The 57,671-nt window shown below is 36.6% G+C and carries 51 protein-coding genes and 3 tRNA genes; 21 read left to right on the forward strand and 33 right to left on the reverse strand.

What is annotated here, in order from left to right; all coding sequences use genetic code 11:
- Positions 1 to 816 precede the first annotated feature (816 nt).
- From FT993_RS07980 to FT993_RS07990, 3 genes are read left to right on the forward strand one after another with little or no spacing between them, the layout of a single operon-like run.
- Entirely contained in the window at positions 817 to 1,179 is a 363-nt protein-coding gene (locus tag FT993_RS07980; RefSeq protein ID WP_147862029.1) for a MauE/DoxX family redox-associated membrane protein, read from the forward strand.
- A 2-nt stretch (positions 1,180 to 1,181) separates the two neighbouring features.
- Positions 1,182 to 1,778 (forward strand): alpha-ketoglutarate-dependent dioxygenase AlkB, encoded by a 597-nt coding sequence (locus FT993_RS07985; RefSeq protein ID WP_147862030.1) that lies wholly within the window; start codon positions 1,182 to 1,184, stop codon positions 1,776 to 1,778.
- Complete coding sequence (locus FT993_RS07990; RefSeq protein ID WP_147862031.1) at positions 1,759 to 2,040, forward strand: TIGR03643 family protein; 282 nt, start codon at positions 1,759 to 1,761, stop codon at positions 2,038 to 2,040. The genes FT993_RS07985 and FT993_RS07990 overlap by 20 nt, the downstream gene beginning before the upstream one ends.
- On the opposite strand, the gene FT993_RS07995 is transcribed toward FT993_RS07990, so the two are convergent.
- Positions 2,041 to 2,826 (reverse strand): S1/P1 nuclease, encoded by a 786-nt coding sequence (locus FT993_RS07995; protein WP_147862032.1) that lies wholly within the window; start codon positions 2,824 to 2,826, stop codon positions 2,041 to 2,043.
- A 161-nt stretch (positions 2,827 to 2,987) separates the two neighbouring features.
- On the opposite strand from FT993_RS07995, the gene FT993_RS08000 reads away from it, so the two are divergent.
- Together FT993_RS08000 and FT993_RS08005 are read left to right on the forward strand one after the other, a co-directional pair.
- Positions 2,988 to 4,256 (forward strand): DUF819 domain-containing protein, encoded by a 1,269-nt coding sequence (locus FT993_RS08000; protein ID WP_147862033.1) that lies wholly within the window; start codon positions 2,988 to 2,990, stop codon positions 4,254 to 4,256.
- A gap of 20 nt (positions 4,257 to 4,276) precedes the next feature.
- Complete coding sequence (locus FT993_RS08005) at positions 4,277 to 4,999, forward strand: DUF4369 domain-containing protein (protein ID WP_147862034.1); 723 nt, start codon at positions 4,277 to 4,279, stop codon at positions 4,997 to 4,999.
- A gap of 181 nt (positions 5,000 to 5,180) precedes the next feature.
- Here the strand turns inward: FT993_RS08005 and dnaK are convergent, their stop codons facing one another.
- Positions 5,181 to 7,103 (reverse strand): molecular chaperone DnaK, encoded by a 1,923-nt coding sequence (gene dnaK, locus FT993_RS08010; protein ID WP_147862035.1) that lies wholly within the window; start codon positions 7,101 to 7,103, stop codon positions 5,181 to 5,183.
- Positions 7,104 to 7,453: 350 nt separating this feature from the next.
- Between dnaK and FT993_RS08015 the strand changes: the two genes are divergently transcribed.
- Entirely contained in the window at positions 7,454 to 8,887 is a 1,434-nt protein-coding gene (locus tag FT993_RS08015) for an L-serine ammonia-lyase (protein ID WP_147862036.1), read from the forward strand.
- A gap of 40 nt (positions 8,888 to 8,927) precedes the next feature.
- On the opposite strand, the gene FT993_RS08020 is transcribed toward FT993_RS08015, so the two are convergent.
- The 14 genes from FT993_RS08020 to FT993_RS08085 all read right to left on the reverse strand — a co-directional run bounded on the left by FT993_RS08020 (position 8,928) and on the right by FT993_RS08085 (position 23,685).
- Positions 8,928 to 9,329 (reverse strand): hypothetical protein, encoded by a 402-nt coding sequence (locus tag FT993_RS08020; RefSeq protein ID WP_147862037.1) that lies wholly within the window; start codon positions 9,327 to 9,329, stop codon positions 8,928 to 8,930.
- A 133-nt stretch (positions 9,330 to 9,462) separates the two neighbouring features.
- Positions 9,463 to 10,731 carry a Glu/Leu/Phe/Val dehydrogenase gene (locus FT993_RS08025; protein WP_147862038.1) on the reverse strand — a complete coding sequence of 423 codons (1,269 nt, stop codon included), beginning with the start codon at positions 10,729 to 10,731 and terminating at the stop codon, positions 9,463 to 9,465.
- A 174-nt stretch (positions 10,732 to 10,905) separates the two neighbouring features.
- The gene (locus tag FT993_RS08030) at positions 10,906 to 11,304 is read right to left on the reverse strand and encodes a group III truncated hemoglobin (protein ID WP_147862039.1); all 399 of its coding nucleotides are present in this window, start codon (positions 11,302 to 11,304) and stop codon (positions 10,906 to 10,908) included.
- Positions 11,305 to 11,318: 14 nt separating this feature from the next.
- On the reverse strand, positions 11,319 to 12,587 hold the full coding sequence (locus tag FT993_RS08035) for an acetyl-CoA hydrolase/transferase family protein (RefSeq protein ID WP_147862040.1): 1,269 nt from the start codon (positions 12,585 to 12,587) through the stop codon (positions 11,319 to 11,321).
- Between the two features lie 62 nt (positions 12,588 to 12,649).
- The gene (locus tag FT993_RS08040) at positions 12,650 to 13,375 is read right to left on the reverse strand and encodes a sulfite exporter TauE/SafE family protein (RefSeq protein ID WP_147862041.1); all 726 of its coding nucleotides are present in this window, start codon (positions 13,373 to 13,375) and stop codon (positions 12,650 to 12,652) included.
- Positions 13,376 to 13,377: 2 nt separating this feature from the next.
- Positions 13,378 to 13,824 (reverse strand): FixH family protein, encoded by a 447-nt coding sequence (locus FT993_RS08045; protein ID WP_147862042.1) that lies wholly within the window; start codon positions 13,822 to 13,824, stop codon positions 13,378 to 13,380.
- A 12-nt stretch (positions 13,825 to 13,836) separates the two neighbouring features.
- Complete coding sequence (gene ccoG / locus FT993_RS08050) at positions 13,837 to 15,264, reverse strand: cytochrome c oxidase accessory protein CcoG (protein WP_147862043.1); 1,428 nt, start codon at positions 15,262 to 15,264, stop codon at positions 13,837 to 13,839.
- A 117-nt stretch (positions 15,265 to 15,381) separates the two neighbouring features.
- On the reverse strand, positions 15,382 to 16,260 hold the full coding sequence (locus FT993_RS08055; RefSeq protein ID WP_147862044.1) for a cbb3-type cytochrome c oxidase N-terminal domain-containing protein: 879 nt from the start codon (positions 16,258 to 16,260) through the stop codon (positions 15,382 to 15,384).
- Positions 16,257 to 16,442 (reverse strand): CcoQ/FixQ family Cbb3-type cytochrome c oxidase assembly chaperone, encoded by a 186-nt coding sequence (locus FT993_RS08060; protein WP_147862045.1) that lies wholly within the window; start codon positions 16,440 to 16,442, stop codon positions 16,257 to 16,259. Before FT993_RS08060 ends, FT993_RS08055 begins: the two co-directional genes overlap by 4 nt.
- Positions 16,443 to 16,456: 14 nt before the next feature.
- Positions 16,457 to 18,649 (reverse strand): cytochrome-c oxidase, cbb3-type subunit I, encoded by a 2,193-nt coding sequence (ccoN, locus tag FT993_RS08065; RefSeq protein ID WP_147862046.1) that lies wholly within the window; start codon positions 18,647 to 18,649, stop codon positions 16,457 to 16,459.
- Positions 18,650 to 18,659: 10 nt separating this feature from the next.
- Positions 18,660 to 18,845: a cbb3-type cytochrome oxidase assembly protein CcoS gene (ccoS, locus tag FT993_RS08070; protein WP_147862047.1), complete on the reverse strand. Its 186-nt coding sequence runs from the start codon at positions 18,843 to 18,845 to the stop codon at positions 18,660 to 18,662.
- A gap of 57 nt (positions 18,846 to 18,902) precedes the next feature.
- Positions 18,903 to 21,290 (reverse strand): heavy metal translocating P-type ATPase metal-binding domain-containing protein, encoded by a 2,388-nt coding sequence (locus FT993_RS08075; protein ID WP_147862048.1) that lies wholly within the window; start codon positions 21,288 to 21,290, stop codon positions 18,903 to 18,905.
- 218 nt (positions 21,291 to 21,508) lie between these two features.
- A complete protein-coding gene (locus FT993_RS08080) occupies positions 21,509 to 23,206 on the reverse strand; it encodes a DUF6029 family protein (RefSeq protein ID WP_147862049.1) in 1,698 nt (565 codons plus the stop codon).
- Entirely contained in the window at positions 23,206 to 23,685 is a 480-nt protein-coding gene (locus FT993_RS08085; protein WP_147862050.1) for a TlpA disulfide reductase family protein, read from the reverse strand. The genes FT993_RS08080 and FT993_RS08085 overlap by 1 nt, the downstream gene beginning before the upstream one ends.
- Before the next feature lie 147 nt (positions 23,686 to 23,832).
- Between FT993_RS08085 and FT993_RS08090 the strand changes: the two genes are divergently transcribed.
- Genes FT993_RS08090 through FT993_RS08100 form a run of 3 tightly spaced genes read left to right on the forward strand, consistent with a single transcriptional unit; the run spans position 23,833 to position 27,409 of the window.
- Positions 23,833 to 25,566, forward strand: coding sequence for an Omp28-related outer membrane protein (locus FT993_RS08090; RefSeq protein WP_147862051.1), 1,734 nt, complete (start codon positions 23,833 to 23,835; stop codon positions 25,564 to 25,566).
- 49 nt (positions 25,567 to 25,615) lie between these two features.
- Entirely contained in the window at positions 25,616 to 26,347 is a 732-nt protein-coding gene (locus FT993_RS08095) for a T9SS type A sorting domain-containing protein (RefSeq protein WP_147862052.1), read from the forward strand.
- Between the two features lie 12 nt (positions 26,348 to 26,359).
- Positions 26,360 to 27,409, forward strand: a complete 1,050-nt coding sequence (locus tag FT993_RS08100) for an Omp28-related outer membrane protein (protein ID WP_147862053.1) — start codon at positions 26,360 to 26,362, stop codon at positions 27,407 to 27,409.
- Between the two features lie 71 nt (positions 27,410 to 27,480).
- Here FT993_RS08100 and cmk read toward each other — a convergent pair whose 3' ends face one another.
- From cmk to FT993_RS08115, 3 genes are all read right to left on the reverse strand, one after another.
- On the reverse strand, positions 27,481 to 28,179 hold the full coding sequence (cmk, locus tag FT993_RS08105) for a (d)CMP kinase (protein ID WP_147862086.1): 699 nt from the start codon (positions 28,177 to 28,179) through the stop codon (positions 27,481 to 27,483).
- 102 nt (positions 28,180 to 28,281) lie between these two features.
- Positions 28,282 to 29,307: a type IX secretion system protein PorQ gene (gene porQ / locus FT993_RS08110; RefSeq protein WP_147862054.1), complete on the reverse strand. Its 1,026-nt coding sequence runs from the start codon at positions 29,305 to 29,307 to the stop codon at positions 28,282 to 28,284.
- 146 nt (positions 29,308 to 29,453) lie between these two features.
- Positions 29,454 to 30,398, reverse strand: coding sequence for an FKBP-type peptidyl-prolyl cis-trans isomerase (locus tag FT993_RS08115; protein ID WP_255504449.1), 945 nt, complete (start codon positions 30,396 to 30,398; stop codon positions 29,454 to 29,456).
- Positions 30,399 to 30,464: 66 nt separating this feature from the next.
- Here FT993_RS08115 and FT993_RS08120 point away from each other — a divergent pair, with 66 nt between their 5' ends.
- Both FT993_RS08120 and FT993_RS08125 read left to right on the forward strand, forming a co-directional pair.
- Positions 30,465 to 30,896 carry an RNA-binding S4 domain-containing protein gene (locus FT993_RS08120; RefSeq protein ID WP_147862055.1) on the forward strand — a complete coding sequence of 144 codons (432 nt, stop codon included), beginning with the start codon at positions 30,465 to 30,467 and terminating at the stop codon, positions 30,894 to 30,896.
- Positions 30,877 to 31,371, forward strand: a complete 495-nt coding sequence (locus FT993_RS08125) for a phosphoribosyltransferase family protein (RefSeq protein WP_147862056.1) — start codon at positions 30,877 to 30,879, stop codon at positions 31,369 to 31,371. Before FT993_RS08120 ends, FT993_RS08125 begins: the two co-directional genes overlap by 20 nt.
- Here the strand turns inward: FT993_RS08125 and FT993_RS08130 are convergent.
- Positions 31,363 to 31,878 (reverse strand): shikimate kinase, encoded by a 516-nt coding sequence (locus FT993_RS08130; protein WP_147862057.1) that lies wholly within the window; start codon positions 31,876 to 31,878, stop codon positions 31,363 to 31,365. The two genes, FT993_RS08125 and FT993_RS08130, sit on opposite strands and share 9 nt — an antisense overlap.
- Positions 31,879 to 32,002: 124 nt before the next feature.
- Here FT993_RS08130 and FT993_RS08135 point away from each other — a divergent pair.
- The 3 genes from FT993_RS08135 (at position 32,003) to FT993_RS08145 (ending at position 32,500) form a co-directional block, all read left to right on the forward strand.
- Positions 32,003 to 32,075 (forward strand) — tRNA-Lys (locus FT993_RS08135).
- A gap of 153 nt (positions 32,076 to 32,228) precedes the next feature.
- Positions 32,229 to 32,301 (forward strand) — tRNA-Lys (locus FT993_RS08140).
- A gap of 115 nt (positions 32,302 to 32,416) precedes the next feature.
- Positions 32,417 to 32,500: transfer RNA gene (locus tag FT993_RS08145), tRNA-Leu, on the forward strand.
- 290 nt (positions 32,501 to 32,790) lie between these two features.
- On the opposite strand, the gene FT993_RS08150 is transcribed toward FT993_RS08145, so the two are convergent.
- The 5 genes from FT993_RS08150 to FT993_RS08170 form a co-directional block, all read right to left on the reverse strand.
- On the reverse strand, positions 32,791 to 33,036 hold the full coding sequence (locus tag FT993_RS08150) for a hypothetical protein (protein ID WP_147862058.1): 246 nt from the start codon (positions 33,034 to 33,036) through the stop codon (positions 32,791 to 32,793).
- 95 nt (positions 33,037 to 33,131) lie between these two features.
- Entirely contained in the window at positions 33,132 to 34,265 is a 1,134-nt protein-coding gene (locus FT993_RS08155) for a cytochrome-c peroxidase (RefSeq protein ID WP_147862059.1), read from the reverse strand.
- A gap of 4 nt (positions 34,266 to 34,269) precedes the next feature.
- Positions 34,270 to 35,832 (reverse strand): DUF6850 family outer membrane beta-barrel protein, encoded by a 1,563-nt coding sequence (locus FT993_RS08160; protein WP_147862060.1) that lies wholly within the window; start codon positions 35,830 to 35,832, stop codon positions 34,270 to 34,272.
- A gap of 10 nt (positions 35,833 to 35,842) precedes the next feature.
- Entirely contained in the window at positions 35,843 to 37,198 is a 1,356-nt protein-coding gene (locus FT993_RS08165; RefSeq protein ID WP_147862061.1) for a DUF4876 domain-containing protein, read from the reverse strand.
- A gap of 27 nt (positions 37,199 to 37,225) precedes the next feature.
- Positions 37,226 to 39,949 (reverse strand): TonB-dependent receptor, encoded by a 2,724-nt coding sequence (locus FT993_RS08170; protein WP_147862062.1) that lies wholly within the window; start codon positions 39,947 to 39,949, stop codon positions 37,226 to 37,228.
- Positions 39,950 to 40,218: 269 nt separating this feature from the next.
- On the opposite strand from FT993_RS08170, the gene FT993_RS08175 reads away from it, so the two are divergent.
- The 5 genes from FT993_RS08175 to FT993_RS08195 are packed head-to-tail and all read left to right on the forward strand — an operon-like array spanning position 40,219 to position 45,047.
- Positions 40,219 to 41,121, forward strand: a complete 903-nt coding sequence (locus tag FT993_RS08175) for a MerR family transcriptional regulator (RefSeq protein ID WP_147862063.1) — start codon at positions 40,219 to 40,221, stop codon at positions 41,119 to 41,121.
- Positions 41,121 to 42,584 (forward strand): NAD(P)/FAD-dependent oxidoreductase, encoded by a 1,464-nt coding sequence (locus FT993_RS08180; protein ID WP_147862064.1) that lies wholly within the window; start codon positions 41,121 to 41,123, stop codon positions 42,582 to 42,584. Before FT993_RS08175 ends, FT993_RS08180 begins: the two co-directional genes overlap by 1 nt.
- Position 42,585: 1 nt before the next feature.
- A complete protein-coding gene (locus FT993_RS08185; protein WP_147862065.1) occupies positions 42,586 to 43,425 on the forward strand; it encodes a phytoene/squalene synthase family protein in 840 nt (279 codons plus the stop codon).
- A 2-nt stretch (positions 43,426 to 43,427) separates the two neighbouring features.
- Positions 43,428 to 43,877 carry a sterol desaturase family protein gene (locus FT993_RS08190; protein ID WP_147862066.1) on the forward strand — a complete coding sequence of 150 codons (450 nt, stop codon included), beginning with the start codon at positions 43,428 to 43,430 and terminating at the stop codon, positions 43,875 to 43,877.
- Between the two features lie 24 nt (positions 43,878 to 43,901).
- Positions 43,902 to 45,047 (forward strand): lycopene cyclase family protein, encoded by a 1,146-nt coding sequence (locus tag FT993_RS08195; RefSeq protein WP_147862067.1) that lies wholly within the window; start codon positions 43,902 to 43,904, stop codon positions 45,045 to 45,047.
- Here the strand turns inward: FT993_RS08195 and FT993_RS08200 are convergent, their stop codons facing one another.
- From FT993_RS08200 to FT993_RS08225, 6 genes are all read right to left on the reverse strand, one after another.
- Entirely contained in the window at positions 45,048 to 45,608 is a 561-nt protein-coding gene (locus FT993_RS08200; protein ID WP_147862068.1) for a TlpA disulfide reductase family protein, read from the reverse strand.
- Positions 45,609 to 45,698: 90 nt separating this feature from the next.
- Positions 45,699 to 47,963 carry an aconitate hydratase gene (locus FT993_RS08205; RefSeq protein WP_147862069.1) on the reverse strand — a complete coding sequence of 755 codons (2,265 nt, stop codon included), beginning with the start codon at positions 47,961 to 47,963 and terminating at the stop codon, positions 45,699 to 45,701.
- A 236-nt stretch (positions 47,964 to 48,199) separates the two neighbouring features.
- Positions 48,200 to 49,153, reverse strand: coding sequence for a MoxR family ATPase (locus tag FT993_RS08210; RefSeq protein ID WP_147862070.1), 954 nt, complete (start codon positions 49,151 to 49,153; stop codon positions 48,200 to 48,202).
- 3 nt (positions 49,154 to 49,156) lie between these two features.
- A complete protein-coding gene (locus FT993_RS08215; protein ID WP_255504450.1) occupies positions 49,157 to 50,593 on the reverse strand; it encodes a peptidylprolyl isomerase in 1,437 nt (478 codons plus the stop codon).
- A complete protein-coding gene (locus FT993_RS08220) occupies positions 50,577 to 51,449 on the reverse strand; it encodes a peptidyl-prolyl cis-trans isomerase (protein WP_147862072.1) in 873 nt (290 codons plus the stop codon). The genes FT993_RS08215 and FT993_RS08220 overlap by 17 nt, the downstream gene beginning before the upstream one ends.
- The gene (locus tag FT993_RS08225) at positions 51,421 to 53,358 is read right to left on the reverse strand and encodes a peptidylprolyl isomerase (RefSeq protein ID WP_147862073.1); all 1,938 of its coding nucleotides are present in this window, start codon (positions 53,356 to 53,358) and stop codon (positions 51,421 to 51,423) included. Before FT993_RS08225 ends, FT993_RS08220 begins: the two co-directional genes overlap by 29 nt.
- 118 nt (positions 53,359 to 53,476) lie before the next feature.
- Between FT993_RS08225 and FT993_RS08230 the strand changes: the two genes are divergently transcribed.
- Positions 53,477 to 53,935 (forward strand): SRPBCC family protein, encoded by a 459-nt coding sequence (locus tag FT993_RS08230; RefSeq protein ID WP_147862074.1) that lies wholly within the window; start codon positions 53,477 to 53,479, stop codon positions 53,933 to 53,935.
- The gene (locus tag FT993_RS08235) at positions 53,932 to 54,168 is read left to right on the forward strand and encodes a hypothetical protein (RefSeq protein ID WP_147862075.1); all 237 of its coding nucleotides are present in this window, start codon (positions 53,932 to 53,934) and stop codon (positions 54,166 to 54,168) included. Before FT993_RS08230 ends, FT993_RS08235 begins: the two co-directional genes overlap by 4 nt.
- 138 nt (positions 54,169 to 54,306) lie before the next feature.
- Here the strand turns inward: FT993_RS08235 and carB are convergent, their stop codons facing one another.
- Together carB and rpmH are read right to left on the reverse strand one after the other, a co-directional pair.
- A complete protein-coding gene (gene carB / locus FT993_RS08240; RefSeq protein WP_147862076.1) occupies positions 54,307 to 57,162 on the reverse strand; it encodes a carbamoyl-phosphate synthase large subunit in 2,856 nt (951 codons plus the stop codon).
- Between the two features lie 103 nt (positions 57,163 to 57,265).
- Positions 57,266 to 57,424, reverse strand: coding sequence for a 50S ribosomal protein L34 (gene rpmH / locus FT993_RS08245; protein WP_013071475.1), 159 nt, complete (start codon positions 57,422 to 57,424; stop codon positions 57,266 to 57,268).
- Between the last annotated feature and the right edge of the window lie 247 nt (positions 57,425 to 57,671).

The raw sequence follows: 57,671 nt of genomic DNA on the forward strand, positions 1-57,671 counted from the left end.
ATTTTTCTCAATACCTAGCTAACTAAGTATCTCGACTCAAAACTATTCTATTTAGCCTTTGTTTTAATTTCGCATTTCTTACTCGTTTCCAAGTAAAAATATACACTGTCAATTCAATAAATCAATGAACTTTTTACTCCGTATCAGCTTTAATAAAAAACCTCAACTTCGTTTGTTAGATGTAAAGGAATCGAACCTTTATTTATTCACCAATCATCCTGTTTTTAAGAACGTTTAACACTTATTGTGTTAGCGGCTGCAAAGATAGAAACTTTTTTATTTCTGCAAAAATAAATTTAAAGTTTTTTTAAAAATTTATTTTTGCTAACCGCTTAGCTTATTTAAGAAGGCAAAGATAAAAAGTCTTTCTTTATCTCACAACCCCTAAACTAAACTATTTCGCTTTTTAATGAACTTACAAAGACTTGCGTCGTTTGCGGGTGCAAATGTAGAACCTTTATTCCATTGCGCAAACTTTTTATGGGCTTTTTTTTATTTTATTTTTTAATGAAATACTAATGGCTTGCTAATAAGTGATTTAACCACCCAAAGTTTTTTGAAAATTATATCCAGGCTTACTAAAATGGAAATAGACTTAATTACACTCGGATTCTATAGGCTTATTCTTATTGCAAAATTTCAAGGTGAAATAATGATCACCCCCCCTTCCTCCTATTTATACTTTTCGAATTATTAATAGGTAACGAGAATAATTCAGCGAAAGCGATGGGGAAAGAATACAAGACATCTCTGCAACAAATATTAATTATATGATAAAATGAAAAAACGCGCTATCTAATTTTTTACCTTTATACTATGGACTACTATTCTTGGCATTTCTATTTAATGTGTGCAATGTATATTTTTGCAGGGGTAATGCACTTTGTAAGGCCCAAGGCGTATGTGCGCATTATGCCTAGTATTTTTAAAAATAAAAAAACTTGGGTATTATTAAGTGGTGTGGCTGAAATTCTATTAGGCCTTAGCCTACTTTATGAGCCATTTAAAGATTATGCGATTTATGGTATTATAGCGATGCTAATTGTTTTCTTGTGGGTACATTTTTATATGCTTAGTTCTAAAAAAGCTGGACTTGGGATTCCTAAATGGATTTTAATTTTACGTATTCCTTTGCAGGGATTACTTATTTGGTGGGCTTTCTATTATTTACAATTTTAATTATGCCAGTTATAGATTTACCAGATGCCGATATATATTTTGATCCGCTTTATTTACCAGCTTCTGAAGCTGACCTCTTGTTTGAACATCTGTTACATCAAACAGATTGGCAAGAAGACCGTATTAAGATTTTTGGAAAAGAATACTTACAACCAAGACTTACTGCCTTATATGCAACCAACAAAAACCCGTATTCCTATTCTGGTATTACCTTACATCCCTCACCTTTTCCTGAACCCATACTAAAGATAAAAAATAAGTTACAAAACGACTTTGATATACAATTTACCACTTGCCTATTAAACTTGTATCGCAACGGAGAAGATAGCAACGGCTGGCACGCCGATAACGAAAAAGAATTGGGAAGCCAACCTAAAATAGCATCGATAAGCTTGGGAGCTACCCGAAAATTTAAATTAAAACATAACTATAAAAAAAGTTTAAAGCACGATATAATACTACCGCACAGAAGTCTTTTATTGATGCAAGGAAATACACAGCATTTCTGGAAACACCAGATCCCGAAAACTAAAAAGCTTGTTGGGCCTAGAATAAATTTAACCTTTAGAATAATTAAAAATGACAAACAAAAAATTTAGCATACGAGAGATTGATCGTATAATTGAAATGGCCTGGGAAGATCGCACTACTTTTGAGGCCATTGAATTCCAATTTGGAATTCCAGAAAAAGAAGTTATTAAACTTATGCAGCGCGAATTGAAACCTTCAAGTTTTAGATTATGGCGAGCACGTGTACAAGGAAGAAAAACAAAGCATCAAAATTTGAGAAATTTTGATGCTGGAACTTTTAAATGTAGCCGGCAAAAAGCAATAAGTGGCAACAAAATAAGCAAACGTTAGTTAACCGTAAATTTCATTTAAAATTTTGGCTAAGCGCAAGCCTCCTTTTTCTAATTGCGCTTTTAAAACAGGAAACCATTTATACATATAACTATAACGTAAATTATAGTTTTTTTCTGCATCAGCATAAAGTTTACTGGCTATTTTTTGAGATTCCAACGCCCATTCGGCTGGAGTTCCTTCCTGCAAATTCATTATTTGATTTTTATTGAGGGAGGGTCTATGCTCTGCTAATTCGGTAAAACTCATATCGTAGCTCGCTATCATTTCAGAATCCCAAATACGGTGTAAATTACTGGGTTTTCCAAACCAAATAACATCAATATCATTTCCGCCACGATCTTCTGCCCTTCCCACATGCATGGGTTGGTGTAAATCTCCCACCAAATGTATAAGCATTTTTAGATGGAATTCTTGATCTTCTGCTGAACGGTTTGAGTCTTTTAAAACTTCAACGCATTTTTTAATAGCCCAAACTATATTCTCTTCATTTAGATTATTGATTTGAGCTATACTTGTACCCTCATCAATATTGATATAATGCCAAGCATTATACTTTCTAAAAGCTCTATCGCTTTTAATTTCATCAGAAAAAGTAGAGGCCACGGCCAGGCTCTCGCCTTTTAAAATTTCTTGAACACGTTTTAAGGTGTTCCTCTGAAGATATTGTTGAGCGATTTGCGCAGTTGAGCGGTGACCGTTTTGACCCCAATCGTTAGGGGTATTTTTAGCTACTGCTGCTAGGGGCAGCAGAATTAGGCAAAAAGCCAAAGTTAAATTCTTCATATTTATTTTTTATGCAAATATATTGTTCCCAAAAAAGATTTAAATAAAATAGCTGACTTTTTTAATGTAATTAAGTACACCACTTGTGTGCCCCGATTAATTTTTGAAATCACTTTGCAGTTTTGTAAAAGTATTTATATTTACCAAAATTGATTTTACCTATGGAGAATACCCCGATTTTTACCAATGATGCCATCGTTTTTGGTTTATTGATGGTTGTTTTAGCACTGGTCTTTTACACCAATGAATCAAAAAATTCATTTTGGCAAAAGTTTTATAAAGTCGTACCTGCTTTATTAATGTGCTACTTACTCCCTGCAATTTTAAATACATTAGGAATTATCAGTGCAGAAAGTTCTCAGCTATATTTTGTAGCTAGTAGATACTTGTTACCAGCATCTTTAGTTTTAATGACGCTTAGTATCGACTTAAAAGCAATTTTTAATTTAGGTCCAAAAGCATTGATAATGTTTTTTACTGGCACATTAGGTATTGTCATCGGTGGCCCCATAGCTATACTTCTAATATCTATGGTCTCCCCAGAAACTGTTGGAGGTGCGGGACCCAATGCCGTTTGGCGCGGATTAGCAACTTTGGCCGGAAGTTGGATTGGTGGTGGAGCCAACCAAGCGGCTATGTTAGAAATTTTTAAGTTTAATCCCGAAAAATATGGGGGGATGGTTTTTGTTGATATTGTGGTGGCCAACATATGGATGGCTATTGTATTAATGGGGATTGCTAAAACAGATAAAATTGACAAATGGCTTAAAGCCGATTCTAGTGCTATAACAGAACTTAAGCAAAAGGTTAGCGATTACACTGCAAGCATCTCCAGAACACCAAAATTGGCAGATTATATGATTATGCTAGGCTTAGCCATGGGAGCTGTAGGCCTAGGGCATTGGGGAGCCGATGGAATTTCTAATTTTCTCAAAGACAATTTCTCTGTTTTTAACGACAAAAGCTCGGCACTATCTTCGTTTACTTCTACCTTCTTTTGGATGATAACCATAGCTACTTTTATCGGTATTATTTTGTCTTTCACCAAAGCAAAACAATATGAAGGTGCAGGAGCAAGTAAGATAGGAAGCATTTTTATTTATATTCTTGTTGCTACTATAGGAATGAAAATGGATTTACTGATGATTTTTGACAACCCTGGCTTAATTGCAATAGGTTTAGTATGGATGGCCATTCACGCAGGCTTATTAATTGGCGTTGCAAAAATAATAAAAGCCCCCTATTTCTTTTTGGCTGTGGGTAGCCAAGCAAATGTAGGTGGGGCAGCCTCTGCTCCCGTTGTGGCTGCAGCCTTTCATCCATCACTTGCAACCGTTGGAGTACTACTAGCGGTCTTAGGTTACGTAGTTGGTACTTGGGCAGCTTATTTATGTGCTGTGCTTATGGAAGTAGCCTCTAACTCTATTTAAATTATATTTTTTAACCCATCATGAAAAAAACACTTACCGCAGTTTTAATTAGCTTTCTTGTATTAGCTTGTCAAGAAAAAGAAACCAATTTTACGCTTACTGGAAAGGTAGACGGCCTGAGAAAGGGAACCCTTTATTTACAAAGGGTTAAAGATTCATTTGTAATTGACCTAGACTCAATACACGTTAGAGGAGAAGAAAGCTTTAGTTTGAAAACCAACTTAAAAGAGCCCGAAATCTTATTTGTGTATCTAGATAATGGAGTTGGTGAAAACAGCGATAATATTGTAGAAATTTTTGCTGAACCCGGTACACAAAACTTTAAAACTGATTTAAATGAATTTTCCTATAATGCCAAAGTTGAGGGGAGTACAAATCATAAGCTTTTGCAGGATTATTTTGCGGTTATAAAAAAATTTAATGACGAACGCCTAGACATTGTAGAAGCTAGTTTTAAAGCCTACCAAGATCAGAATGAGGAAGAAAGTAAAGCTATACAAAAAAAATTCGATCAGCTTTTAAAGCGCAAGTACCTCTACACTGTGAATTTTGCTATCAATAATAAGGAATACGAAGTTGCTCCTTATATTATGATTACAGAAGCATTTGATGCTAATGTAAAATATTTAGATACGGTTTATAATTCGTTGCCTAAACCAATTAAAAAATCTCGGTACGGCAAAACATTTAAAAATTTAATTAAAGAGCGTAAGCAGCTTAGCAAATTAGAAGAGAAAAAATAACCTAAAATTTCTATTTTTTACAAGACAATTTAGGTAGAATAAAATTTTCTTTTCGATTAAAAGTCTCCACAATTAAAAATAGATTTATTGCTTTTAAACATTTAAAAAAGTACGGCAAAAATCATAAAAAAACGCGATCGGTACCCCGATCGCGTTTTTATTTATTGAGATTTAATAAGGTTTATTTTACCTCTTCGAAATCTACATCTTCAACATCATCTTTAGAATTGTCTCCTCCTGCTTCGCCTTGAGCACCAGCATTGCCAGAATTCTGGGCGCCAGCTCCGTTTTGCTGAGCTTCTGCCTGCGCTTTATACATCTCTTCAGATACGCTCTTCCAAGTTTCATTTAACTTGTCTAGCGCTGGAGTTATTGCTTCTAATTCTTTGGTTTCATAAGCTTTTTTAAGCTCTGCTAATGCATCTTCAACTGGCTTCTTCTTATCATCAGATAGTTTATCGCCAAACTCTTTCAATTGTTTTTCAGTTTGAAAGATCATCGCATCAGCTTCATTAAGCTTATCTACTTTTTCTTTTGCTTTTTTATCCGCTTCAGCGTTAGCCTCTGCTTCTCTCTTCATTTTCTCAATTTCCTCCTCGGTTAATCCAGAAGATGCTTCGATTCGGATATCTTGTGATTTACCAGTAGCTTTATCTGTAGCGCTTACTTTAATAATACCATTGGCATCAATATCAAAAGTCACTTCAATTTGTGGTGTACCGCGTTGTGCTGGTGGTATACCGTCTAAGTGGAACCTACCAATAGTTTTATTATCGGCAGCCATTGGTCGTTCTCCTTGTAGCACGTGAATTTCTACAGAAGGTTGATTATCTGCTGCGGTAGAAAATATTTGTGACTTCTTAGTAGGAATGGTAGTATTGGCTTCAATTAACTTGGTGTTTACACCTCCCATAGTCTCAATACCCAAAGAAAGTGGTGTTACATCTAGTAAAAGAACATCCTTTACATCTCCTGTTAACACCCCACCTTGAATGGCAGCTCCTAAAGACACTACCTCATCTGGGTTTACACCTTTACTTGGTTTTTTACCAAAGAAGCTTTCAACCGCCTCTTGTACAGCAGGAATTCGTGTAGAACCTCCTACTAGAATTACCTCGTCTATATCGCTTTTTGATAAACCAGCTGCTTTCATAGCCTTTTCACAAGGTGCTATAGTTCGCTTTACAAGGTCACTAATTAACTGCTCAAATTTAGAACGAGAAAGTTGTTTTACTAAGTGCTTAGGTCCACTAGCGGTAGCGGTCACATAAGGCAAGTTAATTTCTGTACTTGAAGAACTTGATAATTCAATTTTAGCTTTTTCTGCAGCTTCTTTAAGACGCTGTAAAGCCATAGGGTCTTTACGTAAATCGATATCTTCATCTTTTTGAAACTCATCGGCCAACCAATCTATTATCGTTTCATCTACGTCATCTCCACCTAAGTGTGTATCACCATCGGTAGCTAAAACTTCAAACACACCGTCACCTAATTCTAAAATAGAAACATCATGCGTACCTCCTCCAAAATCAAAAACTACTATCTTTTGGTCTTGTCCTTTTTTATCTAAGCCATAAGCTAAAGCTGCAGCTGTAGGCTCATTAATAATTCTACGCACATTTAAGCCAGCAATTTCACCAGCTTCTTTGGTTGCTTGTCTTTGCGAGTCATTAAAATAAGCCGGAACAGTAATTACTGCCTCACTTACGTCTTGACCTAAATAATCCTCGGCAGTTTTCTTCATTTTTTGAAGAATCATAGCCGATAATTCTTGTGGGGTATACAAACGCCCATCGATATCAACACGCGGGGTGTCATTATCTCCCTTTACCACTTTATAAGCAACACGATCTGCCTCTTTTTTTGATTCAGAATACTTGTTACCCATAAAACGCTTGATAGAAGCAATTGTTTTCTCTGGGTTAGTCACCGCCTGTCGCTTAGCCGGATCTCCTACTTTAATCTCACCATCTTCAACAAAAGCTATTACAGACGGGGTGGTTCGCTTACCTTCAGCATTAGGAATTACTACAGGCTCATTACCTTCCATCACAGAAACACACGAGTTAGTAGTACCTAAATCTATACCTATTATCTTACTCATAATTTATATAATTTATTTTTTTTAAACTTTAAATTCGCTTAGCATTATTCAATCTTTGTGCCAGCAGATTAAATATGACATCATGTCACCTTTTTACTTTTATTACCTATCATTGTGCCTGTTGGGGGTTCTTTCTTTTTTTAAAAAATAAAAAAAGAAAGCCGGGCTATACGCTTAAAGTCCGCAAAATAAAGCTTTTTCAAGGCTTGATTTTTTACGGGCTAACGCTGCTATCCCTAACCCAAAAATTTCTCTAATCATATAAAATAGCAAACAAATAAGTAATAAGACATGTGGAAAGATGAAATTTTTCTTTCATCTTTGTATTTGCCAAAATTTAATTGGAAGAAATGAAGAAAGTTGAGTGCATCAGTGTTTTTGATATGCTAAAAATAGGCGTAGGACCATCGAGTTCACACACCTTAGGCCCTTGGCGTGCTGCCCAGCGTTTTATAGATGAATTAAAAGAAGAAAACATCTTTAATCGAATTACGCAAATTCATGTTGATTTGTACGGCTCATTATCGTTAACCGGAATAGGTCACGCTACCGATATTGCGGTATTGTTGGGCTTATTGGGCTATGACCCCGTAAAAATGGATTTAGAATTGCTAGAACCCAGTATTGCTAATATAAAAGAAAATCATATTCTTTACCTTAATCAAGAACGAGAACTCAATTTTGACCCAGCCAAACAGGTGATTTTTAATAAGAAATTTCTTGATTTTCATCCTAATGGCATGACCTTTATTGCTACAATAGATGATACAAGTCAATATAAAGCTACATTCTATTCTATTGGAGGTGGTTTTGTAGTTAAAGAAGAGCGAGAAAATGCTAAAAAAAAGGTAGAAGTATTTAAACAATTTCCCTTTAGTATTGAAAAGGGAACTGAGCTATTGGCTTTTTGCAAGCAAGAAAACAAAAATATTGCTCAAATTGTATTAGAGAATGAAAAATCGCTGAGAAGCGAAAAAGAAATAGACGAGGGCTTAAAAGCCATTTGGGATGTAATGCTCGAGTCAATGTATGTAGGTTGTCATACTCCTGGCATTTTACCAGGCGGCTTAAAAGTTCAACGTCGAGCATTTGGAATACACGAAAAACTTATTGGCGATCAAGATTATAGCAACCCACAAGAATGGCTTGAAGCCATACGCAATACCGAGGTAAAGTTTAGGCAAATTTTAAAATGGGTAAGCTGCTATGCTATCAGTGTTAACGAAGTAAATGCTAGTTTAGGCCGAGTAGTAACTGCTCCCACCAATGGTAGCGCTGGTACGGTACCCGCAGTAATGATGTACTATATGACAATAGAAAATCACCAAGCTAGTTTTGCACACCTTAAAGAGTTTATGCTGGTTGCTGGCGAGATTGGCAGCTTGTTTAAAAAGGGAGCAACCATATCGGCAGCTATGGGTGGGTGTCAAGCAGAAATAGGTGTTTCTTCGGCCATGGCGGCAGGAGGTTTGGCCCATCTTCTTGGAGGCACACCAGAGCAAGTACTTGTTGCAAGTGAAATTGCTATGGAGCATCATTTAGGTTTAACTTGCGACCCTATTGCCGGTTTAGTGCAGGTACCGTGTATAGAACGTAACGCAATGGGAGCCATAAAAGCAATAAATGCCGCTGAGATAGCCTTAGAAACTGATGCCACTAAAGTAAAAGTACCGTTAGATAGTGTTATTGAAACGATGTGGGATACGGCAAAAGATATGAACTCAAAATACAAAGAAACCTCAGAGGGTGGCCTAGCTGTTAGGGTTAACTTAAGCGATTGTTAAATAAAAAATCCCTATCAAAATAGGGATTTTTTATAGGTTTTTATAAATTTTCTTGTACTAATTTAAACAATACCTGTTTGTTATCTTTATGCAATTTTAAATGGTCCCGAACGCGTTTTTTGTAGTCCTGATGCTCATTAAGGTAATAGGTTTCACAAGATAAATCTTCACATTCTTGAATGCCATTAGACACTACATCATAATCGATTAACTCTTCTAGAAACTTTCGGGTAGTTTCTAGATTCTCGGCTAGTATCTGTTTAACTTCTTGATAATTAGGCGATGTATTAAACTTTAATTCATCTTTAGCCAATAACTGTTTAAAAAAAGTTATTTCGGTAACCATAAACTTAAGTTCATCAACCCAAAAGTTCAAATCTTTATTCATATTGAGTATTTGGATTTCTTCTTCGCTGTAATGTTCCTGTATTTTATCGGGCATAACCTGTCTTTTTGCGTTGCGGTGATGAAATTACAAATTTTTAGGATAAAAAAAAACTTCTCTACATCAATTTATCTTTTTGTTGATAAGATAAATTGATACAAGAAGGTTAAGTTTCTAAGAAAGGATAGATTTATGGGAAAATTCCGCGTTGTTTATAAGCCATTTCTATACGGTAAATAGCCAATACATATGCAGCAGTCCTCCAGTCTGTCTGTCTTTCATTTACCTCGTTTTCAACTTTCTTAAAAACGCCGGTTAATTTTTTCTCTAAGCGAATCATGATTTCATCTAACTGCCATAATTCACCATTTCGGTTTTGCAACCATTCAAAATAACTACCAATTACTCCGCCAGAGTTACATAAAATATCTGGTATAATGGTTACGCCATTTTCTAATAGTATTTTTTCTGCTGCATCGGTAGTTGGTCCATTAGCTCCTTCTGCAATTAAAGGTGCTTTAACATTGGCTGCATTTTCTTCGGTAATTTGGTTTCCTAATGCCGCCGGAATTAAGATATCACATTCTAAACCAAAGAATTCCTTAGGGTCGATTTCCTTATCATCTGCAAAACCAGCTATAGAATTCTTTCTAGGTTTGCTGTGTTCAAATAAATCTTCTACGCTAAATCCTGCTTCATCGTGAATGGTAGCGTGTGCATCTTGAACCGCAATTAACTTTGCTCCATCGGCCTCTAAGAATTTAGAAGCCCAATAGCCTACATTACCGAAACCTTGCACAATAAAAGTTTTACCTTGTAAAGATTCTCCTCTACTTTCGTGGTATAATCTTATGGTTAAATAAACTCCAAAACCAGTTGCACGGTCTCTACCTTCAAGTCCTCCAGAACCTACGGGTTTACCGGTCACTACATGTTGATGCTTTGATCTCTCAGATGGAGATTTCGTACTCATATAAGTATCTGCAATCCAGGCCATGGTTTGGGCATTGGTATTCACGTCGGGCGCAGGAATATCGTGCTCGGCACCTATGTTTTCCCCCAGAGCATAAGTAAATCGTCTGGTGATTCGCTCTAACTCAGTAATAGAATATTTTCTGGGATCCAATTGAATTCCACCTTTTGCTCCGCCATAAGGCAATCCTGCTAAAGAGGTTTTCCAGGTCATCCAAATAGCTAAAGCTTTTGCAGCTTCCACATCAACATCGGCATGGTAGCGCAAGCCGCCTTTGTAAGGACCTAAGGCATTGTTATGCTGTACGCGGTATCCGGTGAAAATTTCTACATCACCATTATCCATCCTTACAGGAAAATGAATAATGATCTCATTATTAGTTACTGATAAGATTTTTCTGATATTCGGATCTAAATCCATGTAATCTGCAACCTTATTGTATTGCTTCATTACATTATCATACATGGTTTCTTTCTTATTAGCCATATATTTTTATTTTTTAATTTTTAGAACAGTATAAGAGCATTAGCTGTTATATCCTGCTTTCTTTTTAAACAATTATTTATCAAATTTATGAAACCTAAAAGACCTAATCAGCATGATAATTGAAAAAAATTAGAATATTTTAATTATTTTACCAATCGATTAATTTACAGAAGCTTACAGCGAACTCTTTCGTTCTCTAGCCACAAAAATTTTCATATGAAAATTGGTTCCTAAATTTCTGGCTAATTCTTTGGCTCTATCGGCGCGCTCTCCTTTAAACAATTGATCTATGGTCTGCCACCACAGATTTAACCACACGCCAAAATGCTTTGCCTCAATGCTGTTATCAAAGTTTTGGTCAACCATAATGTGCGCCCTACCGGGGCGTCCTCTAAACTTATCAACATAAAACAAATTGCTTTCCCAAAAATCGGTTAATTTTTCTAGGTGTTCTTCCCAATCTGATATGGTCTCATTAAAAAAATGTCCTATTTCTTCATTTTTACGTACCTTTTGGTAAAAACTTCTTACCAGCAAAGCCACGTCTGCTCTTTCTTCAATTTCTTTTAACATCTAAAGGATAATTTTTAATTATTTAATCTCTCGTAGGTTAATTTACTCAATTCTTCCTGATGATCGGGGTGTGCAATAGAAATTAACGCTTTTGCTCTTTGCTTTAAGCTTTTACCAAATAAATTTACGACTCCGTTTTCAGTAACTACGTAGTGTACATGTGCGCGTGTTGTGGTTACCCCAGCCCCTTTTTTTAGATAAGGGGTGATTTTTGAAATGCCTTTGGCAGTAATCGAAGGCATAGCTATGATTGCTTTACCATCTTCTGAGAGACTTGCTCCTCGAATAAAATCCATTTGACCTCCAACTCCAGAGAATTGCATTTTCCCAATGGTATCTGCACAAACTTGCCCAGTAATATCTATTTCTATTGCAGAGTTTATAGCGGTTACTTTAGGGTTTCTTCGAATAATGGAGGTATCGTTGGTATAAGCAGCTTCTTTAAAATGTACCATTGGGTTATCGTCGATAAACTCATATAACTTAGGTGACCCCATAGCAAAACAAGTTACTATCTTGCCGTTTTTAACCATTTTCTGACTTCCGTTTATAATTCCTTTTTCTACTAAAGGAAGAATTCCATCTGAGAACATTTCGGTATGAATACCAAGGTTTTTATGGTTTTTTAAGTTGTTGAGCACCACATTAGGTATTGCTCCAATACCCATTTGTAAAGTAGCACCATCTTCAATTAACTGCGCTACATGATTACCTATAGCCAATTCTGTTGCGCTAGGCTCAGAAAGCAATACTTGATGAATAGGTTCATCGACCTCTACCATTGCGTCAATTTGTTGGATGTGTATTATACCATCGCCATGGGTTCGAGGTACATTTGGATTCACTTGAGCAATTACCCGTTTTGCACTTTGAATGGCCGATAAGGTTACATCTACAGAAGTTCCTAACGAACAAAAACCATGTTTATCTGGTGGCGAAACTTGAATAAAAGCTACATCTAAAGGCAATATGTTACGCTTAAATAACAAATGAACCTCACTTAAAAAAATCGGTATATAATCTCCTTGTTTTTGATTGACTGCTTTTCTTACATTGCTACCAACAAAGCAAGAATTTACTCGAAAGCTCTGATTATAAGGCTGCTGTATATATTTAGCTTCTCCTTCGGTGTGGAGTTGTACAATTTCTACATTTTCTAACTCTTTATATCGATCGCAAAGGGCTTTAATGATTAATTTTGGGGTCATTGCGGCTCCTTGAAAAAACAACCTAGAATTAGATTTAACTTGTTCTACAGCTTGTTGGGCGGTAATATATAACATAATAAGTACTTTAAATTTTATGCAAAATTACAGGTACAGCCCCAACTAAACTATGACATTTATTAGTTTTGTTGCAAATTCGGTGCGCAATCAAAATTTGCTTGAGGCGACTCAATAAAGTTAACCGATTCTGGCGAAACGTAAGGAATACCCAATCCTAACCCCCTTAAAATAAAAAGTATACCAATTACAACCAATGCATATGGAATCAATTTTTGAAATTTATTGCGCCATTTTTGATTAAGGAAATCTTTTGCATAAACTACAAAAGTCATTAAAGGTATGGTACCTAAACCAAAGAGCAACATATAAGTGGTGCTTAAGACCATAGACTCAAAAGTGAAGGTTGCAAATACCGCCATATAAAGTAACCCACAAGGTAAAAATCCGTTAAGGAAACCTATAGTAAGAAAAGTATCTGGAGTACGCTTTTTGAGTTCTTTACCTAATGCCGATTTTACCTTAGCAATTAATATATATATAGGATTAACAATATTAAATTTTGCAAATTTACCTTTGGGTAGTACAACCACCAAAATCATAACCACTCCAATCGCTATGGATATGCGTTGCTGAAAACCAAACAGGTAAAGCCCTTTACCTATTATACCAAAAAGCACTCCCATAATGCTATAAGCCATTAATCTTCCGAAATGATATAAACTTAATTGAAAAGCTTTCCTCAGATGGTTGGTCCGGTCTAAAGGCAGCATAAAGGCTATTGGCCCACACATGCCTACACAATGCAAGCTACCCAATAAACCTAAAAGAAAAGCGGACCAAAGCATAGCTACAAATGAAGTTCTTTTTTAAACCGGTAATTTTTATTGTTTTCTTCCCATTCTATGATCACCGACCAAATGCCCCCAACCAATTTTTCTTTAGGTACTAACATTTCTCCATTCTTCAACTGAAAGGGTAAAGTGAAATCTAGTTTTTTGTTCGATGGTCTATACATTAAGAGTGTACCCTTAGCCAACTCACTCACCTTATCTTGCGGCATCTTTATGCGTAAATCGCCTGAAACTACTTCAACCAAAATATCTCTTTTAAAAGGTAAGACATTTTGCTCTGCCTCTATTTGTCCATTTAATTTCAATTCTTGTTTGTAATATTCTTCTACCACCAAATCATGTTCATAGGCATCATTTGTAGAAACTTTTACTACAAAGTAAAGTATAAAACTTATAAATCCTACAAAGGCAATCACGATGCCCCAACCCCAATTTATTTTCATAATATTCCTTTTTTATCTAAAACTTCTTGGTCCTAAAAATGCGGTCACAGTTGTTTCAATTAATTTATCGCCGCTGTAAACACCAATTTTTAATCGCTCTCGATCGCTCTCAATAGCCGGTAAAGGGATTTCAATAAATAAAGTACCCTGTGCCATACCTTGCTCTGGAACTTCAAAAGCGTCGTGAGAAACAATTTTTATTGTCCCGTCGTGTGAAATCAACTTAAAGCTAACATCTTCAATTTTTGAAGTAGTTTTATTAATTAATTTATAAGTATAAACATTGCTTATAATATTGTTTTCTTTCTTTTCATACAATTCTCCAGGCAACCTTAAGATAGTGGCTTCAACATCGTTGCGCAAAAATAGCATTCCTACTAGTACCGCTATTAGTATACCCAATACGGCGGTATAGCCTTTTAATCTTGGTGAGAAGGTAAAAGGTTTCTTTTCGGCAATGTTTGCTTCACTCGCATAACGTATAAGCCCCTTAGGTAGATTTACTTTTTCCATCATCGCATCACAAGCATCGATACAGGCGGTGCAGTTTACACACTCAAGTTGGGTACCGTTTCTAATATCTATACCCGTAGGACAAACTTGCACACATTGAAAACAATCGATGCAATCTCCCTTACCACTAGCAGCTCGATCTTCGTTTTTCTTAAATTTGGCCCTTCCTTTTTCTTTTTCGCCACGTTTATAATCATAGGCTACTACGATAGAATTTTTGTCTAGTAATACCCCTTGTAGCCTTCCGTAAGGGCAAGCGATAATACAAACTTGTTCACGAAACCAAGTAAATACAAAGTAAAATACACCAGTAAATATAAGCAAGGGCAAAATAACATCGGTATGCGCCAGTGGACCATCTATAATGTATTGAATGAGCTGATCGCTACCAATGAGGTAGGCTAAGAAGACATTTGCTATTAAAAATGAAATGATAAAAAATATAAACCATTTTAAAGATTTTTTCTTTATTTTATCGGCATTCCACTCTTGTTTATTCAGTCTTATTTGTTTCCCGCGGTCTCCTTCTATCCAATATTCAATTCGTCTAAAAACCATCTCCATAAAAATGGTTTGAGGGCAAACCCAACCGCAAAATATGCGTCCAAAAGCTACTGTAAATAGGGTGATAAAAACCACACCTATAATCATAGACATAACAAAAAGATAGAAATCTTGAGGCCAAAAAGGTAAGCCAAAGATATTGAACCGCCTTTCTAAAACATTAAACAAAAGGAATTGATTCCCGTTGATTTTAATAAATGGAGCGGCAAATAGAAACAACAATAAAAAATAGCTTACATATTTTCTATAATCGTAGTATTTACCAACGGGTTTTTTAGGATATACCCAAGCTCGTTTTCCTTCTTCATCTAGAGTTCCTATTGAGTCCCTAAACTTTTCATTACCTTCTTCAAAATTACTCATACCGTAAATGCCTATTAAATAATTCAACTACAACTTAAAAAAAGACTTCTAACCAAAATCAGAAGTCTTTTTTTAGGCTAAGATTTAGTTTTAATTTTGGTGTACAAAAACGAGGTATTACTTATCACCTGCCCACAACTCTCCTTGTGGTTCTTTGGCTCCCTCTGGATTTGTACCCCCTAATGAAATAACATAGCTAGCTACTTGTGCCATTTCAAGAGGCTTTAAAGTTTGTTTCCAGGCTACCATTCCTTTTCCGTCACGACCTCCCTCAGAAATAGTTTTAAAAACGTTTTTTACGCCACCGCCAAGTATCCAATACTCATCGGTTAAATTGGGTCCAATACTTCCACCTCCATCAGCTTTATGGCAGGCAACACAGTTTTGCATATATATATTTCCGCCAGCCTTTAGATCTGAATCATCTGTCAATAATGTTACCGTATTGATATCGATCAAGTCTTTTGCTGTTCTCTTATACTCCTCTATCTCTTTTTCTGCTTGAGCTAATTCCATTTCAAATTCTTCATGTTGCGTGTAATCTACGAAAATGTGAAAACGCACCATATACACTACTGCAAAAATAATAGTTGCATAGAATAAGTAGATCCACCATGGCGGCAAGTTATTATCAAGCTCTTTGATACCGTCATAATTATGATCTAAAATGATCTCATCTTCATTCTCGATAGGCTTTTTATCAAGCATTTTATGATAAGTTTCTTTTAACCAAAGCATAATTTTTGAATCCTGAGCTTGACTTGCTTCAAAACCAAGTTTTTTATCTTCGGGTAAGGCTTTATATAAAACACTATTAAGCGCTTCAACAGCTATTTCTAACGCCACCACGACCAATACCGCAACACCAAAAACTAGCCACGCTATTGGATACATCATAAAGGTTGATTGATCTCCTGTTTCTACTGTATACTCTATAAGTAGGTAAGCTAAAAGTGCAAATAAGGCTAAGCGTATGTATGAACCGATTGTTTTCATAATTCTTGATCGTTTTGGTTATCTAGAGGTAAGTTACTTACCTCTTTTATATAATCTTTTTTTGCGGTAAATACCCAGTAGAATAATGCTGAAAAGAATAAGAAAAAAATTAGCAATGAAATAATTGGGTAAATCTCAATATTCTCGATGGTCTCTAAATGACCTTTTACAAATTTAAACATCGTGTAATGGTTTTTTAGTTTGTACTAGTAACTTCTTCTTTTACATTAATATCTGTACCTAATCGTTGCAGGTAAGCGATAACAGCTACTACTTCTCGGTTTCGCATTTCAACAAACTCTAATCCATTTTCTTGTGCATAAGCTTTATCGGCTTGATAAGTTTCGGCAAAATCAGGGTCGGTATGTAAGTTCTCTTCGATAGCCGCACCTTGTTCTTCCATCCATTTTTGCGCATTTGCAATCTCTTCATCGGTATAGGGAACCCCTAATTTTACCAAAGTGCGCATTTTTGTTTCTGTGTTCGATTTATCTAATGGGTTAGTGATTAACCAAGGGTATCGTGGCATAATACTACCAGCCGAGGTAGTCTGCGGATCATAGAAGTGATTAAAGTGCCAGTTATCAGAATATTTCTTACCGACTCTGTGTAAATCTGGACCTGTACGTTTACTACCCCATAAGAACGGACGATCATATACATACTCTCCTGCTTTTGAATACTCGCCATAGCGTTCTACCTCACTTCTAAACGGTCTTATCATCTGTGAGTGACAAGAAACACAACCTTCTCGGATATAGATATCTCGGCCTTCTAACTCTAGTGGCGTATAAGGTTTAACTGTAGAAATAGTTGGGATGTTAGACTCAACCAATAAAGTAGGGATAATTTGTACGGCTCCCCCTATTAAAATGGCAATAGTTGCATAAATAGTTAATCTTACGGGTCTTCTCTCTAACCAAGTGTGGTACCCCTCACCTGCGGTTCTCTTCTTAGTTACCTTAGGTAAAGCAGCAGCTTCGGCTAATTCATCGGTAACAGCAGACCCTTTTCTAACCGTCATAACAACGTTATATAATAAGATAAATGCACCTATAATATACATAGACCCACCAATGGCACGCATCCAGTACATAGGCATAATTTCTGTTACAGTCTCTAAAAAGTTACCATATACCAAAGTTCCATCAGGGTTAAATTGCTTCCACATAGAAGCCTGTGTAAATCCAGCTACATATAGTGGTAGTGCATACAGAATAATACCTAAAGTTCCTACCCAGAAATGCACGTTGGCTAAGCCAATAGAGTATAATTTAGTTTTAAACAAACGAGGAATTAACCAATAAATCATACCAAAGGCTAAAAATCCGTTCCAAGCCAGTGCCCCCACGTGTACGTGCGCAATAATCCAATCGGTAAAGTGACCAATTGCATTAATATTTTTTAGAGAAAGCATAGGTCCTTCAAAAGTGGCCATACCATAGCCGGTAATAGCAACCACCATAAATTTAAGAATAGGATCTGTTCTTACTTTATCCCAAGCTCCTCGTAGGGTTAATAAACCGTTAATCATACCTCCCCAAGACGGAGCGATAAGCATTACCGAAAAAGCCACTCCTAAATTTTGAGCCCAATCTGGTAGAGAGGAGTATAATAAGTGGTGAGGTCCTGCCCAGATATATATGAAAATTAACGACCAAAAGTGAATAATTGAAAGACGGTAAGAGTACACAGGTCTATTGGCAGCTTTTGGCACAAAATAATACATTAACCCTAAGAATGGTGTTGTTAAGAAAAACGCCACTGCATTATGACCGTACCACCACTGCACCAAAGCATCTTGTACCCCAGCGTAAGCAGAGTAACTTTTCAAGAAGGTTGCAGGTAAAGCTAAACTATTAAAAATATGTAAAACCGCAACAGTTACAAATGTAGCTAAGTAAAACCAGATTGCCACATACATGTGTCGCTGTCTACGTTTTAATATAGTCGCAATTAAGTTCCATCCAAAAACAACCCATACTACAGCAATTGCAATATCTATTGGCCACTCTAACTCTGCATATTCTTTTGAACTGGTAAAACCCAAGGGAAGGGTTATTGCCGCAGCAACAATGACGAGCTGCCATCCCCAAAAATTAATATTACTCAAAGCGTCGCTAAACATACGGGCTTTAAGAAGGCGTTGAGTAGAATAATACACTCCGGCAAAAATCGCATTCCCTACAAAAGCAAAAATCACCGCATTGGTATGCAGCGGTCGCAACCTACCAAAACTTAACCATGAGATACCGTCAGTTAGGTTAGGGAAAATAAACATAAAGGCTATTAATAAGCCCACAGACATTCCTACGATACCCCAAAATATGGTTGCATACAGGAATTTTTTTACAATCTTATTGTCATAATAAAATTTTTCGATTTCCATAATATAATAATTAGTCTTTGGTTTTTATTGATTGTTTTTGATTTTCTTCTTTAACCAATTCATCTTCAAATAGCATTCTCACGGCGGGTGTATGAACATCATCATACTGCCCACGTTTTACGGAGTAAATAAACACCCCAAAAAAAACAAGAGCAACAATAATACTTAACGCCAATAAAAGATAAATTACACTCATACTTATTTTCTAGTTTTCAAAATTACTTGTGAAAGCTTTCTTAAAAAATGACAATTATCAATTTTTAAATAATTTCAACTTTCTACTGGTATAATTAGTTAGCAAAGTAACAAAAATTAATACGCTTATAGAGCTTAAGGGCATTAAAATAGCCGCAATCACAGGTTTTAGTTGGCCGGTTACTGCAAAATATAACCCAATTACGTTATACAAAAATGACAAAACAAAACTATATTTAATCGTGTTAACTGTCTTTCTAGCCGCTAACAAAAAACTTGGTAGTTTATGCATTTGTTCGGCATCTAAAATAGCGTCACAAGCAGGCGAAAACACATTTACATTTTCAGAAATGGCTACCCCTACCTCACTTTGGGCCAAAGCCCCAGCATCGTTCAAACCGTCGCCAATCATCATTACCTTTTCACCTTTATCTTGCAGAGCTTTTACAAAATTGAGCTTGTCATCGGGCTTTTGATCAAACAACATTTGGGTATTTTTGGGTAACATTTTGGCTAGTTGCTCTTTCTCACCTGCATTATCGCCCGATAAGACTACCAGCTTATGAGAACGGGAAAGCGCATTAAATATAGTTTGCACACCCGACCTATATTGATTATTAAAGGTGTACTTCCCTTTATATTCTTGATTGGTCTTTACATGAACCGTTGTTTGTAATTGACTTTCAACCTGCGGGCTACCTACAAAAGACGCCGAGCCAACTTGAATGCTATTCTCTGCCTGTCTTGCTAACATTCCCTTACCAGTTATTTCTTCAAAACTATCTAGGGTGCTAATAGATTGGCTGGCTAGAAAGGTATACAATGACCTACTCAAAGGGTGGTTAGAAGCCCGTAACGTATTTTTTAACAAAGAGGCTTCTTCCTCTGTTAATTCCAAACCTTCATAAGTGATAGCCACTTTTTTATTGGTAGTCAAGGTGCCAGTTTTGTCAAATATAATCGTATCGAGATCATTCAATTTTTCGATTACGTGTGCGTTTTTTAAATAAAATTTAGCTCTACCAAAAATACGAAGCATATTTCCTAAAGAGAAGGGAGTTGACAGCGCCAACGCGCACGGACAGGCAATAATAAGCACTGCGGTAAAAACATTAAGCGCCATACTGGAGTCATGATACATCCAAAATGCAGTTGCTACCAGCGAAATGACTAAAAGCACACTTGTAAAATACTTACTTATTTTATTGGTCAGATTTACAAAAGAGGCATCTTTATTTTGACTAAACACATCGTTACTCCACAATTGAGTCAAATAACTTTGCTCAACAGATTTTAAAGCCTCTACTTCAATTGCACCGTCAAGTTGCTTTCCTCCAGCAAACAACTTATCACCAGACACTTTGCGCACCGGGTCTCTTTCTCCTGTAACAAAGCTATAATCTATTTGCGCCTCGCCATTAATTAAAATAGCATCTACCGGTAAAAGTTCGCTGTTGCGGATTAAAAGCCGGTCTCCTACTTCAATATCATATACTTGAATGTTCTCTTCAGTTTTATTTTGTTTATCTATCCGGGTAACCGCAATAGGAAAATAAGATTTATAATCTCTCTCAAAAGAGAGGAAGCTATAGGTTTTTTGTTGAAAAAATTTACCGACAAGCAAAAAGAAAACAAGACCAGTTAAGGAATCAAAAAAGCCTGTACCCCAATCAAACAAAATCTCTATGGTGCTGCGTAAAAACAAAACCAAAATACCCAATGCTATAGGTACGTCTATATTTAAAATTTTTGCTTTTAATCCTTTATAGGCCGAAATAAAATAATCTGTACCAGAATAAAAAACCACGGGAAGAGAGAAACTAAACATCAACCACCTGAACAGATGTTTATACTCTTCAAGCCAGTATTCTTCTACCTCAAAATATTCAGGAAAAGACAAGAACATAACATTACCAAAAGCAAATCCGGCAATAGCCAACTTATAAATAAGGCTGCGGTCTACTTCTTTTTTTCCTTTATCAAAATCATCTAAACTTATGTAGGGTTCATACCCAATACGACTAAGCAATTGTACTACCTCCTTTAAGCTTAAAGCAGATGATTTATAGGTTATTCTAACTGTTTTTTTAGGGAAATTAACCTGAGCTGTTCGAATATCTGCTTGCAGTTTATGAAGGTTTTCTAAAATCCAAATACAAGAACTGCAATGCATATGCGGAACGTACAAATTTACCACTTGAATATCGCCATCGTCAAATTCTACAAGTTTCTCAACTATTTTCTGATTATCTAGATAATCAAATTTACCAGCTACCTCTTCTGGAATGGCACCTGGAGCATCTTGCAAATCATAATAACAGCCTAAATCATTGCTAGAGAATAACTCATAAACGGTTTTACACCCCCTACAACAAAAAGCTTTTTCGTCAAATACAATTGCATCTTGATCACAAGAGTTGCCACAATGAAAACAATTATCCTGCATAACAGCTTATTTTATCTTGCAAAGGTCTTTTTAATATACCTATATAACAATGACCAAAATCATCGTTTAATACTGCTCTAAGTTAAGAAACCATTTTGTGGATAACCACTACCAAGCTTAAATTATAATAGTTCTAAATAAAAAAACATTTCGAGTCATAACTGACCTGAAATGGTTTAAGAATAATTCTTATCTAATAAAAAACAAGATAAATTGATTTAAAACGAAGTAGATAAATTGAGTGTAAACCCTGTATTTTCGGGTACAAAGCGGCAAACGCCACCAACACACACCAAACCTCCTCGTTGGCGTCCGTAATTTAAAGCTATTCGTGTGGCCCCGAAACGATAAGCCCCTCCGAAATTATAGTAATGATTCTTTTCGGCTTCTTTTTTTGTACCATAGTTGTAGATATCCCAAAAGTAAACCGATAGGTTTCTATTTAAGTTAAACTCTACGGTTGCTCCTGCCCAATTGCGTCTATCGGCGTCGGCCCACATATGCTCTAGCTCGACTCTTAAAGACTTTTTATTGGGTAGGCTAATCACGTTTTCTACTGCTAAAATATCGGCATTTACTTGATCTCCACCTTCAACCAATCGCTTATCATAATACTGGTGAACGTAATAGAAACCGCTACGCCAATTTTTACTGAAACGCTTACGGATTTCTAGGTTATAATCTGAAAAATACTTTTGCCCTCGTCCAAAAAACTGCGTGTCATAATCTTGAGGGAAATATCGGTATTCTCCCGCCAGATTGTACCAGCTAGCAAAGTTAGCTGCTATTTCGGTTCCGTATTTACCCCCTAAACTTGTACCCTTTTTAAAGGTATAATATACATCGAGTTGCCCGCCCGTTTCTCCAGACTTTAGAATATCAACATCTAAATTTCCTACGCGATACTGTGCTTGAAAAACATAGATATTAGCTAGGTTAGAATGATGTTGCTTGGTAAGACCTGGCACATAATTCATTATTTTATCGTTGTAGTTGATGCTGGTATTGTTCGCATCAATCACTTCGGGTTTACGTTCTGAGAAAAACCCCATGTTTTCCAGCCTTCTTAAAGTCAAATCTATACCCAAACCACTTTTGGTGTAACCTAGGTTTATTTGATAAGCAGAACCGTCTTTAACCAAATCGTTTGAAATATCATTGTTGGCATTAATAACAGCATCTTCGGTTTTATAATTAGCTTCCCCATTTACATAAAAGGAACCCAAGTAGTAATTAAATCGAAATGCCATCGCGCTGGTCAATTCAGAAAAATCTGGATTCTCGATATTGGTTTCCTCATATCGTCCTACATAAGAAGCCCCCACCGATAAATCTGAATTTTCTAATTGCAACCAATCGGTTAGATAAAATTCGCTATCAAATCCGTAAATATCTCCATCGGTCACATCAAAACCACTACGTTGTTTTCCGTAAAGGCCCGTTAAACGGATGTTATGATTAGGTCTGTACACTATACGTGCTCCACGAAGAGCATTATTGATTCCTAAAGCGCGATCTTCCCAGGTTCGTAAAAGCAAACCGCTACCAAACTGTTCATAAAAGTGTCCTAAAGTAATGTCTACTTTATCACTTTTGTAATTGACATAAAATGTTGCCAAATTTGTTCCTTCAAACTTAGGATTATAATTAAGGAGTGAGTTGGCTTCATAAGCTTCTACTTGCACTCCCGCGGTAAACCTCCCATAATTGTAGTTGGCGTTTAAGTAATTATTAGATCTAAAACGATCTTTAAACTCAAAGTCGCCCAATTTAGGATCATCTACATAATATTGCATATTAGATTCTAGTCCACCATAAAATCTACCTTTTATTTTATTTTCATCATCTGTTTCTTGGGCCTGAGAAATCAAACCTGCCGCCAGCAAAACCACCAGCGTTGATATTCTTTTTATCATTACAAAGCCTTTATCTCTTCAAATAATTCTTCTTCTGCACCCTCGGCGTAGCCATTAGATACGTGCATTACCTTTTGATTCTTAACCACAATGGTATGTGGCACATTATTGATTTGTAATTTGCGTTTTAATTCTTGATTGGTATCTAATAAAATTTCATACTCCCAAGCTTTACCATTAACCATTGGTTTTACTCGTTTTACGGTACGGGCATCGTCTATAGAAATAGCTATTAGCTCTACATCTACTTCTTCTTGCCAGTCTGTGTAAACCGCTTTAATCGCCTCTAATTCGTTAATACAAGGCGCACACCAAGTTGCCCAAAACGAAAAAATATACACTTTATCGTCTTCAGCATAATCTTTATAAACATTTTTTAATTGATTGTCCATGTTTTTCAATTGAACATTAGGCATTTGAGACTGAGCCTGTGAAAAATGAGCCATCAAGACGGCCACAAAAATTAGTAAAATTCGCATAGTTTTATTAATTGATTGTTAAAGCTGAGCAAATATATAATTTATAGCCTACAAAGAAAGAAACTTTATATTTTAAATTAAAAAAAAAGAAACTTTTCATATTAATTTTATATTTGTGATAATCTTAACTATTAAAACTAAACTTAGATGAAAAGAATTTTACTTAGCTTGGCTATGCTTTCGGGTAGTATGGTTGGTTTTGCACAGACCATTGTCTCAACTACACCTGAAAACAAAAATGTAATTTTAGAAGAATTTACAGGTATTTATTGTGGTTATTGTCCTCAAGGGCACGCAATTGCTCAAAGTTTAAAAACCAATAACCCAGGTGACGTTTTTCTGGTAAATGTGCACACTGGTGGTTATGCTAATCCTGGACCTGGTGATCCAGATTTTAGAACAAATTTTGGAGCCGCTTTAGCCACACAATCGGGCTTAACGGGGTATCCTGCTGGACAGGTAAATCGTCATGAATTTCCTAGTTATGCGATGGCATCGGGTGCAACCGCAATGGGAAGAAATTTCTGGACCGCTGCAGCCAATACAATTTTATCAGAGTCTTCTTATGTAAATGTAGCAGCAACAGCAAATATTGACCTGCAAACCAGAGAACTTACTGTTTATGTAGAAGCTTACTATACTGGGAATAGTCCCGTTACCACCAACAAACTTAATATTGCTTTAAACCAAAACAATACCGCCGGACCTCAATCTGGAGGAAATATGGGAAGTAATTACAATCATATGCACCGCCTTATTCACTTTCTAACAGGACAATGGGGTGATGTAATAAGCACTACCACGCAAGGAAGTTTGTTTACTCAAACCTATACGTATACCATCCCCGCTGATCACAATAGTATCCCTATTGAGTTAAGTGAATTAGAAGTAATTGCTTATGTTGCAGAAGGTAATGAAGAAATCATTAGCGGTAACGAGGCCGTAATGACTTTAACCTCTAGCTTTAATAACGAAATTGAATTAGCTGAAATTAAAGAAATAGATAATACTTGTAAAACAGAAGTTACTCCACAAGTTACCATCAAAAATAACGGAATGAACACGCTAACCAGTTTGGCGATTGAATATAGTATTAACGGTGGTGCTATAAATACACACAATTGGACCGGTAATCTAGCTGTTGGAGAAACGGAAGTTGTTGATTTACCAGTAATTAATTTTACGCTACAACCTTCTAACACTATTGACATAAACATACCTAATGACGATGATAATACCAACAACTCTGGACAAATAAACTTTGATGAGGCGCAAGAGGGTTCAAGAAATATTACCGTTGATATTAGAACAGATAATTATCCTACCGAAGCTAGTTGGGAAATACTAGACAGCACCGGTGCCGTAGTGGCCTCAGGAGGTAATTATACTGGACCTCAAAATGGAGGTGGTCCAAATGCAATCACTACTATTAGTACGACTCACGTCTTACCAGCTTCAGAGTGCTATACGATTAAACTAAAAGATTCTTATGGTGATGGTTGGTCTTATACTAGTTCTTCTTTCCAACCTGGCATAGCCATCAAGTCTCAAGGAAACATTATTTACAACAAAGATGTAGGAAATTTTGGATCTGAATTAGTACTTGAAGGAGCTTTTAAAACAAATACTACCTTAGGTGTAGCTGATAATGATACCGCAGTAATTTCGGTATATCCTAATCCAGCTCAAGATGCTATTTTTGTGAATAACCTAGACAATTTTAACATTGAAATATTTGATATTACTGGTAAGCTAGTATATAGCGCTAAAGAAATGAAAAAAGAGCAAGCTATTAGTATCGGGCATTTAGAAAAGGGTGTTTATTTTGTGAACCTAGCAAGTAAAACCGTAACTTACACCACCAAATTAATAAAGAAATAATTCATAAAACGGCACCTAGAGTATTTCTAGGTGCCTTAAAAAACAAACTATGAAAAAAATTACCCTACTTTTTACTTTATTTTTAGCCAGTTTAACGACGATGGCTCAAATAACAATTACCGACCCTGCACAAGGAGTGACCATTGCAGACGGAGATAATTTTTCATTCTCTACCTTGGGTCAAAAAAATGCAGAGGTACAATTAAAAATAACCAATAACGGCAGTAATACAGTAAACATTATGGCCGAGGTTACTCAAGTGACAAACTCAGATGGAACCAATCTTCAATTTTGTCTTGGTGACACCTGTTTTAATACAATTTCGGCAGGAGCTACCTATCCACAAAACGGAGCTTTAACGCTAGCGCCAGGGGCATCTAATAATGATTTTGACCATTTCTTTAATTCTAACCCAGGAACTGATCCCAACCAGCCTGTGGTTTATGGTTTTAGATTTTTTGAGGTAGATGCTAACGGTAACGAAATAGGAGACATTCTTTCTTTTACCTATACTTATGATTCTTCTTTAAGTACAAATAATTATAACTTAAAAGATATGGGAGTTAACCTAATGGCCTCTACTTTTAAGCAAGAAATAAGTTTTAACGCTCAAGAGATAGGAAAAATTAGCCTATATGATTTAACGGGAAAAAGAATAGTATTTCAAAACTATCAAGCCGGACAAAACACTTTATTTTTAGGTGATTTAAAAAGCGGAGTTTACCTTTTAGGTTTTGAAACTAAAAATCAAAAAGCTACCTTAAAGGTGGTAAAAAAATAATTGATTATTAAAATGAATCATTTTAAAACACTCATCCTTGTTTTTTTAATTAGCCTTAGTTTTACAGGTTGTAAAGAAGATTATACCATTTTACCTTCTGAGGACCCTATTTTGCTAAGCACCAATAATGTCTCGAGTTTAATAGACAATAGCATTGTTTTTACGGCCACTAAAGGAGGAGAAGAAATCACAGCGCTCACTACTATTTACGTTAATGGTGAAGCCATTCAAGGCGACACATTTACATCAAATGAAACCGGTGAATATAGAGCCTATGCCACTTATGACAATTTAAAGTCTAATGAAGTTGTTTTTAATTACCACGATGGTAGCGAAATTAACTTTAAAAAACGAGTTCTTATTGAAGACTATACAGGTACTTGGTGCGGGTATTGTACACGTGTAGCCAAGGCTATTGAACAAGTTTTTACTAGTACAGACAATGCCGTGGCAGTGGCCATTCACAGAGATAGCTCAAATCCGAATAGCGCTACTTATGATCCTTTTAATTATGATGCCAGTGTTTTAGAAAACTTATTGAATACACCAGGATATCCTAAAGGATTTTTAAATCGTACCATTTTATGGAAAAATCCAGAAACCGAATATGTAAATCAAGTACTTGATTTAACTCAAGGAGAAAACCCCAAATTAGGATTAGCCATCACTAATAGTTTAGCAAATAATCAGCTAAATATTGCAGTGAATGTAAAAAAGGCCAAAAATTTTGGAGATTTAAAACTCGTTGTTTATGTTTTGGAAAATGGTTTAATTTATGAACAGAAAAATTACACCACTTATTATAACAGCGTAAATCCTGTTCCAGATTTTGAACACAACCATGTTTTAAGAAGCAGTTTAACTGATTTATTAGGAGATAACATTCCTAAAGAAGAATTTATTAATGATGTGTATAGCGTGAATTACGAAATAGCTGTGCCAAGCAACGTGGATAATTCTCAAAATATTGAAGTTGTAGCATTTGTAATTGATGAAGACGGGAAAGCCATTAATGTACGTAAAGCAAATTTAGGAGAAGATCAAGACTTTGAACAGATCTAGGAACACATATAAAATGTTTTAAACAAAAAATCCGCTTCTTGTTCGAAGCGGATTTTTTTATGTTCTAAAATTTAGCTGTTTACCTGCCTGATTTTGTCAATCGCCATTTGCTTTACAACGGCAAACTGCTCTTTTTCATCCATATTACTATTATCGATCAAAACTGCATCTTCGGCTTGTTTAAGCGGACTGTCTTCTCTATTACTATCGACATAATCACGTTCTTGAATATTTTTTAATACTTCGATAAACTGAGCTTTTTCTCCTTTAGCTCTCAACTCATCATAGCGCCTTTTAGCACGGGTATCCGCGGAAGCGGTCATAAAAATCTTAAGTTCAGCTTCGGGGAAAACCACCGTACCAATATCACGACCATCCATTACAATTCCTTTGTTTTTTCCCAACTCGTGTTGTTGCTTTACCTGCATTTTTCTAACCTCGGGAACAGCCGCAACCGCACTCACAAAATTAGAAACCTTTAAAGTTCTTATAGCTTCTTCTATATTCTTACCATTAAGGTAAATTTCGCCGAAGCCTTTATCCTCATTGAAGACAAAACTTAACTTAACATCATTCAATTGCGCTATTAAACCCTTACTATCAAAATGATCTTCACTTATAAACCCTTTATTCATAGCGTAATAGGTTACCGCCCGATACATTGCACCTGTATCTACATAAATATATTCTAATTCTTTTGCGAGTTGTTTTGCAATAGTGCTTTTTCCTGTGCTTGAATGCCCGTCAATGGCAATGATAATCTTTTTCAAATCAATATTATTTCTCAAAGCAAAATTAGCTTTTTTAATTGAATTAAATTCGGCTTGACCCATTTAGAAAGCTAGTTTCAAATACCTAAGTATAAGTATAGGTTAATACCTATTTTGCAAATCGATAATTAAGCCAAAGAAACTCGCATTTGCAGCGCTACTAAATTGTGCGTAAGTATAACTGAGTCTGATTTTATTAAATTTAATCGATAAGCCTGCACTGATCCCGGCGAAAGCTCTTTGGTCGAGTATACGCAACTCTTCTCCCCTACGAAAACTATAACCCAGTCTTAGATTAAAGCCACTTTCAGGAAAAAATTCGGCACCTACAATGGTATGTCGCAATACATTATTAAAAAAACTAGGATCATCTTTGGTTACATTACCATTGAGATCGATTTCATTTCGGTTAGAATTGCTAAAGGCTATATTCCATTCTTGAAGGTTCTCAAAAGTTATATGCCAACGAACGGGGATGTTTGATGCGGTTTGCGAAATACCTACTATAAATTCAGTAGGTAAAGACTCTTGCAGTTCATGGTAGGTTGTAAATTGCGTGCCTAAATTTCGTAGTGCTCCGGCAATCACCAGTTTTAAATCTTCATCATAATAGGTGATTCCCAGATCTATAGCTCCACCCATCGAGGTGTATTGCTCTAGTTTAGAGGTAATTAATTTAAGATGGGCTCCTATGAAAAAATTTGTTCTCGGTAGGTTATAGGCATATCCAAAAGACAAGGCGGCTTCCCCACCGCTAAAACTACCAGTTGCATTTCCAAACTCATCGTAACCATCGAAACTTCCATAATTAATATATTGTATTCCTGTATGAAAAACTTGGGTTCTTCTATCAAATAAATAAGCATAGGAAGCTGAGCCATAATTTACATCGGCCAGGTAATTGATATAGTTTAGAGAAATTTGGTTATCCATTTCGGCATTAATCGCAGCGGGATTGTATAAAGCATCTGTAGGATCATAAGAATATCCTGTAATATTTTTACCTCCTAAAGCAGCTTGCTTGGGTGATGCCGATAGGTTTAAAAACTGATAAGTTGCTTGTCCTCCTATTTGAGCCGAAAGACGCCAACCCAGTATTAAAAACAAAATAACCCCGTATTTTTGCATAGGCGCAAATGTAAGTAATTATAGTATTTAACGTAGGTTTTCTCTAAATATTTTGCTTAGCTGTTTTTGACGAGCACTAAAAAAAACACCCTCACTTAAAGATATAAATGTGGGTGTTTTAATTCAATGACATTTCGTAATAAAGCCTAAAAAACTTTAGGGTCTAAATAATCTGGTGTGCCATCGTTATCGGTATCGATAAAATTAATTTCATCGGCAGTAATAATTCCGTCTTCATTAAGATCATTTACTTCTAATTCATCGGCAGTAGGCACTCCGTCATTGTCATCATCGGGGTCATTGAAATCTGGTATTCTATCGCCATCACTATCATCATCAAAGAACATATTGTTATTTTTATCTTCTAAATAAGAAGGAATTCCGTCATTATCATGATCCATTTGTTTTCCCGCATAAAGTTGGAAGGTAAACATAATAGGTTCATAGGCACGAATACTAGCACTAGGCGGTGTGGCATAATACCCTAGACCAGATGGAATAAAAACAGCTCCAATCCCGTAATCATCGGCATAAGAGATGGTTCCATCGTTATTTTCGGTAAAGTCAGACGCTCCGCTAAACTCAATCAATCCCAACATAAAACCACGAATCACACTTCCATTTAAAGAGGTAGGCAAAGTGAATTCGACGGGATTTACACTACCATCAAAATTATCACCATTTAATCGATATCCAGCATAGCCTGCAATAGCGTTATCGGCAAAAGTAGGTTGATACGCTGTTTCTGCTCCTTTTCGCACTTGCAAATAATACAAGGTATAATTTACATCATTGGTTGCTATGGTTTTAGACTTTAACTCGGGTGAGTCGAATATAGAAACCTTATTGGCATTAGCTCCCGCTATGGTGTCAAAAACAATATGTTTAAGGCTTGGATTATTGACATCGGTACGCACTTTGAAAAAATGCGTTTTTAGGTATTCTTCAATTTCAACACGATTTTCCTCGTAAACCTCTGCATAATCTCTCAATTTAACCTTACTGCCGCCGTCGTCATCGGAGCTACACGCTGCAATTCCTAAAAGACAAGCAACACCCAGACCGTAAATCCAATTTTTTACTTTCATCATTTCTTAATTTTAAGCCTGCAAGATACAATTTTCTTTTATTTTTGTTTTTAAATGCAAAATAGATTTATGCGAGTAGATAAGTATTTGTGGTGCGTTCGGTATTTTAAAACAAGAAGTATTGCTACGCAAGCTTGTAAAAAAGGCCACGTAAAAATAAACGGCGATGCATTAAAACCATCTCGTGAGGTTTACCCAGGAGATGAAATTGAAGTGCGCAAAAATCAAATTAATTATAAACTGCGTGTGCTCGATTTACCACCATCACGTGTTGGAGCTAAATTGGTTTCGATCTACGCCACCGATATTACACCAAAAGAGAATTTAGAAAAGCTCGATTTACTAAAGTATAGCAAGGATTATTACCGAAAGAAAGGGACCGGAAGACCCACAAAAAAAGACCGTCGTGATATTGATGATTGGTTTGACCAACCCCAAGATCCGAATAAATTAACCGACAACGACTCTAATTTTAAAGAAGATGAAAACAGCCATCCTTAACCAACAAGAAATTGAATACAAAATAAGACGTATTGCTTTTCAAATTTACGAGAGTAATTTAAATGAATCACAAATAATTCTGGCTGGTATTAAAAACAAAGGTTTTACTTTCGCTGAAAAAATTAAAACTTGCTTGGAAGAAATAAGTGGTATAAATATTCGGCTAGTGAGTCTAAAATTGGATAAAAAAAATCCGTTAAACGGAATTGAGGCCAGTATTTCCTCTTCAGAATATAAAAATGAGTCGGTTATAATTGTCGACGATGTATTAAATAGTGGTTCTACCTTGATATACGCCGTTAATTTTTTTCTCGACCAACCGGTAAAAAAAATACAAACTGCCGTATTAGTAGATCGAAGTCACAAAAAATACCCTGTTAAAGCAGATTTCGTTGGTTTATCGCTGTCTACCTCTTTAAGCGAAACGGTAAAAGTTAATTTTGATAGCCCTTACACGGCGTATTTATTAGAGTAATTGCTTTAGTGCATTTAATGTATCATCAAGGTCATTAGATGGTTTTAAACTTAAGTCTGCTTGCTGGTAATAATATTGGCGCTCAAACATATGCTTGCGAATAAAGTCTTCTAGGTCTTCTTCTTTATCTAAATGAGCAATCATAGGGCGTTTGGCTTTTTCTTTCCATAACACATTCAACAAATAATTTAAATCTCGTTTTATGTAGATACTCTTTAAGTTGGTTGTTTTTGCAATCAACTCTAAATTATTGCCGTAACAGGGTGTTCCTCCTCCCAAGGCCAAAACAAAATTATCTTGAGTTTTTAATAGTTCTTCAAGCATTTCATGTTCAAGTTTACGAAAAAAGATTTCTCCTCGGCTAGAAAAAATAGCGCTTATACTTTTTCCTACTTTTTTTTTGATCTCTAAATCTAAATCAAGATATTTAAATCCTAACTCCTTAGCTAACAGCCGAGAATAATATGATTTCCCGCTGCCCATATACCCCATCAAAACTATTTTCATAAACACAAATTTTATTGAATTCTCTTTTTTTTTGAAATATAGGAAAATTCTCTTATTTTTTTCTTGATAATTTGAATATTGATTATATATTTGCACCCGCGTTCAGGCAATAAAATATTGAAAAGATCTGGTAGCTCAGTTGGTAGAGCATCTCCCTTTTAAGGAGAGGGTCCTGGGTTCGAGCCCCAGCCAGATCACTTTTTAAGTTCTGATTTTTGTTGAGCTAAAGATTTATATTAACAATGATCTTTTCACAATTTCAAAAGAAATTATCAACTAAATCAATCAAAGAAACCTGTAATAGGAATTGTTCTTTTTAAAGTTGTTATAATTAAATGTAACAAAATTAAGATCTGGTAGCTCAGTTGGTAGAGCATCTCCCTTTTAAGGAGAGGGTCCTGGGTTCGAGCCCCAGCCAGATCACAAAACCCTGCTTTTTTTTAGCAGGGTTTGTTGTTTAAACCATAATTTACCGAAGTAAAATTATACAAAAGTAATTATCTTCACGTGTTTAAGCACTCTTTTGCACCTTACAAACGCCCAGGTGCTGGAACTGGTAGACAGGCATGGTTGAGGGCCATGTGTTCATTAGAGCGTGTGGGTTCGACTCCCATCCTGGGCACAATAAAGATCTCTAATACCCTACAATATCTTTATTATAATCCCATACTGAATAGATTTAGGGAAAGAATGGCCTTTTTTAATATCCAATAAAATATTTAACAACTCAAGAGATAGTAATACCTATCAGAGAACCAAACTCGGGTTATTACCTTCCTAGATCTGAATTGGGTGCTAAGTATTTTAACTCGTTTATCTCAAGATTTTCGTGCAACTAAGTGATTTACCACGAATTATTAAAGCAAAAAAAACCGAGCGAATACTCGGTTTTTTTGTTTTCATTTTATATTCTTATGCTGCCGTATCTGGCGCCCAACTCGAACACAACATACCCTCTGCTGCTTTCTGCGGATGCGCACACGTTGGTCCCTCATATCGTAAACAAGTTAAACAATTTCGCTCGTTTTGAATTTCTGACTTCATATCAAACTGATCGCAAGTATAATTAGCACTCACTTTTACTTCATGAACTTTACATTGCATCGCATCATTTGCATTTTTACAATTAACGCAATTATTTCCCATTCTTATAGCCATAACATTAATTTTTTAAGATTATAACCAAATATAAGATAGATTTGATTTAGAAACAATATAAACAAAGGCGATCAAGTCTACAGGCACTATCTTAATTATTGAGGCAATTGTTCAGGTGCAGGCTCCCTATATATGGTAGAAGACAAACTTAATAGAAATGCTTCAAGTTGTTCTTGTTCTTTTGTGTTGAGATTTAGCGGCTTTAACAACTCCGATTTCACTGGAAAAAGGCTATCTTTTTGTTGTGCCTTATTCGGTTTTAAACTAACCATACCCGCATTATACATATTAATTATACCTTCTAAGTGCGGAAACAAACCATTATGCATGTAGGGGGCGGTATGCGCCAATTCACGTAAAGATGGTGTTTTGAATTTACCCACATCCTCGGCCTTTTTAGTAATTTGATACCTACCCAAATCTTCATATTTACGGCCGTAGTAAGATAAGCCTAAATCATGAAATTGCCCGTCAGAAAATAAGGGAGAATGATGACAATTGATACAACGCGCTTTTGTTCTAAATAAATGTAAACCCTGAACCTCATCATTGCTGAGTTGAGTGGTGTCACCTGCGATAAAACGATCAAATCTGCTTTTGCGACTCACAATACTTTTCTCGAAAACGACCAGAGCTTCTAATAGTTTCTCACTACTGATTTCAGACTCCCCATAAGCCCGCTTAAAATAAGGTGCATAACCAGGTATTTCGCGAATAGATTTAATAGATACTTGCATATGCTGATTCATTTCAATGGGATTCTCCATGGCTTCCTGTGCTTGTTCCGCCAAGGTTTCAGCTCTTCCATCCCAAAAAAATGAAGAAAAGTAGGCGATATTTAAAATAGACATGGTATTTCTCTCACCAGTTGCCCGATTATGACCGTGGGCCACCCGTTTTCCATCGGCCCAACCCAAATCGGGATCGTGACAAGAAGCACAAGCTATTTGTTTACTTCCCGAAAGCCTAGGATCATGGAAAAGCAATTTACCCAATTGCCTTTTAGCTTTGTAAAGTGAATCATCCTCGGCTATGGATAATGGTGGAAGACTTCCGATTTCTTGAAAATCTTTTACACTAGCGTCTACAAGGGCATCAGGCCATTGCGTGAAATCTCCGCTGCCATAGCGTGTTTTTAATTCGATAACACTATAAGAATCTGATTTCGATTGCTTGTTTTGACATCCAAAGCATGCAATCAATAGTATAATATATAAAATTCTTTTCATCGCATTAATAGGATAAGGTGATGCAAAATCCAACAAAGGAATTGATTTTATTATTCGCATCAAAATTTAAATATTCATCGGCTGGGTGGAGTGCCGTTTCTAGTGCGTACTGCAGACGCAATCTTAAACTTCTTTCGTTATCAATAGATCGAGTGTAGGCCGCAGTTAACCCGGTTAACAACCTATTGGTTCCTTCATAAGCATGATCGGGAAACACAACATCATCTATAAAAGTTGTATTTTCTGTTACTTGCTGCCAGTCCAATTTTTGTTGTAAAGCGTGAGAATACAAACTTTGTAAAGCAACAAATAAATTATGATTGTTTTTCTGATATAGCGTACGACCTATTTCGATTTCTGTTACTAAAGTTTGTATTTCTTTATGCGTATAGCCCAACAGGTCAATATATTCTCCTACAAACAAATTCATATTAGCTTGGGTTTGCCACAAAATACGCTTCTGCTCTTCTCTCAAAAGCTTTAAATTTAAACCGATTTGTTCTTCGGTTAACCTAAAATTTTGCCCCCCAGCTTGTTCAATATAATTATCCCCTTGGGTATGTTTATAATGTAAACCCCAAGAAGCATCCAGTTTATTACCCTCATAATCTGTTTGAATGCGCAATTCTTGTTTTTCTTTACGATAGGCGTGACTAACTAAATTTTCATCATAATAAATCTGATTATTGGCATCAGCTGCATAGAGTTTGCTCACACCAGTATGATAAGTATAAGCGCCAGAAAGCACCCAATTAGTGGCTGAATATTGGTAGGCGAAACCCCAAGTTTTGGGTATTTCTCTTCGTAAATGTTTGAAATAAGAGTCATTAAAAGTCACCAAGCCATAACCCGAAGTAAATTGGGTGAAAGTATCGGGATATGCGGGCGAGTTTAATGCATCATCTACATAAAGCGATTGGTGGTTTTCGGTTCTTCGTCCTATCCCTGCTTGTGCTGCAATTTTATGCTTTCCTTGAGTGTAACCTAGGTGGGCATTCGCTTTGTAAAAGGCAGCGGTAATTTCGGGTCTAGGGTCTTGCAAACGGTAGGCCTGTTGATTCTCATAGGCTACATTCAAAGCAAAAGACCAATTTTTGCTTAACAAGTAACTTGCTCCTCCTGCTATTTGGTAGAATTGACTTTCCCAATCGGCTTTTTTGGGCGCAAAGAAATAATGCGGATCTAACACAGGCCGGTTGGTACTGCGCTCTAAACCCAAAGTATAGCCTAAATCTTTTTCAAAACTTTTGGTAAATAAAAATTTGCCGTACAACCTCAACCGTGAATTAATAGCATATAAACCTCTTGTATTAAAACTCCATTCGGTGTTTTTTGAAGGAGTTTGCACCCGTTTGAGTTGGCGTTTTTCTTGCACAAAAGCTACACTGCTTTGTGTAAAGTTTTTAAAACGGTACTTGCTATACAAAAGAGGTTGCTCCAACAGATTTTGCAAGTTGTTTTTATGGTAGGTGTTTTGACTTAAATCTATACTATCTTTAAGCTGTGCCCAACTTAAATTTGCCCAAAACGCCAACAGAAAAATAATACAACCTCTTTTGATTAGCATAGTTTATTATTTAAAATCCTTTAGGGATAGCCTTATTCATCACTTTAAAATCAAGTGCCGAGTTGTTGCTGTCTTCTAAAATTACACGACCATTAACGGTAGTTTTAGTTTTACGCATAACACTTTGTGAGTTATATATACCGTCTACGCTTATCGCGGAAGCATCTACCGTAGGAGGCAACATTTTTGGACGTTGAGACGAAGGGTTATAGTGCTGCAAATCTACTCCGTCAATTAACTGAGCCACGGGTATTTGCAGATAAAAATTAGTGTTATCTTCAATTTGAACCACAGAGGGATCACTATAATTAGCATACGCAGCAAAATCTTGGTCGTCTGCTCTAAAAATGGCAAAACTATCTCTCCCAAAACTATCTAATACAAAGTCTTTATTATTGCTAAAATAATTTTCTCTTCCCCAGAATGCTAAATTTACATCTTGCACTGCCGGGTTTTGAATATCCCACTGGTAAGGCTGCTCACCAATGGCTACTCTAAAGTCTCCTAAATATACCTCAAATTCTGCCGAGCTTAAATCTACCGTAAGCGATGGATCACCAATTTCTATAGGATCACCATTATTGTCTACTAAAGGCTGTTTATGATTTAAGGCATTTTGAGCAATTACGAAGCTTTCTCCTGGTTGTAAGGGGTAATCGGTTCCTGTACCAGGTATTTGCAATACATAATCTGCATACACGTAATCTGTGTTAGCTTTAATGCCCATGCTCATACCTATAGATTGACTCCAATCAAATTGACCAGTTGGTAGGGTGTAGGCTGCACTATTGGTTTTTGATCGCCCATATAATTGCGCAACATATAAACCGTCTGCATAAATTACTTCGTTAGAATTGTTATAAATTTCGATAAATTGATCTCTAAAAAGCGCTCCATTTTTGGTGTCTGAACCGGCGTAGTATATTTGCTTGACTACTAAATCTCCTATTCTAGCGGCGTCTAAAGTTAAATTAACCGAAAGTGTATTGGCGTTCACAACAACATTTTCTTGACTGGCATTAAATATAACCTCATTGCCGCTTGGAGCGTAACCAAAATTTTGCTCGAAAGCTTGCGCATCAAGCGTTAAACTAGCCGATACATTATAAGTACCAGGTAGTACCGCTTCAAAGCTAGCTAAACCGTTACTGCCCGATGTGGCTTTATATGCATCTCCTGTATTGGTATTGGTTAGAACTACCTCTCCTTGGTTTACAGGTTCTCCGTTAAAACGTTGATCGTCGTAATTTAAATAAACCGAAAAACTTTGGGTTTGTAGTCCGCTTCCTCCAAAATCATCATCATTTGAGCAAGCACTTAAGCCTAATAGCACTAAAAGTGCAAAACCGAATTGAATTAATCTCATTGTTATTGATTTTATATTTGTTATTGTTTAAAATTGATATTCTATTTTAGTTCCAAATGAAAGCTGTACTACATCTGGATTGGTACGCTTCACCAATTGACCATTTTCTATCACCAGCCGGGTTGGTTTTAGATCTAAGAAATTATTTACATAAAAACTAAAACGAAATCCGTTAAGGAAATCTTTAGAAATACGCAAATGGTAGTTGTGATATACCTCGGTTTGCGGCTGAACATAACCTGCGTCTGGTTTTATAATGTCACCAAATAAATTGGTATTGTTTTGTTCATTTGGTGCTATACTTACTTTATTTAACCAACTATCAATATAGGCATACGGGTAGAGCGACGCTCCTCGCTGATAATTATCAATTATTATATGTTCTGACCGAACGTTGATTAGCAAACCTATTTGTGGAATATGATAACTTAGGTTCCCTCCTAAATTAAGTTTCTCTCGGTTTACAATTCCACGTTTATATAACCCAAATTGAATCGGCGTAGATGCATCTGAAGATTTTACAAATCGGTCATTACCAGGAAAGTCTTGTGTGCGCACATAACTGGCTTGCAAACCAAAAGTTAACTGCTTAAACACCAAAGACGGAAAATTTAGAAATGTTTCTACCCCATAGTCTTCTGACTCAAAAACATTAGCGATTTGTGACTCAGTATAGTAATAGGGCCTATAACCTGTGATTTGCAATTCTGGGTTTTGCAAGTCGCTATCATCAATAGCTACTTCGGCTAAATCACGACGAACGGCGTACGACTGACTGGAGATTCCTTGAAAAAGTTTGTTATAAAAAGCGGTAATATTTAGCGTAGCAAATCCAAATTTATAATCGGCGCCTAACTCCGTTCTTAAACTACGCGAGGGTTTTACATTGGGGTTATCTTCGCGCTCTACAAAAGTTTGAATGGCACCAATATTATACACACCAGGATACCTAAAATCGGCTAAGACCACATCATAATACCTGTAACCGGTATAAATCTGATTCAGCGAAGGAGCTTTGGCTGTAAGACCAAAGCCAGCTCTTAATTTTACTTTGTTAAAAATCAAAGCCGAATTTACCCGTGGAGATAGACTTAAATATTCATTTTGTAGATTGGCTCGCAATCCCGCCGTGATTCGCAACGTTTTATTGGTATAAAAACGAGTGAAATCATCTTCTAAAAAAAAAGAAATTTGTGATTCGGCTTGAACTTGATCGGCATAATTATACGGTCTAAAAGCTGAAGAGCCAGAACCGGTCTGATTGGTAAACTGACTGATACTGGTTTTTGGTGAACCCAATCGACCTGCTCCTAAATTATCGCTTAATCGGTAATTAAAACCAGCCGAAAGATTATGGGTACTGTTTAAATTGCTAATAGACTTATAAACCAAACCTGCAGCATAAAACGATAACGGCTTACCCTCTACCTCTTTAACAGAAGTATAGCGTGGTGCGGTATAAACACCTTCATATACCCCTTCGCGTGTTCCAAAACCAACCAATTTACCTCCGTTATTTACCGCTTTACTTTCAAAACTATACTGCGAAGAAAAATTAAAATTAACATTGAAATCAAAATAATCTAGAAAAGCTTTAGGCTTAAAATGGTAGCTAAACCTATTGGTTAAGCGCCAATCTTTTTGCTCGTTCTTTACTTTCTTTTCATTGCGCTCCTCCTTGTCATAATTTACATCATCTAAATGAAACCCATATTGCAAGCTAAGCGAATTTTTGATGTTTTTCTCTTTATTGGCCCAACTCCACATCACTTGGCTATTCACTCTTCTATAATTGGTATAAGCTTCACGCGGATTTGCTTGTGCATCTAAGAAACTAGTCGAAACATTTAAGAAGCCTAATCTGCCAGGAAGCGTCAATCCTTTATTTATTCCATATTCTGTAGTACCTTCTCGCAAAGAAGCGTAGGCCAAATAAGGCGAACGCCCAGCTTTTTGATCAATTTTAATTAAACCCGAAGTAAGATCGCCATATTTAACCGAAGGAATCCCTTGTACCACTTCAATTTTTTCTATGTTCTGTGTAGCTATTTGCCTAAGATCTACTCCAAAATTAGCATTCGAAAAGGTGCCGTTAAATCTGGTTCCTGCACGGTTATCACCAAAGCCTAGATAATTAGCCGCAAAAGGAGAAGCCATATTGGCAGTATAACTCTGCATATTCTCATTATTGCTCAGGGGTATATCATCAACCACCACAGCAGTTCCAAAAGATTTATTGCCAAAACCATCATCTGAAACCGTATTGGGTCGCACCGTCCTAAAGGCAATAGGCTTAAATTCGTTTAAACTAAAATTGCTGATTTGCTGTCCTGGTAGCTGTTCTAAAACTTCATTAAGCGAGAAAGCTTGCACTTGATTTATGGCTTCCTCTTCAAAAAGAACCTCAGAAAAAGTATGGCCTTTGGTAGCTTTTACCACCACCTCATCTAAGCGCAAATTTTCATCGGTAAGAAAAATTTTGATGTCTTTTAGGCTGTTTTTAGTATTAAACCATCGAGTAACCGTCTTTTTTCCTAATAATTGAAATTGCAATTCTACCTTTTCTAATTCACCCACCCCAATACTAAAATTTCCTTTTTCATCGGTGAGCACCCAAGTATTAGTGGTTAAATTGATAACGTTTACATAAGGTAACTTCTCCAAGGTTTTAGCATCTTGCACAACACCTCTTAGTCTTTGTTGCGCTAAAATACTAATCGGTAAGAAAAAACACATTATTAATAACCGCAAGCCTGTAAATTTTACGTTTCTGGATGCAAAGCTAATTATTTATTTTTATTTAGATTTAAATTAAATAAGAAAATATGATTCAATATCAACAACCTATAGGTTGATAAGGTTCTAAAAATTATAACACCTACACCAATTTGATTTACAACATATTATGCTTTAAAAAATTATTTTTTAAAACTATAATTTATTTTGTTTAATGTTTTAACTTTTTATTTAAACAAAAATAAACTAAGTTTGATTAGCTTTGACAATAAGACTTAGGAGTTATGGAATATGTAAAAAACCAATTTAACATTAAAGATCTCGAGGCCCTTAGCGGAGTTAAGGCACATACCATAAGGATCTGGGAAAAAAGATACCACATTTTAAAGCCCGAACGTACCGATACCAACATAAGGGTTTACGACACTAAGGCCCTACAGCGCTTGTTGAATATTGCCTTCTTAAATGAAAATGGATATAAAATATCTAGAATTTCAAAACTGGATTGCGCTGAGATTGATAAGCTTACCCATGAAATTAGGACGGCCAATAATGCAGAGAATAGAGCCATAAAAGCTTTTTTTGTATCGATGTATAATTTTGATCAAAGCTTATTCCTTAACACCTACAATACACTACTTGAAAAAATGACTTTTCAAGAAATTTTTGAAGAAGTGTTTGTTCCAATGCTAAAGCAAATAGGTGATTTATGGCAAACTAATACGGTAAAACCAGCGCACGAGCATTTTATCTCGCATCTTATTAGACAAAAACTTTTTAGCAGTATCGAAAAATTGCAAATCGAGCCTGAATTTAATAAAGAAAAAGTCTTTATCTTATTCTTGCCCAATAATGAAATACATGATATTGGCCTGCTTTATCTACAGTATTCCTTGCTTAGCTTAGGTTATAAAGTAGTATATTTAGGTCACTCTATTCCATTAGAAGACTTGACCAGTTTTACAAGTCAAAATAAATCGGTCTATTTCGTCAGTGTTTTTACCATAAAACCTGAAAGCCCAGAAGCGTATCTAAAAGAATTTTATGATAAAATTTTGGCAAATGAAGATTCAGATCGTTATCAATTAGCCTTACTGGGTTTAAAAACCAAAGAATTAAATTTAGAAGATTTACCACCACAAATAAACATTTACGAAAACCCAACTAAACTTATACGCTCCATTTAATGAAGAAAAATATATCTATTATAGGATCAGGATTTGCCGGTTTGTCCGCAGCATGTTATTTAGCTAAAGCCGGACACAAGGTGAAGGTTTATGAAAAAAATGAAAGCATTGGTGGCAGGGCACGTCAATACAAAAAAGACGGTTTTACATTTGATATGGGACCAACATGGTACTGGATGCCTGATGTATTCGAGCGTTTTTTTGCTGATTTCGATAAACAACCCAGCGATTATTATGAGTTGATTAAACTAAGTCCGGCTTACAGTATTTATTTTGATCAAAATGAACGTATGATTATAGGGGATACACTCGATAAAATTTATGCAGAATTTGAACGTATAGAACCTGGAAGCTCCAAAAGTCTAGCTAAATTTGTTGAAGCAGCTCGTGATAATTACAGCATTGCAATCAAAGATTTGGTTTATAGACCAGGAATTTCACCTCTAGAATTAATCACTCCAGAAACAACCCTAAAGATAGGGCAATTTTTTAGCACTATTGCCCAAAAGGTGCGTAAACGATTTAAAAATCCGCAATTGATTCAGGCGTTAGAATTCCCAGTTTTATTCCTAGGAGCCAAGCCAAGTGACACCCCGGCTTTTTACAATTTTATGAATTATGCCGATCTAGGTCTAGGTACTTGGCACCCTAAAGGCGGAATGTTTGAAGTAATAAGAGGAATCGCCCAATTAGCTCAAGATTTAGGGGTTAGCATTCATACCCAGTCGAATATCAGTGAGATTAAGGTAAATAAAAAAGCTCAGGTAGAGGGACTAATATGCAATGAAAAGTTTATTCCATCAGACGTTGTTTTGAGTGGTGCCGATTATCATCACACCGAAAGCCTTCTCGATTTAAACTATCGCCAATACAGCGAAAAGTATTGGTCTAAAAAAACCTTTGCTCCCTCGTCCCTGCTCTTTTATGTAGGCTTCGATAAAAAATTAAAGAACGTAGATCATCATACCTTGTTTTTTGACGTAGATTTTAAAGCTCACGCTTACAGTATTTACGATAAGCCTAGTTGGCCAGAAGAACCGCTGTTTTATGCTAGTTTCCCTTCCAAAACCGATAAGGTGGCTGCTCCCGATGGTCAAGAAGCAGGTATTTTCTTAATTCCACTGGCACCGGGAATTGAGGACAATGAACAACTACGCGAATCTTATTTTGACAAAATTTTAAGTAGATTTGAAAAAATAACTCAACAAAAAGTTAAAAAAAATATTATATTTAAAAAAAGTTATTGCGTGAATGATTTTGTAAACGATTACAATTCCTATAAAGGGAACGCTTATGGGTTAGCCAATACTTTGCTGCAAACAGCATTTTTAAGGCCAAAACTTAAAAGTAGAAAAGTTAACGGACTTTATTTTACAGGACAACTAACCGTTCCCGGTCCAGGGGTGCCGCCCTCCTTAATATCAGGTAAATTAAGCGCAGAACTTATCGATAAAAAAAATTAACATGAAAGCATTATTCGATCTGGTTTCACATAAATGCAGTAAAGCTGTAACCGAGAGCTATAGCACCTCATTTTCTATGGCCACGAAATTACTGGCACCAAGTATTCGCCAAGATATTTATAATATTTACGGATTTGTTCGCTTTGCTGATGAAATCGTAGATTCTTTTCACGACTATGACAAAGCCTTTTTATTTGAGCGTTTTGAAAAAGATTTGCAAGATGCACTTGAACATAAAATCAGTTTAAATCCTATACTTAATGCTTTTCAAGAAACCGTAAATCGCTATAATATTCAGCCCGAGCTGTACCAAGCTTTTATGCGAAGTATGAAAATGGATCTCACTAAAAAACAATACCATACACATCAAGAGTACCTAGATTACATTTACGGCAGCGCAGATGTGGTGGGTTTAATGTGTTTAAAAGTTTTTGTAAAAGGCGACGAAAAAAAATACAATCAACTCAAAGATGATGCGATGCGTTTGGGCTCAGCTTTTCAAAAGGTAAACTTTTTAAGAGACCTAAAAGCCGATCACGAAGACCTCAATCGTACTTATTTTCCAGGAACTAATCTTAATGAGTTAGACGAAACGAGTAAACAAAAAATAATTCAAGAAATCGAAACCGATTTTGCCAACGGCTTACGCGGAATTGCAAAGCTTCCCGTCGAAGCTAAATTGGGCGTATACACCGCTTATATTTATTACTCGAAACTATTAAGTAAATTAAAAAATACACCATCTTTGCAAATCAAGGAAAAACGAATTCGTGTTTCTAATTATCAAAAATTTGGCTTAATGGCGCAATGTTATGTGTCTTACCGATTAAAATTAATTTAACTATGCAAGTATTTTATTGGATATTAGTATTTCTGGCTACATTTTTCTTTATGGAGTTTATGGCTTGGTTTACACATAAATATATTATGCACGGCTTTTTATGGAGTCTTCATAAAGATCACCATCAAAAAGATCACAGCCACTGGTGGGAACGCAACGATTTATTCTTTATTTTTTATGCTTTGGTTAGTATAGGTTGTTTCCTTTTGTGGCGATATGAGGACATATGGTTTGCACTGCCCATCGGTTTAGGTATTTTTGCCTATGGCCTAGCCTATTTTACCGTACACGATATTTTTATACATCAGCGTTTCAAAATGTTTCGCAATGCCAATAATTGGTATGCCAGAGGAATAAGACGTGCACATAAAATACATCATAAACACTTAGGTAAAGAAAAAGGCGAGAACTTTGGTATGCTTATCGTGCCTTTCAAATATTTTAAAAAGTAAACACCTTTAAGGCTTCAAAGGCTTATGCTTAATACCGGCTTTCATTATACAATTGTTGGTGCGGGATGCGCAGGACTCCAGTTGGCTATGGCTTTGGCCGAAAAAACCCAAGCAACAAATAAAAAAATAGCCTTAATCGATAAGCGTAGGCCCAGTAAAAACGATAAAACCTGGTCGTTTTGGGAGGCTGGTGCAGGGAAATGGGATAGCATTCTATCTTCTTCTTATTCATATGCTTTTTTTAAAGCGCCAAATACAGAGTTAAAGCTTAAACTGAATCCGTATACCTATAAAAGCCTTAAGGCTGCAGATTTTTATACTTACTCATTCGAGAAGTTAAAGGCCTACGCTCACGTAATTTTTATAGAGGAAGAAGTTGTTAGAATTCAAGAAAACAGAAAGGAAGCAATTGTCACCACCGCTTTGGGTAGTTATCGTTGCAGCCATGTATTTGATAGTAGAATTCCAGCGGCTTTCTATAACCAAAACCGCTACCTAAAAATTCAGCAGCATTTTAAAGGAATAAGAGTTAAAACAAAAAATCCTGTTTTTAACACCCAAGCTTTTACAATGATGGACTATCGCTTTTCTTATCCTGATAGTACTAGCTTTATGTATGTATTGCCTTATAGCCCAAATGAAGCTTTAATCGAATTTACCTTCTTTAGTCCGTTTACGGTAAAAGAAAGTGTTTATGATCAATACAATAAAAACTACCTTAAAAATTATTTAAACACAACAGATTTTGAAATTCTAGAAACCGAAACGGGCAATATTCCAATGAGTAATTACCCTTTTCATAAACACCACACCAACCGCATCACCAAAATCGGCACCGGAGGGGGTTGGGTGAAACCCTCTAGTGGTTATTCTTTTAAAAATACCGAAAAAAAAGTCAAACAAATAATCAAAAACATCGAGGAAGATAGACTTACTTCTTATGGTCTTTACAGTAAAAAATATAACTTTTACGATACTATATTTCTAAAGGTTTTACAGGATAACAACCATTTGGGACCTTGGCTATTCACAAAGTTTTATTCAAAAAACTCTGTACCCACAATGTTTCGATTTTTAGATGAAGAAAGTCGATTTAAAGAGGAGTTTAAAATTATGCGAAGTCTTTTTAGCTGGGCATTCATCAAAGCTTTTTTTCAAACTCGTTTTTGATTATTGAGCGAGTAATCGGTCGAGAATACCTTTGGTTTTATCGCTGTTCCAACTTGCTGCCCCAGTTTTTTCTAGCACGATCTTACCCAATTTATCAATAAAAAAAGTTGTTGGTAAAGCATTGCTTTGTAAACTAGTAGGAGGCTGACTTTGCGGATAATATACCGGCATACTATAATTGTGTTTATTCAAAAAAGCATCAACCTTACTCGCATCATCTTGAGTGATAAAATAAAAACGCACCCGGTCTTTATAGGCCGTATACAAGTTTTCAAAATCGGGCATTTCGGCCACGCAAGGCGGGCACCAAGTAGCCCAGTAGTTTAAAACGATAACCTCTCCTTCAACCTCTTTCAAGTTATGCATTTGTCCTTTAGCATCCCGCAAGGCCCAAGAATAAGATTCTAAACGCTTTTGGTCAGCAGCATCTTTCATACTCGGACTAAAAGAAATAATTCGGTTTACCGTAACCATAATAGGCATTCGAGTTTGCGGAATGATTAATAAAATCAAGAACAACCCAAATAAAATACTACTCCAGTGCTTTTTAAGAAACTTCATTTTTAGGTTTAGTCGATTATATACCTTAAAACTAACAAAAAAGCCCCTGAAATCAGAGGCTTTTTTAGTTATTTAAATAGAATTTCTGGCTTAAGCATTCATCTTTTTAATCAAGTTAAGCGCAGAACCTTCTTTATACCATTCGATTTGATTCTCGTTGTAAGTATGATTTGCTTTAATCACATCTTTAGAACCATCGGCGTGTACCACTTCAATGGTTAACGGCTTGCCTGGTGCAAACGATTCTAAATCTATAAAGTTAAAAGTATCATCTTCCTGAATTAAATCATAATCGGTTTCATTGGCAAAAGTGATTCCTAACATACCTTGTTTTTTCAAGTTGGTTTCGTGAATACGAGCAAAAGATTTTACCAATACTACATATACACCAAGATGTCTAGGCTCCATTGCTGCGTGTTCACGTGAAGAACCCTCACCGTAGTTATGGTCTCCTACTACAACGGTAGGAATACCTGCAGCTTTGTATTCACGTTGAGTATCGGGAACACCACCATACTCACCCGTTAATTGACTTTTAACAAAGTTCGTTTTCATGTTAAAGGCATTCACAGCACCAATCAAACAGTTGTTTGAGATGTTATCAAGATGCCCTCTAAAACGCAACCAAGGTCCGGCCATAGAGATGTGGTCTGTAGTACACTTCCCGTGTGCTTTAATTAACAATTTAGCACCGGTGATATTTTTGCCATCCCAAGGCTCAAATGGTGTTAACAATTGTAAACGCTCAGATGTTGGCGATACTTTAACTTCTACCGAGCTACCGTCTTTACGAGGTGCCACATAACCAGGGTCTTCTACATCAAATCCTTTAGGAGGAAGCTCTAAACCTTTTGGCTCTTCTAGCATCACTTCTTCTCCATTTTCATTGATTAATTTATCGCGGGTAGGGTCAAAATCTAATCTTCCAGAAATTGCAATGGCCGCTACCATTTCTGGCGAACCTACAAATGCGTGGGTATTAGGGTTTCCATCGGCACGTTTTGAGAAGTTACGGTTAAACGAGTGCACAATGGTATTTTTCTCTTCGCCTTTACGGTCGCTTCTATCCCACTGTCCAATACAAGGTCCGCAAGCATTGGTAAAGATGGTTGCATCTAAATCTTCAAAAATTTGAAGCAATCCATCGCGCTCGGCCGTATAACGAATTTGCTCTGATCCTGGGTTGATTCCAAAATCTGATTTTGCTTTTATGTTTTTATCTACCGCTTGTTTAGCAATCGAAGCGGCTCGAGTAAGATCTTCATAAGAAGAGTTGGTACAAGAACCGATAAGACCCCAATCTACTTGAATAGGCCAACCATTCTTTTGTGCTTTCTCGCTCATTTCTGAGATAGGAGTGGCTAAATCTGGAGTAAATGGCCCGTTTAAATGCGGCTTAAGCGTTGACAAATCAATCTCGATAACTTCATCAAAGTATTGCTCTGGGTTCGCGTAAACTTCGTCATCTCCCGTCAAGTACTCACGTACTTCATTCGCAGCATCGGCCACGTCATCACGATTGGTCGCGCGTAAGAAACGCTCCATAGAGTCATCATAACCAAAGGTCGAAGTAGTTGCTCCCACTTCGGCTCCCATATTACAAATGGTTCCTTTTCCTGTACAAGACATCGCCTTAGCTCCTGGACCAAAATATTCTATAATCGCACCAGTACCTCCTTTTACGGTTAATATACCGGCTACTTTTAAAATTACATCTTTAGAGGCCGTCCATCCGTTTAATTCACCGGTTAACTTCACCCCGATTAATTTAGGGAATTTCAACTCCCAAGGCATTCCCGCCATTACATCAACAGCATCTGCACCTCCAACACCAATAGCTACCATTCCTAGTCCACCAGCATTTACCGTGTGTGAATCGGTACCAATCATCATTCCACCAGGAAAAGCATAATTCTCTAATACCACTTGGTGTATAATACCAGCTCCTGGTTTCCAGAAACCTATACCGTATTTATTTGAAACCGACTCTAAGAAATCAAAAACCTCATTACTGGTTTCATTGGCACGTTTTAAATCTTTTGCTGCTCCCTGTTTAGCTTGAATTAAGTGATCACAGTGCACCGTAGTAGGCACCTCTACCTTCTTTTTACCCGCTTGCATAAACTGCAATAAAGCCATTTGTGCCGTTGCATCTTGACAAGCAATACGGTCTGGCGCAAAGTTTACATAATCGGTTGCTCGCTTATAAGCCGTTGTAGGCTCTCCATCCCAAAGATGGGCGTAAAGTATTTTTTCTGAAAGCGTTAAGGGTTTACCCACAATCTCACGCGCTTTGTCTACACGCTCTGCGATTTGGTTGTAAACCTTTTTAATCATATCAATATCGTATGCCATAGGTTTAATTGTTTTAAAGTGCTGCGAAAATAAGCAATTCCTATCAAATTAAAAAATAACTAGGCTTTTTAGCTTTTCTCAGAAAAATAAGCAACAAAATCAAGAAAACCTTACTTAAAACGAGTCTAAATAAGGTTTTTTACTTAAAATTAATCAGTATGAAAATTTTAATCTACAATCTTACGATTCTATTAAAAATAAGGATAAAAACTTAACATAAAATCAATTTGTGGTACTTACAGTATTTCAGCGATAATGCGTTCTTCGGTAAATCCCTCTGCTTCAGCTTTGTAATTTTTAATGATTCTATGTCGCAAAATTCCGGTGGCAACCGCTTTAACGTCGGCTATATCGGGCGAAAATTTGCTTTTACTTGCGGCATGGGTTTTCGCCGCTAGAATTAAATTTTGTGAGGCACGTGGACCAGCTCCCCAGTCTACATACTCCTTCACTAAATCGGGTGCAAATTCTCCCGCGGGTCGGGTTTTACCTACCAGTTTTACCGCATACTCTACCACATTGTCGGCAACTGGCATCTGCCTTATAAGATTTTGTAACGAAGCGATTTCATCGGCAGTAAACAGCGCTTTGATACTTTCTTTACGGATATTAGTCGTATTCTTTACCACATTTACTTCTTCTTCATAGCTGGGATATTCTAACAATATAGAAAACATAAACCGGTCTAACTGAGCTTCTGGTAAAGGGTATGTTCCCTCTTGTTCTATAGGGTTTTGGGTAGCCAAAACAAAATAAGGTAAGGGTAAGGCATAACTTTTACCGGCCACAGTAACATGCTTTTCTTGCATAGCTTCAAGTAAAGCAGCTTGGGTTTTAGGTGGGGTACGATTGATCTCATCTGCCAAAACAATATTGGCAAATACCGGCCCTTTGATAAATTTAAATTGACGTTTTTCATCTAATAACTCTGCACCTATAATATCACTCGGCATTAAATCGGGTGTAAACTGTACCCGTTTAAAATCGAGTCCCAAAGCTTGCGAAATGGTTTGTACCATTAGGGTTTTTGCCAATCCAGGCACACCGATTAACAAAGCGTGACCTCCAGAAAAAACCGACCATAATATTTGATCAACAACTTTCTCTTGACCTACGATTACCTTGGCGATTTCAGCTTTTAATTCTTGGTATTTAGCTACAAACTGTTCTAGTTTTTGAACTTCTGTCATATTTTATTGCTTTAACCAGTTACTTTTAAAATCGCATTGCTTGTAGTCATCGCTAATTTTGATATAGGTATCCATAATCTTTTCACGCTGCCATTTCTCAATCGATTTCAATTGTTTTTCGCGCAAGGCAAGCTCCTTAATTTTGGTGTAGTCTTGAGCATAATTTGCCAAGTGCTCTTCATGCTTTTTATTAACCGTTACCAGTTTAAAGAATTTGGTTCCGGTTCTTGTTTGATCCATTAAAACAGAAGAAACTTCTCCTTCTTCTAAGTTGTTTACTTGATCGTAAATAAGCGGATCGATATCGGTCAATTCAAAACGGGTATCGCCCGATTTCGGATTGATTAATTTCCCTCCATCTCCTTTGGTTTCTTTTTCTTCAGAATACAAACGTGCCGCCTCGTCAAAAGTAATTTCATTATTTACAATTTGCGTACGAATACTATCAATTTTCTTGCGTGCCGCTTGTACGGTTTCTTCGGTTACCTGTGGTATTAAGATAATATGTCGAATATCCAACACCTTTCCTTTAATTTTATCTAACTGTACAATATGGTAGCCAAACTCGGTTTTGAACGGCTTACTTACTTCGCCTTCTTGCAAACTAAATGCCACTTGCTTAAAATCTTTGTCTAAAGGGTCATTCCTCGTAATACTCATTTGCCCTCCACGCACGCTGGTTCCGTCTTGAGAATACAATACAGCCTTGGTTGAAAAACTAGCTCCGTTTTCTACAATATCGGTACGCATTTCATTTAAACGATCAATTACCTTTTGCTTTTCGCTTTGGGGTACTTCGGGTTTAATTACCAAGTGTGCAATTTCTACCTCATCGCCAAACAAAGGGCGTTCATCTTCAGGAATAGAGTTAAAAAAGCTACGCACTTCTTCGGGAGTTACCTCCATCTCGCCAACAATTTTATCTTGCATACGGCTACTTAAAGTACGTTCTTTATTGATTTTAAAAAGTTCTTCGCGTAAATCGGCCTCGGAATCTTTGCGATAAAAAGCCAATACTTTCTCAATATCACCCACTTGCGCCATCATACGGTCTAACTGCTGATCGATCATCGCGTTAATTTCATCGGCGCTTACAACAATAGTACTGTCTAGCTGGGCGTGATGCGCATAGAGCTTATTCTCCATTAATCGCCCCACCAATTGGCAGTCGTTAATCTGGCTCATATCCATACCTTGGGTTTTAGCATCGGCCTTCATTTTTAAAATATCACTCTCTAAAATCAAGTAATCTCCCACTACAGCAGCAATTCCATCCGCTTTAAAGCGCTGAAAGGTTTTCACCGAATCGGCTTGCTGAGCGAGCAACAATTGCTCTTCTTCGCCGGTGATTACCAAAGTACTGTCTTGTGGTGTGGTTTGTGCCCAAGCAGTGGCCAGAAGACCTAAACAAAACACCATGCTACTAATAAAACTCTTCAAATTTTCTATTTTTAATTGCATTATCTATAATTTCTTTTTCTAATTCATCGGCCAGTTTCAACTTGCGTCTGTTGATTAAAATTTGTTTAATCGTCGGCTCCACATACTCTACCGGAGCCAATTCATTCCGGGCTTTAAAGTCTTTTATTTTCACTAAAAAGACGCTGCTCGAGTCTTCAAGTTGCAAAAGCTTGCCTTGATTTTCTTTTACCTTTTGCTCGTCGAGCAAAGGTACATCTTTTATCACATCTGCTAAGTTATACCAAGTAGAATCATTAAATCTAAATTTTAAATAAGTGAAGGCCTGATCTTGAATATCTATTTGATCATCAAGATTAAACCGATCAAAATTCTTTTTCAATTCTTTAGTGTTGTTAAAATCCAACGGAATTTGAATATAACGCAAGCGCACTAAATTCTGATTGAGCTTAAAGTTCTCCTTATTCTCTTGGTAATAATCACGAATGGCTGATTCGCTTACCGTAGTATCTATACGTTGCCCTATGAGCATACTTTTATAAGCTTCACTATATAGATTTATTTTATACTGCTCTACCAATCGGTTAAACTCTTGTTGTTTTTCTTGAGGTAGATTAATCTTCGCATGGTGCAGCAACAATTGCTCAGTCGCCCAATCTTTTACATAATTGCGCAAAAAAATTACACTATCCTCTCCGGTTAATTGCTTAGGCATTAAATCCAATACTTGCTTTTCATACAAGTAATTGTCATATACCTTGGCCAGTGGCGCCTTTGATTCTGTAGGAACCAAAAGATCACACTGCACCAAAAATAGCGACAGTAAGCCAAGCGAGCTTAAGCGGATTTTATTTAAGTTCTTCTTGTAATTTTTCAAAAACCGACTGATTAATGGTTATATTATTTTCGGCGCGCAACTGGGCAATCCAATTTTCTTCCAACTGGCGCTGGTACGCATTAGCTACTTCTCCTCTAATTTCGGCCAAAGGCGGTATACCGGCCGGCTTCACCTCTTCTATCCATAACCAAACATATTGCCCGTTATGTTTATAAATTTTACTACTGCCTTGTTCTGGTTTCAACTTAGCAGGTATTTGCTCATCATTAAGCGAGTAGCGACCCTGATCAAATAAAAGATTTTGCGCTCTAAAACGCTGCCTTAAAGCCGAGGCATCTTTTGGATTTTTCGACCAAGCTTTACGTAAATTTCTTAGTGTTTTCTTATCTGTGCCAGAGGCTATGGTTGCTTTAAATTGCGCTGGTTTTTTAAAATCTTTTGCATGTTGTTCATAAAACTGTTGTAAACCAAGCGAATCCTTATTGCTTGCCTCCCATACTTTCTGCTGCATCAAATCAAACAAAAGCAAACCGTTTTTGTACTCTTCTATAATACCAGCATACTCTTTATTATACTCATCTAAATGTTCTTTATAATAGCGTTTCTTTTCAAGCTTAATGTAGTTTTTAAGCAATTGTTTTACCCATTGGTTTTTAACAAATTCATTTCGCGGCGTTTTCACTTGGTTAATCACTAAGTAGCTAAAGAAATTCGCGTAGGTTTTGGTTTCTTTAGGAAATTTAACCACAAAATCTTCGGGTAGTTTTTCGCTTAAAGCGGATTTGTCTTTAGTAGTAAAAAAATCTTCATCAATAAAATTCATAAAGAAAGTTAAGGCTTCAGGGTTCTCTTCTACCTCAATAGTCGAATCAATTTTTTTAATGATATCGGCATCTATCATCTGTGCGCGTACATCTTGTTGCACTTGTCTTGCCAATTGATCTTTCATATCGCTATACGGCAGTAAATCTTGCTTAAAAATAAGCTTAATCAAGTGCCAACCAAATTCGGTATTTACCGGATCAGAAATAGGATTTTCTTCGCTCAAAGCAAAGGCAGCCTCTTCAAACTTAGCGCTCATCAAACTAGCTTTTTCAAAGGCTTTTAATTCTCCACCATTTGCAGCGGTATTGGTATCTTCGCTGTATTGTTTAGCCATATCGGCAAAACTTGCCCCTTGTTTAATACGATCGGCAATGGCTTTAATCTTTTCTTCGGCATCTTGCCCTCCTTCTTTATCGGTAAGCATAATGTGAGCCACTTTTACACGTCCGCCAGCCTCGCGTTTTCCCGTTACATGAATCAGGTGATAACCAAATCGGGTTTTTACCGGATCAGATACTTCCCCTACAGGCGTAGCATAGGCAGCCGTCTCAAAAGGGTAAATCATTTTAAAGGGTCCAAACCATCCTAGCCGACCTTGGTTCTCGCTCACACTAGGATCATCTGAATATTTCAAAGCCGCCGCTTGAAAACTCATCCCCTCGTCTATTTCTTTCTTTATAGCCGTGACACGTTGAAAAACTTTCAGTGAGTCTTTTGCGGTGGCATCTTTTGGCCATTGCAATAAAATATGAGATGCTTCAAGCACGTGCTGCTTACGCTTGTACGCCTCCTTTACCAACTCTTCTGTAGCGGTGGTATTGCGCATAAACTTATCGGCCAATTGCATGCGATAAATATCAAACTCCGCTCGATGACTTTGCAAAGTATCTAATTGCAGTGCATAGGCTTCTTTTAGTTTCAGCTTATAATCAATAAATAAATCTAAGTAAGATTGCGCATCCCGATCTTCTGGATCCAGCAAATCGAGGTTTTTAGAGAACACCCGTTTAAACTCTTCGGCCATTACCGGCTCATCGTTAATTTTAAGTAAAACTTGTTCTTGATCTTGAGCCCAAAGCAAACTGCCAAAGCTTAAAAAACAAAATAAAACGATTTTTTTCATGATTTCTTTATTAATTCGCCCAAAAATAACAATTCTAGAGCGTTAAACAAGCATAAATAAAACGCATAAAATAGAAAATTGATATCTTAGCTACCGAAAAAATTTTAGCCCATCGATTATGAAATACAAAATTGAAATAAAGGTAGCGGTTCCTCGCCACATTTTTATCGAAAAAATGGATTCGATTGAAAATTTAAAACACTGGCAAGAAGGACTGTTAGAGGCTAGTCCGATTACCGATATTCAAGGCGAAGCGGGCAGTAAAATGAAACTGCGATACAAAATGAATAATCGCGAAATTGAAATGGTAGAAAAAATCATCAGTATCAATCTTCCCGAATCCATGACTGCCGAATACACCACCCGAGGGGTTAAAAACATTCAACACAATACATTTATCGATAATGCCGATGGCACCACTACTTGGGTAGCCGAAAACGAATTTATTTTTTCGAGTTTAGCATTAAAAGTCATGGGATTTTTGATGCCCAAAGCTTTTAAAAAGCAAAGCTATAAATACATGGAAGCTTTTAAAAATTTTGCCGAAAACGGCAGCAGTTTAGTAGAAAGAGCATGAGAAACTTAGAACTAATTTGGGACTTCCGCGGTCCTGATGCCGAAAAAACTGCACAGCACCACCTGGTTCATCTAAAAGAGTACAACCAACGAGAAAATTTAGGGCTAAGTGTTTTTAAACAAGTACAAATCAATCCTATGCATTGGGAAACTTATTTGGTTTGCCCTGAGTCATTAATGATTCGTTTGCGCGACGCACTGAAACCTCACCGAGCAAGGCTACATCAAGCATAATTAGCATTCACTACTTTTTGGAGATTGAAGCAATTAAGCTAAAATTTATAAAAGCCTCGCTTTTAGCATCACCAATAAAAAAAATCCCTTGCGGTACTAAGGCAAGGGATTTTTATTTTATTAACAATAGGCTTTCTCCTAGCTGGTGAGATACATTTTTCTACGCGCATACAAATCATAAAAAGCATCATCGCGTAAGCTATCGATAAACAAAATACTCTCTCCAGTACTCTTCATTTCTGGCCCTAGTTGTTTGTTTACATTTGGGAATTTGTTAAAAGAAAACACCGGCTGCTTGATGGCATAACCTTCAAGTTGAGGGTTGAAATCAAAATCGGTGACTTTCTTCTCTCCCAACATTACTTTTGTAGCATAATTCACATAAGGTTCGCCGTAAGCTTTTGCGATAAATGGCACAGTTCTCGAAGCACGTGGATTGGCTTCAATTATATACACCTCATCGTCTTTTATAGCAAATTGAACATTGATTAAACCAACCGTTTTAAGCGCAAGGGCAATTTTCTTGGTGTGGTCTTTTATCTTTTGAATAACCAAATCGCCTAAGTTAAAAGGAGGTAGCAGCGCATTTGAATCTCCGCTGTGAATACCACAAGGCTCAATATGCTCCATAATCCCAATGATATACACATTTTCGCCATCGCAAATAGCATCCGCTTCAGCTTCTATTGCACCATCTAAATAATGGTCGAGCAAAAGTTTATTATTGGGTATGCTACGCAATAAATCTACTACGTGCTGCTCTAATTGTTGTTTGTTAATGACAATCTTCATTCCTTGACCTCCCAGTACATACGAAGGACGCACTAAAATAGGGAAATTCAATTCATCGGCTAAAGCCAAAGCTTCATCGGCTGTTTCGGCTGTACCAAACTCAGGATAAGGAATGTTGTTCTCTTGTAATAATTTAGAAAAACTACCACGGTCTTCGGCCAAATCTAGGGCTTCATAACTGGTTCCCATAATTTTAATACCGTATCGGTTCAGTTTCTCGGCTAGTTTTAAAGCCGTTTGCCCGCCCAACTGTACAATAACCCCTTCGGGTTTCTCGTGACGAATAATATCATAAATATGCTCCCAGAATACCGGCTCAAAGTACAGCTTATCTGCCGTATCAAAATCGGTCGAAACCGTCTCTGGGTTACAATTAATCATAATGGTTTCATAACCGCATTCGGCTGCAGCCATCACCCCGTGTACACAGCAATAATCAAACTCGATTCCTTGTCCTATTCGGTTAGGTCCCGAACCAAGCACTATAATTTTTTTCTTATCGCTCACCTCACTCTCGTTGTGGCTGTATTGTTTACCGTCTGCCGTTTCAACTACATCCTCAAAAGTAGAGTAGTAATAAGGTGTTTTGGCAACAAACTCAGCCGCACAAGTATCAACCAGTTTGTATACGCGTTTGATATTTAGCTCTTCTCGTTTTTTATAAACTTCGCTTTCTAAGCAATTTAGCATATGGGCAATTTGACGGTCTCCATAGCCTTTTTGCTTAGCCTCGAGCAAAATTTCTTTGTCGATGTTTTCTATAGTATAATTACTAGCGATTTCTTTTTCTAGATGATATAGCTCTTCATATTGCTTTAAGAACCACATATCTATTTTGGTGATTTCGTGAATTCTACTCAGCGGAATACCCAATTGTATCGCATCATAAATGACAAACACGCGATCCCAGCTTGGGTTGGCCAATTTTTGTACAATGGTCTCGTAATCGTTAAGTCCTTTACCGTCTGCTCCCAAACCGTTACGCTTGATCTCTAACGACTGGGTTGCTTTATGCAGCGCCTCTTGAAAAGAACGCCCGATACCCATTACCTCACCTACCGATTTCATTTGTGGTCCTAACAAGCGGTTAGAGCCTTCAAACTTATCAAAATTCCAGCGGGGTATTTTTACAATAACATAATCTAAGCTAGGCTCAAATAATGCCGATGTAGTTTTGGTAATTTGATTATCCAACTCGTCTAAGGTATAACCCAAAGCCAACTTGGCGGCTATTTTTGCAATAGGGTAACCGGTTGCTTTTGACGCTAAAGCGGATGAACGCGAAACCCTCGGATTGATTTCAATGGCGATGATATCTTCTTTTTCATCTGGACTCACGGCAAATTGTACGTTACAACCGCCGGCAAAGTCACCTATATTGCGCATCATCTTTATAGCCATATCGCGCATACGCTGAAAAGTTTTATCGCTCAACGTCATAGCAGGGGCTACGGTAATAGAGTCTCCGGTATGAATTCCCATCGGATCCATATTTTCTACGGTACAAATAATCACTACGTTGTTGTTTTTATCGCGTAGTAATTCTAATTCATACTCTTTCCAACCCTGTAAAGCTTTATCAATAAGCACTTCGTGAATAGGTGAAACTTCGAGTCCGTGGGCTAAAGCCTGCTCAAATTCTTCTTTGGTTTCAACAAATGCGGCACCAGCTCCTCCTAGAGTAAAAGAAGCTCGAATTAAAAGCGGCAAGCCAAATTCTTGGGCAATTTCTTTCCCCTCTAACATCGATTTAGCCGTTTTGGCAGGTGCTACAGGTATATCGATACGTGACATCAACTGCTTAAACTCTTCTCGATCTTCGGTTATGTTGATCGCAGCGATATCTACACCGATTATTTTCACATCAAAATCTTTCCAAATACCCTTTTCATCTGCTTCAATACACAAATTCAAGGCCGTTTGTCCTCCCATTGTGGGCAATACCGCATCAATCTGCGGATGTTCTTTTAGGATTTCAATCAGCGATTTGGTGGTAAGCGGCTTAAGGTATACATGATCGGCCATAGTGGGGTCGGTCATAATGGTAGCCGGATTAGAGTTTATCAAGATGGTTTCAATTCCATCTTCGCGCAAAGAGCGCAGCGATTGGCTACCAGAATAATCAAATTCACAGGCTTGCCCAATTACAATAGGACCAGAACCTATAATTAATATACTTTTTAAATCTTTATTTTTTGGCATAACGCTAGCAGTTATAGATGTTTAAATTTAAGTAGATTCTAGATATAAAAAAAGGCGTTACCACCGGTAACACCTTTAAAAAATTTTGATAACACAATCATTATTAGTGCTTATGTCTATTTTCTGAAGAAACAGAAAGTTTCTTTCTACCTTTAGCTCTTCTTCTTGCAAGCACTTTGCGACCGTTAACACTGGCCATACGCTCTCTAAAGCCGTGCTTATTTTTTCTTTTTCTTTTCGAGGGTTGAAACGTTCTTTTCATCTTAAAATATCTTTAATCTTCTGTTGAAATCTTAATTCTAAAAATATAAAAGCCTTGCTGCTTTTAAACTGCGGGCAAATATACAACAAGTTTTTAGTCTCACAAATGGAATATTAATTTTTTTCGGGTTTTTTTATATCCCAGTAAGAGGCTTTTCAGGGCCTGGGCAAAGTAACAAATAAATACTTGATTTTAGGTACTTTAAATCTCAAGTTTTTATACCAATTAAAGATCAGGTTTAACCTAT

Origin of the sequence: Mesonia sp. HuA40 (assembly GCF_008017835.1) — a bacterium.
In the GTDB taxonomy this organism is placed as follows: Bacteria; Bacteroidota; Bacteroidia; order Flavobacteriales; family Flavobacteriaceae; genus Mesonia.

Coding starts and splice junctions, on each gene's coding strand:
- FT993_RS08130 (WP_147862057.1), bottom strand. CDS start 31,878: ATGAAAATAGTTTTGATGGGGTATATGGGCAGCGGGAAATCATATTAT.
- FT993_RS08060 (WP_147862045.1), bottom strand. CDS start 16,442: ATGTTTAAATTTGTAAAAGGTCATTTAGAGACCATCGAGAATATTGAG.
- FT993_RS08115 (WP_255504449.1), bottom strand. CDS start 30,398: ATGATGAAAGTAAAAAATTGGATTTACGGTCTGGGTGTTGCTTGTCTT.
- FT993_RS08225 (WP_147862073.1), bottom strand. CDS start 53,358: ATGAAAAAAATCGTTTTATTTTGTTTTTTAAGCTTTGGCAGTTTGCTT.
- FT993_RS08175 (WP_147862063.1), top strand. CDS start 40,219: ATGGAATATGTAAAAAACCAATTTAACATTAAAGATCTCGAGGCCCTT.
- carB (WP_147862076.1), bottom strand. CDS start 57,162: ATGCCAAAAAATAAAGATTTAAAAAGTATATTAATTATAGGTTCTGGT.
- FT993_RS08095 (WP_147862052.1), top strand. CDS start 25,616: ATGAAAAAAATTACCCTACTTTTTACTTTATTTTTAGCCAGTTTAACG.
- FT993_RS07995 (WP_147862032.1), bottom strand. CDS start 2,826: ATGAAGAATTTAACTTTGGCTTTTTGCCTAATTCTGCTGCCCCTAGCA.
- FT993_RS07990 (WP_147862031.1), top strand. CDS start 1,759: ATGACAAACAAAAAATTTAGCATACGAGAGATTGATCGTATAATTGAA.
- porQ (WP_147862054.1), bottom strand. CDS start 29,307: ATGCAAAAATACGGGGTTATTTTGTTTTTAATACTGGGTTGGCGTCTT.
- FT993_RS08230 (WP_147862074.1), top strand. CDS start 53,477: ATGAAATACAAAATTGAAATAAAGGTAGCGGTTCCTCGCCACATTTTT.
- FT993_RS08205 (WP_147862069.1), bottom strand. CDS start 47,963: ATGGCATACGATATTGATATGATTAAAAAGGTTTACAACCAAATCGCA.
- FT993_RS08125 (WP_147862056.1), top strand. CDS start 30,877: ATGAAAACAGCCATCCTTAACCAACAAGAAATTGAATACAAAATAAGA.
- ccoS (WP_147862047.1), bottom strand. CDS start 18,845: ATGAGTGTAATTTATCTTTTATTGGCGTTAAGTATTATTGTTGCTCTT.
- ccoN (WP_147862046.1), bottom strand. CDS start 18,649: ATGGAAATCGAAAAATTTTATTATGACAATAAGATTGTAAAAAAATTC.
- FT993_RS08040 (WP_147862041.1), bottom strand. CDS start 13,375: ATGCTTTGGTCCGCTTTTCTTTTAGGTTTATTGGGTAGCTTGCATTGT.
- rpmH (WP_013071475.1), bottom strand. CDS start 57,424: ATGAAAAGAACGTTTCAACCCTCGAAAAGAAAAAGAAAAAATAAGCAC.
- FT993_RS08185 (WP_147862065.1), top strand. CDS start 42,586: ATGAAAGCATTATTCGATCTGGTTTCACATAAATGCAGTAAAGCTGTA.
- FT993_RS08030 (WP_147862039.1), bottom strand. CDS start 11,304: ATGTTAAAAGAAATTGAAGAAAGAGCAGACGTGGCTTTGCTGGTAAGA.
- FT993_RS08005 (WP_147862034.1), top strand. CDS start 4,277: ATGAAAAAAACACTTACCGCAGTTTTAATTAGCTTTCTTGTATTAGCT.
- FT993_RS07985 (WP_147862030.1), top strand. CDS start 1,182: ATGCCAGTTATAGATTTACCAGATGCCGATATATATTTTGATCCGCTT.
- FT993_RS08020 (WP_147862037.1), bottom strand. CDS start 9,329: ATGCCCGATAAAATACAGGAACATTACAGCGAAGAAGAAATCCAAATA.
- FT993_RS08235 (WP_147862075.1), top strand. CDS start 53,932: ATGAGAAACTTAGAACTAATTTGGGACTTCCGCGGTCCTGATGCCGAA.
- FT993_RS08045 (WP_147862042.1), bottom strand. CDS start 13,824: ATGAAAATAAATTGGGGTTGGGGCATCGTGATTGCCTTTGTAGGATTT.
- FT993_RS08190 (WP_147862066.1), top strand. CDS start 43,428: ATGCAAGTATTTTATTGGATATTAGTATTTCTGGCTACATTTTTCTTT.
- FT993_RS08000 (WP_147862033.1), top strand. CDS start 2,988: ATGGAGAATACCCCGATTTTTACCAATGATGCCATCGTTTTTGGTTTA.
- FT993_RS08085 (WP_147862050.1), bottom strand. CDS start 23,685: ATGCGAATTTTACTAATTTTTGTGGCCGTCTTGATGGCTCATTTTTCA.
- FT993_RS08015 (WP_147862036.1), top strand. CDS start 7,454: ATGAAGAAAGTTGAGTGCATCAGTGTTTTTGATATGCTAAAAATAGGC.
- FT993_RS08195 (WP_147862067.1), top strand. CDS start 43,902: ATGCTTAATACCGGCTTTCATTATACAATTGTTGGTGCGGGATGCGCA.
- FT993_RS08180 (WP_147862064.1), top strand. CDS start 41,121: ATGAAGAAAAATATATCTATTATAGGATCAGGATTTGCCGGTTTGTCC.
- ccoG (WP_147862043.1), bottom strand. CDS start 15,264: ATGAGTAATTTTGAAGAAGGTAATGAAAAGTTTAGGGACTCAATAGGA.
- FT993_RS08075 (WP_147862048.1), bottom strand. CDS start 21,290: ATGCAGGATAATTGTTTTCATTGTGGCAACTCTTGTGATCAAGATGCA.
- FT993_RS08200 (WP_147862068.1), bottom strand. CDS start 45,608: ATGAAGTTTCTTAAAAAGCACTGGAGTAGTATTTTATTTGGGTTGTTC.
- dnaK (WP_147862035.1), bottom strand. CDS start 7,103: ATGAGTAAGATAATAGGTATAGATTTAGGTACTACTAACTCGTGTGTT.
- FT993_RS08100 (WP_147862053.1), top strand. CDS start 26,360: ATGAATCATTTTAAAACACTCATCCTTGTTTTTTTAATTAGCCTTAGT.
- FT993_RS08120 (WP_147862055.1), top strand. CDS start 30,465: ATGCGAGTAGATAAGTATTTGTGGTGCGTTCGGTATTTTAAAACAAGA.
- FT993_RS08155 (WP_147862059.1), bottom strand. CDS start 34,265: ATGAAAAGAATTTTATATATTATACTATTGATTGCATGCTTTGGATGT.
- FT993_RS08055 (WP_147862044.1), bottom strand. CDS start 16,260: ATGAAAACAATCGGTTCATACATACGCTTAGCCTTATTTGCACTTTTA.
- FT993_RS08080 (WP_147862049.1), bottom strand. CDS start 23,206: ATGATAAAAAGAATATCAACGCTGGTGGTTTTGCTGGCGGCAGGTTTG.
- FT993_RS08025 (WP_147862038.1), bottom strand. CDS start 10,731: ATGGCTAATAAGAAAGAAACCATGTATGATAATGTAATGAAGCAATAC.
- FT993_RS08160 (WP_147862060.1), bottom strand. CDS start 35,832: ATGCTAATCAAAAGAGGTTGTATTATTTTTCTGTTGGCGTTTTGGGCA.
- FT993_RS08165 (WP_147862061.1), bottom strand. CDS start 37,198: ATGAGATTAATTCAATTCGGTTTTGCACTTTTAGTGCTATTAGGCTTA.
- FT993_RS08090 (WP_147862051.1), top strand. CDS start 23,833: ATGAAAAGAATTTTACTTAGCTTGGCTATGCTTTCGGGTAGTATGGTT.
- FT993_RS07980 (WP_147862029.1), top strand. CDS start 817: ATGGACTACTATTCTTGGCATTTCTATTTAATGTGTGCAATGTATATT.
- FT993_RS08035 (WP_147862040.1), bottom strand. CDS start 12,587: ATGTTATATATTACCGCCCAACAAGCTGTAGAACAAGTTAAATCTAAT.
- FT993_RS08210 (WP_147862070.1), bottom strand. CDS start 49,153: ATGACAGAAGTTCAAAAACTAGAACAGTTTGTAGCTAAATACCAAGAA.
- FT993_RS08150 (WP_147862058.1), bottom strand. CDS start 33,036: ATGGCTATAAGAATGGGAAATAATTGCGTTAATTGTAAAAATGCAAAT.